This is a genomic window from Paenibacillus tianmuensis (genome assembly GCF_900100345.1).
Taxonomy (GTDB): domain Bacteria; phylum Bacillota; class Bacilli; order Paenibacillales; family NBRC-103111; genus Paenibacillus_G; species Paenibacillus_G tianmuensis.
This window is the reverse complement of record NZ_FMTT01000009.1, coordinates 57,672-115,342: the sequence shown is the minus strand read 5'-3', so window position 1 is coordinate 115,342 and position 57,671 is coordinate 57,672. Positions and strand designations below refer to the sequence as shown.

General features: G+C 54.3%; 57 protein-coding genes and 1 other RNA gene (2 of these 58 cut by a window edge). 6 read left to right on the top strand and 52 right to left on the bottom strand.

The annotated features are described in order from the left end of the window. The 22 genes from murB to BLO51_RS08720 all read right to left on the bottom strand — a co-directional run. Positions 1–590, bottom strand: the 5' portion of a protein-coding gene (gene murB, locus BLO51_RS08825) for a UDP-N-acetylmuramate dehydrogenase (protein WP_090669936.1). 316 nt of this gene lie to the left of the window's left edge; the window shows 590 of its 906 coding nt (coding positions 1–590); it begins with the start codon at positions 588–590; the stop codon falls past the left edge of the window. A 197-nt stretch (positions 591–787) separates the two neighbouring features. Beyond that, positions 788–1,861: an undecaprenyldiphospho-muramoylpentapeptide beta-N-acetylglucosaminyltransferase gene (locus BLO51_RS08820; RefSeq protein WP_090669933.1), complete on the bottom strand. Its 1,074-nt coding sequence runs from the start codon at positions 1,859–1,861 to the stop codon at positions 788–790. A gap of 9 nt (positions 1,862–1,870) precedes the next feature. After that, on the bottom strand, positions 1,871–2,968 hold the full coding sequence (spoVE, locus tag BLO51_RS08815; protein WP_090669930.1) for a stage V sporulation protein E: 1,098 nt from the start codon (positions 2,966–2,968) through the stop codon (positions 1,871–1,873). Positions 2,969–3,057: 89 nt separating this feature from the next. Further along, positions 3,058–4,479, bottom strand: coding sequence for a UDP-N-acetylmuramoyl-L-alanine--D-glutamate ligase (murD, locus tag BLO51_RS08810; RefSeq protein WP_090669927.1), 1,422 nt, complete (start codon positions 4,477–4,479; stop codon positions 3,058–3,060). A gap of 2 nt (positions 4,480–4,481) precedes the next feature. Beyond that, positions 4,482–5,444, bottom strand: a complete 963-nt coding sequence (gene mraY, locus BLO51_RS08805) for a phospho-N-acetylmuramoyl-pentapeptide-transferase (protein WP_088832956.1) — start codon at positions 5,442–5,444, stop codon at positions 4,482–4,484. Positions 5,445–5,448: 4 nt separating this feature from the next. After that, positions 5,449–6,858, bottom strand: coding sequence for a UDP-N-acetylmuramoyl-tripeptide--D-alanyl-D-alanine ligase (locus tag BLO51_RS08800; RefSeq protein WP_090669924.1), 1,410 nt, complete (start codon positions 6,856–6,858; stop codon positions 5,449–5,451). Next, positions 6,855–8,348: a UDP-N-acetylmuramoyl-L-alanyl-D-glutamate--2,6-diaminopimelate ligase gene (locus BLO51_RS08795; RefSeq protein WP_090669921.1), complete on the bottom strand. Its 1,494-nt coding sequence runs from the start codon at positions 8,346–8,348 to the stop codon at positions 6,855–6,857. The genes BLO51_RS08800 and BLO51_RS08795 overlap by 4 nt, the downstream gene beginning before the upstream one ends. Before the next feature lie 109 nt (positions 8,349–8,457). After that, positions 8,458–10,407: a stage V sporulation protein D gene (locus BLO51_RS08790; protein WP_090669918.1), complete on the bottom strand. Its 1,950-nt coding sequence runs from the start codon at positions 10,405–10,407 to the stop codon at positions 8,458–8,460. A 75-nt stretch (positions 10,408–10,482) separates the two neighbouring features. Beyond that, entirely contained in the window at positions 10,483–12,900 is a 2,418-nt protein-coding gene (locus tag BLO51_RS08785; protein ID WP_090669915.1) for a penicillin-binding transpeptidase domain-containing protein, read from the bottom strand. 29 nt (positions 12,901–12,929) lie between these two features. Then, positions 12,930–13,280 (bottom strand): cell division protein FtsL, encoded by a 351-nt coding sequence (ftsL, locus tag BLO51_RS08780; RefSeq protein ID WP_245719587.1) that lies wholly within the window; start codon positions 13,278–13,280, stop codon positions 12,930–12,932. A 113-nt stretch (positions 13,281–13,393) separates the two neighbouring features. Beyond that, a complete protein-coding gene (rsmH, locus tag BLO51_RS08775; protein ID WP_090669911.1) occupies positions 13,394–14,350 on the bottom strand; it encodes a 16S rRNA (cytosine(1402)-N(4))-methyltransferase RsmH in 957 nt (318 codons plus the stop codon). A 34-nt stretch (positions 14,351–14,384) separates the two neighbouring features. Continuing rightward, positions 14,385–14,822, bottom strand: a complete 438-nt coding sequence (gene mraZ / locus BLO51_RS08770; protein ID WP_090670063.1) for a division/cell wall cluster transcriptional repressor MraZ — start codon at positions 14,820–14,822, stop codon at positions 14,385–14,387. Between the two features lie 199 nt (positions 14,823–15,021). After that, on the bottom strand, positions 15,022–16,287 hold the full coding sequence (locus BLO51_RS08765) for an adenosylhomocysteinase (RefSeq protein ID WP_090669907.1): 1,266 nt from the start codon (positions 16,285–16,287) through the stop codon (positions 15,022–15,024). A gap of 38 nt (positions 16,288–16,325) precedes the next feature. Then, entirely contained in the window at positions 16,326–17,963 is a 1,638-nt protein-coding gene (gene bshC / locus BLO51_RS08760) for a bacillithiol biosynthesis cysteine-adding enzyme BshC (protein ID WP_090670061.1), read from the bottom strand. 167 nt (positions 17,964–18,130) lie between these two features. Further along, positions 18,131–19,087 carry an ABC transporter ATP-binding protein gene (locus tag BLO51_RS08755; RefSeq protein WP_090669904.1) on the bottom strand — a complete coding sequence of 319 codons (957 nt, stop codon included), beginning with the start codon at positions 19,085–19,087 and terminating at the stop codon, positions 18,131–18,133. Further along, positions 19,084–20,109 carry an ABC transporter ATP-binding protein gene (locus BLO51_RS08750; RefSeq protein ID WP_090669900.1) on the bottom strand — a complete coding sequence of 342 codons (1,026 nt, stop codon included), beginning with the start codon at positions 20,107–20,109 and terminating at the stop codon, positions 19,084–19,086. Before BLO51_RS08750 ends, BLO51_RS08755 begins: the two co-directional genes overlap by 4 nt. 16 nt (positions 20,110–20,125) lie before the next feature. After that, on the bottom strand, positions 20,126–21,040 hold the full coding sequence (locus BLO51_RS08745) for an ABC transporter permease (RefSeq protein ID WP_090669897.1): 915 nt from the start codon (positions 21,038–21,040) through the stop codon (positions 20,126–20,128). Then, a complete protein-coding gene (locus BLO51_RS08740) occupies positions 21,040–21,981 on the bottom strand; it encodes an ABC transporter permease (protein WP_090669894.1) in 942 nt (313 codons plus the stop codon). The genes BLO51_RS08745 and BLO51_RS08740 overlap by 1 nt, the downstream gene beginning before the upstream one ends. Positions 21,982–22,229: 248 nt before the next feature. Further along, positions 22,230–23,894 carry a peptide ABC transporter substrate-binding protein gene (locus BLO51_RS08735; protein WP_090669891.1) on the bottom strand — a complete coding sequence of 555 codons (1,665 nt, stop codon included), beginning with the start codon at positions 23,892–23,894 and terminating at the stop codon, positions 22,230–22,232. Between the two features lie 385 nt (positions 23,895–24,279). Further along, the gene (locus BLO51_RS08730) at positions 24,280–24,675 is read right to left on the bottom strand and encodes a DUF3397 domain-containing protein (RefSeq protein ID WP_090669888.1); all 396 of its coding nucleotides are present in this window, start codon (positions 24,673–24,675) and stop codon (positions 24,280–24,282) included. A gap of 37 nt (positions 24,676–24,712) precedes the next feature. After that, complete coding sequence (locus BLO51_RS08725) at positions 24,713–25,696, bottom strand: ketopantoate reductase family protein (RefSeq protein ID WP_090669886.1); 984 nt, start codon at positions 25,694–25,696, stop codon at positions 24,713–24,715. A 137-nt stretch (positions 25,697–25,833) separates the two neighbouring features. After that, positions 25,834–26,484 carry an RsfA family transcriptional regulator gene (locus tag BLO51_RS08720; RefSeq protein WP_090669883.1) on the bottom strand — a complete coding sequence of 217 codons (651 nt, stop codon included), beginning with the start codon at positions 26,482–26,484 and terminating at the stop codon, positions 25,834–25,836. A 299-nt stretch (positions 26,485–26,783) separates the two neighbouring features. Here BLO51_RS08720 and BLO51_RS08715 point away from each other — a divergent pair, with 299 nt between their 5' ends. Beyond that, on the top strand, positions 26,784–27,014 hold the full coding sequence (locus tag BLO51_RS08715; protein ID WP_090669880.1) for a DUF2626 domain-containing protein: 231 nt from the start codon (positions 26,784–26,786) through the stop codon (positions 27,012–27,014). 59 nt (positions 27,015–27,073) lie between these two features. On the opposite strand, the gene BLO51_RS08710 is transcribed toward BLO51_RS08715, so the two are convergent. Continuing rightward, entirely contained in the window at positions 27,074–28,201 is a 1,128-nt protein-coding gene (locus tag BLO51_RS08710; protein ID WP_090669877.1) for a class I SAM-dependent methyltransferase, read from the bottom strand. Between the two features lie 91 nt (positions 28,202–28,292). On the opposite strand from BLO51_RS08710, the gene BLO51_RS08705 reads away from it, so the two are divergent. From BLO51_RS08705 to BLO51_RS08695, 3 genes are all read left to right on the top strand, one after another. Continuing rightward, positions 28,293–29,237: a hypothetical protein gene (locus BLO51_RS08705; protein ID WP_090669875.1), complete on the top strand. Its 945-nt coding sequence runs from the start codon at positions 28,293–28,295 to the stop codon at positions 29,235–29,237. A gap of 97 nt (positions 29,238–29,334) precedes the next feature. Then, positions 29,335–30,450, top strand: coding sequence for a hypothetical protein (locus BLO51_RS08700; protein WP_090669871.1), 1,116 nt, complete (start codon positions 29,335–29,337; stop codon positions 30,448–30,450). A 43-nt stretch (positions 30,451–30,493) separates the two neighbouring features. Beyond that, positions 30,494–31,015, top strand: coding sequence for a hypothetical protein (locus BLO51_RS08695; protein WP_090669866.1), 522 nt, complete (start codon positions 30,494–30,496; stop codon positions 31,013–31,015). Between the two features lie 93 nt (positions 31,016–31,108). On the opposite strand, the gene BLO51_RS08690 is transcribed toward BLO51_RS08695, so the two are convergent. Next, positions 31,109–32,443: a PhoH family protein gene (locus BLO51_RS08690; protein WP_090669863.1), complete on the bottom strand. Its 1,335-nt coding sequence runs from the start codon at positions 32,441–32,443 to the stop codon at positions 31,109–31,111. A 106-nt stretch (positions 32,444–32,549) separates the two neighbouring features. Between BLO51_RS08690 and BLO51_RS08685 the strand changes: the two genes are divergently transcribed. Further along, positions 32,550–33,077: a YhcN/YlaJ family sporulation lipoprotein gene (locus tag BLO51_RS08685; RefSeq protein WP_090670058.1), complete on the top strand. Its 528-nt coding sequence runs from the start codon at positions 32,550–32,552 to the stop codon at positions 33,075–33,077. Positions 33,078–33,150: 73 nt separating this feature from the next. Here the strand turns inward: BLO51_RS08685 and BLO51_RS08680 are convergent, their stop codons facing one another. The 13 genes from BLO51_RS08680 to BLO51_RS08620 form a co-directional block, all read right to left on the bottom strand. Next, positions 33,151–33,603 carry a pyridoxamine 5'-phosphate oxidase family protein gene (locus BLO51_RS08680; RefSeq protein WP_090669860.1) on the bottom strand — a complete coding sequence of 151 codons (453 nt, stop codon included), beginning with the start codon at positions 33,601–33,603 and terminating at the stop codon, positions 33,151–33,153. Positions 33,604–33,744: 141 nt separating this feature from the next. Beyond that, entirely contained in the window at positions 33,745–34,020 is a 276-nt protein-coding gene (locus BLO51_RS08675; RefSeq protein ID WP_090669857.1) for a hypothetical protein, read from the bottom strand. A gap of 6 nt (positions 34,021–34,026) precedes the next feature. Beyond that, positions 34,027–34,491, bottom strand: coding sequence for a hypothetical protein (locus BLO51_RS08670; protein ID WP_090669854.1), 465 nt, complete (start codon positions 34,489–34,491; stop codon positions 34,027–34,029). Between the two features lie 29 nt (positions 34,492–34,520). Further along, positions 34,521–34,793 (bottom strand): YlaH-like family protein, encoded by a 273-nt coding sequence (locus BLO51_RS08665; RefSeq protein ID WP_090669850.1) that lies wholly within the window; start codon positions 34,791–34,793, stop codon positions 34,521–34,523. Between the two features lie 77 nt (positions 34,794–34,870). Then, a complete protein-coding gene (gene typA / locus BLO51_RS08660) occupies positions 34,871–36,712 on the bottom strand; it encodes a translational GTPase TypA (RefSeq protein WP_090669848.1) in 1,842 nt (613 codons plus the stop codon). 224 nt (positions 36,713–36,936) lie between these two features. Beyond that, complete coding sequence (locus tag BLO51_RS08655) at positions 36,937–37,605, bottom strand: TerC family protein (protein ID WP_090669845.1); 669 nt, start codon at positions 37,603–37,605, stop codon at positions 36,937–36,939. 64 nt (positions 37,606–37,669) lie between these two features. Continuing rightward, on the bottom strand, positions 37,670–38,884 hold the full coding sequence (gene thiI / locus BLO51_RS08650; protein ID WP_090669841.1) for a tRNA uracil 4-sulfurtransferase ThiI: 1,215 nt from the start codon (positions 38,882–38,884) through the stop codon (positions 37,670–37,672). 3 nt (positions 38,885–38,887) lie between these two features. Continuing rightward, entirely contained in the window at positions 38,888–40,054 is a 1,167-nt protein-coding gene (locus BLO51_RS08645) for a cysteine desulfurase family protein (protein ID WP_090669838.1), read from the bottom strand. 102 nt (positions 40,055–40,156) lie between these two features. Beyond that, positions 40,157–40,882, bottom strand: a complete 726-nt coding sequence (locus BLO51_RS08640) for a lytic transglycosylase domain-containing protein (RefSeq protein ID WP_090669835.1) — start codon at positions 40,880–40,882, stop codon at positions 40,157–40,159. Positions 40,883–41,003: 121 nt separating this feature from the next. Further along, positions 41,004–41,423 carry an MFS transporter gene (locus BLO51_RS08635; RefSeq protein ID WP_090669832.1) on the bottom strand — a complete coding sequence of 140 codons (420 nt, stop codon included), beginning with the start codon at positions 41,421–41,423 and terminating at the stop codon, positions 41,004–41,006. A gap of 59 nt (positions 41,424–41,482) precedes the next feature. After that, on the bottom strand, positions 41,483–41,692 hold the full coding sequence (locus BLO51_RS08630; protein ID WP_090669829.1) for a DUF1540 domain-containing protein: 210 nt from the start codon (positions 41,690–41,692) through the stop codon (positions 41,483–41,485). Between the two features lie 48 nt (positions 41,693–41,740). Beyond that, positions 41,741–42,874, bottom strand: coding sequence for a glycoside hydrolase family 15 protein (locus tag BLO51_RS08625; protein ID WP_217266705.1), 1,134 nt, complete (start codon positions 42,872–42,874; stop codon positions 41,741–41,743). Positions 42,875–42,973: 99 nt separating this feature from the next. Next, a complete protein-coding gene (locus BLO51_RS08620) occupies positions 42,974–43,474 on the bottom strand; it encodes a YpuI family protein (protein WP_090669823.1) in 501 nt (166 codons plus the stop codon). A 220-nt stretch (positions 43,475–43,694) separates the two neighbouring features. Here BLO51_RS08620 and BLO51_RS08615 point away from each other — a divergent pair, with 220 nt between their 5' ends. After that, positions 43,695–45,563, top strand: a complete 1,869-nt coding sequence (locus BLO51_RS08615; RefSeq protein WP_090669819.1) for a S8 family peptidase — start codon at positions 43,695–43,697, stop codon at positions 45,561–45,563. A gap of 73 nt (positions 45,564–45,636) precedes the next feature. Here BLO51_RS08615 and rnpB read toward each other — a convergent pair. From rnpB to BLO51_RS08540, 15 genes are all read right to left on the bottom strand, one after another. After that, an RNA gene (gene rnpB / locus BLO51_RS08610) (RNase P RNA component class A) lies at positions 45,637–46,056 on the bottom strand. A gap of 70 nt (positions 46,057–46,126) precedes the next feature. Further along, positions 46,127–47,242 carry a Nif3-like dinuclear metal center hexameric protein gene (locus tag BLO51_RS08605; RefSeq protein ID WP_090669817.1) on the bottom strand — a complete coding sequence of 372 codons (1,116 nt, stop codon included), beginning with the start codon at positions 47,240–47,242 and terminating at the stop codon, positions 46,127–46,129. Then, positions 47,218–47,982 carry a tRNA (adenine(22)-N(1))-methyltransferase gene (locus tag BLO51_RS08600; RefSeq protein WP_090669814.1) on the bottom strand — a complete coding sequence of 255 codons (765 nt, stop codon included), beginning with the start codon at positions 47,980–47,982 and terminating at the stop codon, positions 47,218–47,220. The genes BLO51_RS08605 and BLO51_RS08600 overlap by 25 nt, the downstream gene beginning before the upstream one ends. Position 47,983: 1 nt before the next feature. Next, positions 47,984–48,820 (bottom strand): hypothetical protein, encoded by an 837-nt coding sequence (locus BLO51_RS08595; RefSeq protein WP_090669811.1) that lies wholly within the window; start codon positions 48,818–48,820, stop codon positions 47,984–47,986. Positions 48,821–48,954: 134 nt separating this feature from the next. Then, positions 48,955–50,073 (bottom strand): RNA polymerase sigma factor RpoD, encoded by a 1,119-nt coding sequence (gene rpoD / locus BLO51_RS08590; RefSeq protein ID WP_090669806.1) that lies wholly within the window; start codon positions 50,071–50,073, stop codon positions 48,955–48,957. Between the two features lie 51 nt (positions 50,074–50,124). Then, on the bottom strand, positions 50,125–51,960 hold the full coding sequence (gene dnaG / locus BLO51_RS08585) for a DNA primase (RefSeq protein WP_090669804.1): 1,836 nt from the start codon (positions 51,958–51,960) through the stop codon (positions 50,125–50,127). A gap of 40 nt (positions 51,961–52,000) precedes the next feature. Further along, complete coding sequence (locus BLO51_RS08580) at positions 52,001–52,462, bottom strand: YaiI/YqxD family protein (protein ID WP_090669801.1); 462 nt, start codon at positions 52,460–52,462, stop codon at positions 52,001–52,003. Positions 52,463–52,563: 101 nt separating this feature from the next. Continuing rightward, positions 52,564–53,376 (bottom strand): pyruvate, water dikinase regulatory protein, encoded by an 813-nt coding sequence (locus BLO51_RS08575; protein ID WP_090669798.1) that lies wholly within the window; start codon positions 53,374–53,376, stop codon positions 52,564–52,566. Positions 53,377–53,656: 280 nt separating this feature from the next. Then, positions 53,657–54,403, bottom strand: coding sequence for a DNA repair protein RecO (recO, locus tag BLO51_RS08570; protein WP_090669796.1), 747 nt, complete (start codon positions 54,401–54,403; stop codon positions 53,657–53,659). Between the two features lie 52 nt (positions 54,404–54,455). Then, a complete protein-coding gene (locus BLO51_RS08565) occupies positions 54,456–54,599 on the bottom strand; it encodes a YqzL family protein (protein WP_090669794.1) in 144 nt (47 codons plus the stop codon). A gap of 159 nt (positions 54,600–54,758) precedes the next feature. Further along, on the bottom strand, positions 54,759–55,673 hold the full coding sequence (gene era, locus BLO51_RS08560; protein WP_090669791.1) for a GTPase Era: 915 nt from the start codon (positions 55,671–55,673) through the stop codon (positions 54,759–54,761). Further along, a complete protein-coding gene (locus tag BLO51_RS08555; protein ID WP_090669789.1) occupies positions 55,673–56,089 on the bottom strand; it encodes a cytidine deaminase in 417 nt (138 codons plus the stop codon). Before BLO51_RS08555 ends, era begins: the two co-directional genes overlap by 1 nt. A 21-nt stretch (positions 56,090–56,110) precedes the next feature. Then, positions 56,111–56,809 (bottom strand): diacylglycerol kinase family protein, encoded by a 699-nt coding sequence (locus tag BLO51_RS08550; RefSeq protein ID WP_090669787.1) that lies wholly within the window; start codon positions 56,807–56,809, stop codon positions 56,111–56,113. Further along, on the bottom strand, positions 56,806–57,363 hold the full coding sequence (gene ybeY, locus BLO51_RS08545) for an rRNA maturation RNase YbeY (protein WP_090669785.1): 558 nt from the start codon (positions 57,361–57,363) through the stop codon (positions 56,806–56,808). Before ybeY ends, BLO51_RS08550 begins: the two co-directional genes overlap by 4 nt. After that, on the bottom strand, positions 57,360–57,671 hold the final stretch of the coding sequence (locus BLO51_RS08540) for an HD family phosphohydrolase (protein WP_090669782.1). The gene runs 1,974 nt beyond the window's last position; only the last 312 of its 2,286 coding nucleotides appear in the window; its start codon lies beyond the right edge, outside the window; its stop codon occupies positions 57,360–57,362. The genes ybeY and BLO51_RS08540 overlap by 4 nt, the downstream gene beginning before the upstream one ends.

Genomic DNA, 57,671 nt, shown 5'->3' with positions numbered 1-57,671 from the left:
CGATCGCCATACCGCAGCTGGAATACCGCCTCAGTCACAATCCCCGGCTTCGTCTGCAGAATCGAATGTCGGTAAGCATAAGCCAAATCCTCATTGTTCAGCGTCACCAACTCCCCTGTCGGGAGCAGTACTTCAGCCCGCAATAAGATGCGTGACACATCAGACCCGAGCGCCCCGGCGTTCATGTAGACGGCGCCTCCCACGGTTCCCGGAATGCCCCCCGCGAACTCCAGGCCGGTCAATCCTTCCTTGCCTGCCATCACCGACAGCTTAATGAACGAATAGGCTCCGCCGGCATAGACGAGTTCCCCTTCGAACCTTACGGTTTCCAGAGCATCTCCAAGCTTAATGACTACGCCCCGTATCCCTTTGTCGGTTACAAGCATGTTGGAGCCCCGCCCCAGCGCCGTCCATGGAGTCTGGTGCCGGTTCAGCAGCTTTACCGCATCGATAAGCTGCGATCGTGTACGAGGAATGAGCAGAATGTCGGCCGGACCTCCGATTTTCCACGTGGTGTAAGGGGCAAGCGGTTCGTTTAGCCGCAACTCGCCGCAGGACCCGTTCAGCAATTCCGTTATGACCTGTTGCATGGGAAAACCTCCTTCACAGAACGACGCGGCGTCCGGATTTCCGGTAAACGAGCTCCGGAACCAAGGATTGGCGGCACGCGCAGAGCTTCCGCGTTCTTGCGCCCAGGCTGCGCGCCGCTTCGCCAAGTGTCTGTCACGGTATAGTGTAGTTTATGTGAAACGTATCAGAGTGTGACAATCGCCTAGTGCAAAATTCACTAGGTGCGAGGCAAACAGTAGGTTTCAAGCAGCTTCACGACGTGATCGGTGCCGTTGCCGTACGGATTTAATTCCATCCGCTGCCGAATTTCATCCTGCTCCGCAGACAGGCCCCAGAGATTGGAAATCAGCGACTCCGGATTCAGGTCCTCCTCGAACAGCACTTTGCCATATCCCATGCCCCGGAACGATTCTGCGTTAAGAATCTGGTCTCCGCGGCTCGCCTGGCGGGTCAAAGGGATGAGCAGCATCGGCTTGCGCAGCGCAAGAAATTCGAAGATGGAGGTGGAGCCTGCCCGCGAGACGACCAGATCGGCGCAGGCAAGCAGATCGGGCAGCTCGTCCTTGACGTACGCATACTGCCGGTAGCCCCGGATTCGGTCGAAGGAAGGATCGGTATTTCCTTTCCCGCAAATATGAATGACCTGAAACCGCTCCAGCAGCGCCTCCAGCGATTCGCGAACCGTTTGGTTGATCCGCTGGGCTCCAAGGCTGCCGCCCATAATAAACAGGACAGGCTTTTGAGAATGAAAGTCGTTCATTTGCAGTCCGCGGGACGCCTTCCCGTCCAAGATCTGCTCGCGGATCGGAAGACCGGTGCGTTCCGCTTTGTCTCCGCGGACATACTTCAACGTTTCGGGAAAAGTCACGCAAATACGGGAGACGAGGGGCATCGTAATTTTGTTGGCGAGGCCCGGGGTGTAGTCGGACTCGTGCGAAATGACGGGAATTCCCCTCAGCTTGCTGGCAACGATAACCGGCACGGTAACGAAGCCGCCCTTGGAAAATACGATGTGGGGCTTAATTTTGCCCAGCAGCCGGTAAGCCTGGCCGACGCCTTGCAGCACTTTGAACGGATCTTTAAAATTTTTGGCGTCAAAGTAACGCCTCAGCTTGCCCGAAGCGATATGATGAAACGGAACCCCTTCGTGCTCGATAATTTCTCTCTCGATCCCATCCTTGGAACCGATATATTCCATGTCCCAGCCGAGCTTGCGCAGCCTGGCCATCACCGCCAAATTCGGCGTCACATGACCGGCCGTACCGCCGCCGGTGAAGACGATTTTTTTCATAAAGGAAGGTCACCTCGAATACCGGGAAATGTTCAAAAGCACGCCGATCGAGGTCAGCATCAGCGTTAGAGACGAGCCGCCGGCGCTGATTAGCGGCAAAGTAATGCCTGTGACGGGAAACATGCCAATCACGACGCCGATGTTGATGATGACCTGCACGGCGATCATGCCGACGATGCCCGTCGCAAGCAGACTGCCGAACGTATCCGGCGCGGTAATCGCCGTACGCAGCCCCCGCCAGACCAGCAGGGTGAACAGCAGCAGCACGAAAGAACCGCCTATAAAGCCGAGCTCCTCTGCAATGATGGAAAAGATAAAGTCCGTTTGCGGCTCGGGCAAATAACTGTACTTTTGCCGGCTCATGCCCAGACCGAGGCCGACCAGTCCCCCGGGACCGATCGCATAAAGCGATTGAATCGCTTGATAGCCCGCGCCGAGCGGGTCCTGCCACGGGTCGAGAAAAGCGGTAATCCGCTGCAGCCGATAGGGCGCCGCTATAATCAAGCCGACGAATCCGAGAATCCCGACCAGTCCGAGATACGATAAATGCAGCAGTCGGGCTCCCGTCGTGTAGATGATCAGCAAGGCGGCGCCGACCAGCACCGCGCCCGTTCCCAGATCGGGCTGCAGCATGATAATTCCGAAAGCGAGGCCGACGAGGCCAAGCGGCGGCAGCAGCCCCCGGGTAAAATGCGTAATGGTACCCTGCTGCTCGGACAACCATTTGGACAAAAACACAATCATGCCCATTTTCATAAATTCGGACGGCTGAATCCCGAACGAACCGATGCCGAGCCAGCTGCGCGCCCCTCCGCGAACGACACCGATGCCGGGAATAAGCACCGCAACCAGCAGAATGAAGCAGACGATCAAAATGATTTTGGCATATTTTTTCCAGATCCAATAATCGGTGTTCATCGTAAAAATCATTGCTGCGATGCCGAGCGCCGCAAACAGCGCTTGGCGTTTCAAATAGTACAGCGAGTCGCCGAACTCGCGAAACGCAAGCACCGCGCTGGCGCTGTACACCATAATCACGCCTACGGCAAGCAACAGCAGCGTGGAGCCCAACATCATCCAATCCGGAGTCGAACGTGCTTTCACCATACCGCCCACACCTCTACCTCTCGGTAATCTGGGAAGGGACCTTTCACGCCGGATCAGCAATGCCCGCTGACAGGGCTTGTTCCCCCCTTTTACAGGTTATGCACGGACTCCTTAAACATGCTTCCCCTCTCCTCGTAAGAGGAAAACATATCCCAACTTGCGCATGCGGGCGAAAGCAGCACAACGTCGCCGGGCTTCGCCAGTGCCTGCGCTTGTCGCACCGCTTCCTCTACCGTTTCTCGTGCACCCTTAGCAGCAGTATCGACGGTTTTAATCCGGCTCATGCCTGCAAGGCGCGCCACACGGTCGATTTTTTCCTTGGTCTCTCCGAAGGCGACAAGGCCTTTCACCCGGCTTTGGAATACGGGCAGCAATTCCATGTAATCCGATCCGCGATCGAGCCCCCCCGCAATCAAAACGATGTCTTGCTTGAACGATTCGATCGTTTTGATCGTTGCCGTAGGATTCGTCGCTTTGGAATCGTTATAAAAGAGCACGTCGCCCTTCTGCGCCACATATTCAAGCCGGTGCTCCACCCCACGGAACTCCTTCAGCACCTGGGCGATCGTCTCCAGCTCCACACTGGAAGCGATGGCCATAGCGCTGGCTGCCAGCGCGTTCTCCACGTTGTGGCTGCCCGGTATTCCGAGCTCCCGTACCGGCACAATGCGGTGAGCTTGTCCGTCTTTATCACGGTAAACGATTGTATGTACCGTATCTTCGTCCCCGGCGGCAAGCGGAGGCTGCACGAACAATCCGTAAGACAGTTCCTCGCGGACAGAAAAAGGCAGCACCGAAGAACGAATCGCGCTCGCCGTTTGGCGGCAGACCGGGTCGTCCCAGTTCAGCACGGCTGTGTCCGCTTCCGTATGGTTAGCAAACAGCTTCGTCTTGGAGACGACGTAATCGTCCATCGTCCCATGATAATCGAGATGCGTCTCATACACGTTCAGCAGAGCGCCCACGGCTGGACGGAACGCACGCGTCCCTTTGAGCTGAAAGCTGCTCAGCTCAACAACCATCCGGTTGTCCGCTTCGGCTTCCAAAGCGGCTTCCGTCAAGGCGCGTCCGATGTTACCGGCGACGATCGGCTTTAATCCGCCCGCTTCGAGCATGAGACCGGTCCACGTCGTCGTGGTTGTCTTGCCGTTGGAGCCGGTTATGGCGATCATCGGCGCCTTGCAAATATGATAGGCGACTTCGACCTCCGTCACCACTTCGATTTCCAACTCGGCCGCCCGCCGGACGGGCTCGATCGTGTAAGGAATGCCGGGATTTTTCACGACGAGCGCAACACCCTCATGCACAAGCCCTTCGGGATGGCTCCCGCAAACAACAGAAATACCCAGAGCCTCCAATTCGTCGGCCTCAGGGCATAAATGGCGTTCTTTCTTATCATTGACGGCGACGACCGAGCCGTTCTCGTGAAACAATTTGGCGACTGCAACGCCGCTGCGCGCAAGACCTAGAATGACGACCTGACGGCCGCGGTACTGAGCGGGATGCTCCATGCCTACAACACCTCATTAATATAAAGTCCGATACCAGCCAAAATCAGCCCCGCCGTCCAGAACGAAATGACCACGCGCCACTCCGACCAGCCCGTCAATTCGAAATGGTGATGAATCGGGCTCATTTTGAACACCCGCTTCCCCCTTGTCTTGAAGGAGACGACTTGAATGATGACCGATAAAATTTCGACCACGAACACGCCGCCGATCAGTGCCAGCAAAATTTCCGCTTTGGTCAAAATCGCAACGGCCGCCAATCCTCCCCCGATGCCGAGCGAGCCGGTATCCCCCATGAACACTTTCGCCGGGTGAGCGTTGAACACCAGAAATCCGAGCACGGCGCCAACCATCGCGGCACAGAAGATCGCGAGATTCGGCTGCGAGTTATTCAAAGCAATGATCGCATAAGCGCCGAATGCGATCGCGCTGGTTCCGGCCAGCAAGCCGTCCAGACCGTCCGTGAAATTCACCGCATTGGACGTGCCCAGCATGAGAAAAGCGACGAACGGGAAGTACAACCAGCCGATATCAAACGAAAAACCGATATAAGGGATCCGGATGTCCGTGTTGTGTCCGGTCTGCACTAGCAGGATACATACGATAATCGAGACGGCGAGCTGCCCGAGCAGCTTTTGTCTGGCCGTCAAGCCGAGCGAGCGCTTGAACAAAATTTTAATATAATCGTCCAAAAATCCGATAAATCCGTATCCAAGCGATGCGATAATAAGAATGAGCGTTTCGATGTTTTTTTCTCCGAAACGCAGCACGGCGAGCGCCAGCGCCAGCATGATGATGATCCCGCCCATCGTCGGCGTGCCCGCTTTCTTCAGATGCGCCTGCGGCCCTTCGGTACGAATCTGCTGCCCGAATTTGAGTCTGCGAAGTAGCGGTATGAATAAAGGTCCCATAATGACCGCAAGCAAAAAGGCCACGCCGAGCGTGATCATGACAATTTGAAAATCCACCGGACTATCCCCCCAATTGCATTAAAAACGATGCCACCTGCTCCATCCGCATGCCGCGCGAGCCTTTGATCAGCACGACGTCGCGCGCTTCGGCAGCCTGACCGAGCGTGCGGGCCAGCTCTTCTTTATCTTCAAAATACCGGACGCGCTCCGCCGGAAACCGCTCCCTCGCTCCCTCGGCGATATGCCGGGCAAGCGGGCCGTAAAGATACACCGCCTCGACCGCGTCTGGATCGACGAAACGGCCGACTTCCCGGTGAAATTCCGCCTCTTCGGGACCGAGCTCGAGCATATCGCCGAGCACCGCAAACTTGCGGCTATAGCCCGTCGCCTCATGCAAAAGCGAGAGAGCGGCCCGCATCGCGGTCGGGGAAGCGTTGTAGGCGTCATTCCATACGGTCAAGCCGGAAAGCGTCTGCGACACTTCGATCCTCATCCCGGTTACGACCAACGATTGCAAGCCCTCTGCCATCCGCGCCGCATCCAGTCCGAAATATTTTCCAACAGCGATCGCCGCCAGCGCGTTGACCGCATTATGTCCTCCGAGCAGCGGAATATAGAAAGGAACTCCCGGATCAGTGTTGACGACAAAATGCGTTCCTTTCGCATCCATCTTCATTTCCAGAGGGTATAGATCGTTCGACGCGCCCGCTCCGAAGCGGATTTTGGTATATCCGCCCGCCTTCATTCGTCCGGGCTGAGTCAGCTCCGGCAGAACCTCTTCAATCAGAGGCTCATCCCCGTAATAGATCAGTGTGCCGCCGGGCTGGAGTCCTGCCAAAATTTCCGTTTTGGCTCGTGCGATTTCGGTGCGCGAGCCGAGCTGCAGCAAATGTGCATCTCCGATATTCGTGATGACGGCAAGCTCCGGCTCGGCGAGCCGGGACAGCAGCTCAATCTCGCCCCGCCCGCTCATGCCCATCTCCAGGACGGCGATCTCGGTATCCTCATCCAGCCCCAGCAAGGTGAGCGGAAGACCGATGTGATTGTTATAGTTTCCTGCCGTTTTATGCACATGGAAGGCCGTGGCCAGCACGGCTCCCGTCATATCCTTTGTCGTCGTTTTACCATTGCTGCCAGTGATGCCGACAACGCGTACCTTCAGCTGACGGCGATAGGCTTGGGCCAGACGCTGCAGCGCCGACAGCGTATCGTCCACGAGAATCAGCGGCTTGCCCTGCGGCGGGTTGTGACGGTCCGTCTGCCACAGCGCTGCGGCTGCCCCCCGTTCAAATGCGGCATTGGCAAACGTATGCCCGTCGAACGACTCCCCGATCAGCGGCACATACAAGCTGCCCTCCGCGAGAGTGCGCGTATCCTTCGAAACGCCGTGAATCATGGCATCGCCGGGCGTTCCTTGCGCCAAGGTTCCTCCGGCCATGACAGCAATCTCGGCCAACGTACGTCTGATCACTGCAACCGTCCCCTTATCGCGTTTTCCGCTACCAACCGATCGTCAAACGGATGCTTGACGCCTTGGATGTCTTGATACGTTTCGTGCCCTTTTCCCGCAATCAATACTACATCCTTAGAGGTTGCCCGGGCAATCGCTTTTTGAATGGCCTGTCTGCGGTCGGCGATCAGCTCGTAACGCTCTTTGTCCCAGCCGGCCTCGACAAGGCCCGGTTCGATATCCCAGAGAATGCTTTCTGGATCTTCGGTCCGCGGATTGTCGGAAGTGACGAATACGTAGTCGCTGTACTTTGCGGCCACGCCTCCCATCAGCAGGCGTTTAGCGCGGTCGCGGTCCCCGCCGCAGCCGAATACGCAATACACTTGGCCTTCCGCAAATTGCCGGATCGTTGAGAGCGCATTTTCCAAGCCGTCCGGCGTATGGGCATAATCGACCAGCACAAGAGACTCTTGCCCTGCATCCACAATCTCCATTCGTCCTTCAACGGAAGTGATGCTGCCGAGACTGGCGACAATCCGCTCCAGCTCGATCCCTTCCGCCAGTGCTGCGGCGATGGCGCCGAGCGCGTTGTACACGTTGAACCGGCCGACCAGCCGCATCGTCACCTCGGTCGTTCCGCGATAGGTGACGCAGCGGAACTTGGTACCCTTGGCGGTTATTTCTATGTTCTCTGCCCTCACGTCGGCAGCCGGATTGTCTATACCGTACACGATCGTCTGCGCCGGTGTATGCTTGGCAAAGTAGTCGGAAGCCGAATCGTCTCCGTTCAGCACCGCATACTGGCGCTGATCGGCAACCGGCGCGAATTCGTTCCCGAGCCTGGAGAACAACAGCCCCTTAGCCTCCCGGTAACGTTCCATCGTCCCGTGATAATCCAAGTGGTCCTGCGTTAAGTTCGTAAACAGGCCGGTACGGAACTGGCAGCCGGTCACCCGCCCCATGTCGAGGCCGTGAGAAGAAACTTCCATGATGCAGTAATCGGTTCCCGCATCAGCCATATCGCGTAAAATACGCTGAAGCTCAATCGCCTCTTGCGTATTGTTCTTTTCGTTCGGATGACGGACAGCTCCGATTTTCACATGGATATTCCCCATTAATCCGGTTTGAAAACCTTGGTCCGATAATATTTTTTCCAATAAATACGTCGTCGTCGTCTTGCCGTTCGTTCCCGTCACGCCGATGAGCTTCAGCTCCCGGCTAGGATATCCGTAGAAATGGCAGGCTAGAGCCGCCATAGCATAACGCACCTGTTTCACTAGCAGCACGGGGACGTCCGCTTCAATCTCCCGTTCCGCAACCAAAGCGGCAGCTCCCTGCGCAACCGCCAGCCCAGCATAGTCGTGACCATCCGTCTTCAGGCCGGGCACGCAGAAAAACAAATCTCCGGGCCGGACTTTGCGCGAATCGGCCGCGAGACCGTGAATATGGGCATCACCATCACCGATTATCCGACTGACGGCAAGCTGGGCTGCCAGCTCCTTCAGTTGCATGTTGTGTCCCCCTCCGTCTTTTGCACATGGTATCATTATGGACAAAAAAATGCGTGCTGAAAAGCCCATTTCCCCAAATGTTACCGTACTTTCATCGATGCGTCAGCCTTCACTGCGCCTGCGGTTTGCCGCTTTCCGGCGGGCTCGCATCGGACAAATAAATCCGGATCGTCGAGCCTTGCTCCACCCGGGTTCCGGCTTTCGGCATCTGGCTGATCACAGTACCGCCTGCGCCAGACTTAGCCAGTTGAAAATTCATATTCATGGTTTCGTAAATATCCGTGATGCTCATGCCTACCAGATTCGGCACTTCAACGATTTTCGTATCGCCGTACACATATTTGCGATCCATTTGATCTTTGCGCGGCGGAACCTTCATATAACGAAGCGTGTCCTCCATAATTCCCTTGACAAGCGGAGCGGCAACTAATCCACCGAACTGGATGCCCTGGGGATTGTCGACCGCGGCGTACACGACGACTTTCGGATCGTCGGCCGGAGCAAATCCGATAAAGGAGACGATGTGCTCGCTCGCGGAATAGCGTCCGTTCACGACCTTTTGCGCCGTTCCGGTCTTTCCTCCTACCCGGTAGCCGTCAACGAACGCATTGCGCCCGGTTCCGTTCGCCACAACACTCTCGAGCGTCTCCCGCACCTGCTTGGAGGTCGCTTCGGAGATTACCTGGCGCACAAGCTCCGGCTCCATCTCCTCGACCAGCGCTCCGGTGTCCGGATTATACCAAGCCTTCGCCACATGCGGCTTAAACAGCTTGCCGCCGTTTATGGCTGCGGATATGGCCGTAATTTGCTGAATCGGCGTGACGGAGACCCCTTGCCCGAACGAGGTGGTGGCCAGTTCGACCGGACCGACCCGCGACGGCTTGAACATAATTCCGTTCTCTTCACCGCCGAGATCGATCCCCGTTTTTTTTCCGAACCCGAAGTTATAAATATACTCGAAAAGCTTCTCTTTGCCAAGTCTTTGGCCCATCACCACGAAGCCTGGGTTGCAGGAATTTTCCACCACTTGCTGAAACGTTTCGCTGCCATGCCCGCCTCGCTTCCAACACCGCAGCCGGGCGCCAGCCACCTCAATCGCCCCCGGATCGAAAAACCCTTCCGTCAAGCTAACCTTTTTCTCCTCTAATGCTGCCGCAAGCGTAATAATCTTGAAGGTGGAGCCCGGTTCGTAGGTCATCCAAATCGGCAAATTCCGGTTGTAGTTCTCCACCGGATACGCTTTGTAGTTACCCGGCTCGTAGCCCGGCCTCGACCCCATCGCCAAAATCTCTCCGTTATTCGGGTCCATGGCAATCGCGATGACATGGTTCGGCTGATATTTGAGCATCGCCTGATCCAGCTCGCGTTCCATGATCGCTTGAATGTTGCTGTCGATCGTGAGCTGAAGGTTCAGGCCATCAAGTGGCTTCTTGTACTCGTCGGTCGATCCGGGCATCGACTTGCCTGCGGCGTCGGCCAAATACGAGATACTGCCGCCTATGCCGGTCAATGTCCGGTTATACTTCAATTCTATGCCCGTCAATCCTTGATTATCAATCCCGGTAAAGCCAAGCACGTGCGCTGCCAAACTCCCGAACGGATAATATCTCTTATTATCCTCGGTCACGACGATACCCGGAAGCTTCATATCGCGGATTTCCCGGGCTTTTTCCTGTGTGATTTTGCGGCCGGCCGGCTTGATATAGGCGCTGGACGCTCTTGTCGTCAGCTGCTTGTAAATCGTCTCCTGACTTGCGTCCAGCGCTGCCGCCAGCTTGGCCGCCGTTGCTTGGGGATCTTGAATTTGCACCGGAATGACCATTACCGTAGGCGAACTTATGTTGTATGCGAGCTGCGCCCCGTTCCGGTCCATGATTTCCCCACGCTTGGCCGTGACGGGAATGTCACGTCGCCATGAATCTTCCGCTTTATCCGACAGATCCGGTCCGAGCCAGATTTGCACGTATGCGAGCCGCACCGCCAAGGCCAGAAAAATAGCCGTTCCGACAATCAGCGCGGCGAACAACCGACGGCGAACCGTTACGTTCGATGCCTTCATGCCCGCTCCTTCCCCTTCCTGAAAGAGAATCGTTTCATATCATCCCTATTCAGGACAACCAGGGGTTAGAACAAGCTATGGCTGCGCCGATACTGCTTTTTTGGACCCGCCGTCTGCGTTTTGCTTGACAGAGTCGGTGTTCTTCTTGTCGGCGCCCGACTTTCCGCTGTCACCCGTAGTCTTGGCCGAGGACGAATCCTTCTTCGCCGTTTGATCGGATTTGCCCGATTTATCCGACTTGTCGGATTTGTCCGTCTTGCTCGCCACCGGATTTTCCAGCAGCTCCTTATATGATTTCAGCTGCAGAGTGAGCACCCGCGCTTCGCCGGAGCCTTCCAGCGCCTGATCCGCCACATATCCTTCACCGGTCGATTGGCAGCGTACCTTGAGGAAGGAGCATACCTCCAGCGCATCGCGAAGTGATTTCCCGGACAAGTTAGGTACCGGAACATCCTCGCCTTCCTGCATTAGTACATACATTCGCTGCGCCCCGCCGCTTTCGGTACCTGGCAGCGGAGATTGGGCGATGACCTTCGGCCCTTGACCGATCGGCTCGACGGAAATGCCGAACTTATTCATGGCCGCTTTGGCTTCGTCTAACGACTGATTGGTCAGATCCGGGATCTTGCCTTGCGACGCTTTTTCCGTCGGCTGGGAGGTCTGCTCCCGAGTTACGCTCGGCGCAACACCCATCTTCCGCAGCGATTGCGATACGATCTCTTTGAAGGCCGGAGCCGTTACATCGCCCCCAAGATGATAGTTGCCTCCGAGATCGGGATCATCCGCCATAATTGCAACCAGAATCTTCGGATCCTCAAGCGGGGCGTAGCCGATGAACGAAACCATCCATCGACCTTCCGCATACCCTACGTGGCCGGGAAGAACGAAGTTCGCCGTACCTGTCTTGCCGGCCACACGATAGCCTTCGATATATGCCCTCCGGCCTGTTCCGATTTGCTGGTCGGACACAACCTGTTCCAAGTATTCGCTAACCTGTCTGGCCGTCTCCGGTGACACGACGTCGCGAACAACCTTGGGGTCGTACTTCTCGACAACTTCGCCCGTTTCCGGGTTAGTGATTTGCTTAATGACATGCGGCCACATTAGCTTACCGCCGTTCGCAATGGCAGCATATGCCGCCGTTTGTTGGATCATGGTGGTTGTCAGCCCTTGTCCATATGTCGCTGTAGCATACTCGGGGGCGTATTGCATTCTAACCCGTCCCGCCACTTCTCCGGCAATGTCGATGCCTGTTTTCGCCCCGAATCCAAATTTGTCGATATATTGCCGCAGCTTGTCCGTTCCCAACTTCTCAAGTCCCAGCTTCACGAAAGCCACGTTACTCGAACGCTTCAACCCTTCGAGGTATGAAATTCTGCCCCAACCCACGCGGTTATGGTCATGGAGTTCGCGGTCAGCAACAATGATTCTGCCGGACGGGTACGTGTCTCCCGGAAAAAACATGCCTTCCTCTATCGCCGCAGCCAGAGTGACAAGCTTGAAGGTCGATCCCGGCTCATATTGCGAGGCGACGGCGTGATTGAGGAAATCGGACTGATTTTTCGTTTCCCCATACTTATTGGGATTGAATGTCGGCATGTTCGCGATTCCGAGAATTTCCATTGTCTTCGGATCGACCGCAATCGCGGTAAGGCTCTTCGGATGCCATTTGTCGTACGTCTTCTGCAGCGCACTCTCGATATAAAACTGAATATTTTTATCGATCGTCAACTGCACGTTGCTGCCGTTCACCGCCGGCTGATATCGGCTTTGCGAACCCGTCAATTCAACGCCAAAGCGGTCTTTCTCGTAATTCAGAAAGCCCTTAACGCCTTTCAGATAGCTGTCGAGCTGCGCTTCGATCCCCATCACCGGCTTGTCTTCTTTGTTGCTGTAGCCGATCAGATGGGCAGCAAGCTGGCCAGCCGGGTAAAACCTCTTAATCTCAGGCAGAAGTACAATGCCGACCGCCTTTTCCTTTCCCTTTTTCTTTTCCTTTTCCTTTTCCGACAGCTTCAATTGCAGATCTTTAACCAATTGATTGATTTTATCGGCCTTCTCCGAGTCGATCTTCCAGCCTTCGTTGCGGATTTCGATCTGTTCCGTCGACGTCCATTCCCGCTTGGTTTCCAAACGCTTGCGTATCTTGTCTTCCAGCGCCGTGACGTTCGACGGATCGCCGGAGGCCGACAAAATGGCCGCCAGGCCTTTTACAATTTCTTCCTGATTATTGTTATCTTTGATCGTCCGTGGAACCAGAGCCAGCGTAAATGCCGGGGAATCTTCCGCAAGCACCTTACCGTTCCGGTCCAAAATACTGCCGCGGACCGGCAGTATTTCCTTCTCCTTCGACCAATATTTTTCTTTAACCTCTGTGACCAGTCTGGCGCCATCGACGACTTGTACCCAATAGATGCGGGTGATCAGGACAACAAAAAGGAGGGTGAATCCCCCTCCGATGATTAACGAACGTAATTTTACCTTTTTTGTCATCGTATATCCTCCCTATTCCAACGGACAGATCAGGGTTGATCCTTTGTTTTTTTGGACGCGGCTCCACCGGCTGATGGCGTTTTGGAAGCGACGCTTTGCCCTGAAGACTTGGTCGATCCCTGGGGCTTCGTCAGATTCGGATCGGCTACGCTGAAGCCGCGGCTGCGTGCTTCTTCCTCAAGCCGTTGATTATCGGAGAGCGCGTCCACCTTTTGCTTGAGAACACTGTTCTCCGCTTCCAGCTGGGCAATTTTCTGCTCAACGTTTTTAATGCTCGAGCTCATCTCGTAAATTTGCGCGTATCGCCAGATGATCACACCCGCAACGACGACGCAGACGGCAACTGTAAACAAATAGAGCAGCTTTTCTTGTACCGGCAACGATTTGTTCCGGTAGACAATCTTTTTCCTTTCCTTGACTTTGACTTTGTTCTCGGATCGCTGTTCAACTGCTAAATTTCCTTGAATATATGCCGGCAAGATGCTTTTCCCCCTCAGTTCATCAGTTTTTCCGCAATTCTCAGCTTGGCCGAGCGGGCGCGCGGATTCGCTTCGAGCTCTTCCGTCCCGGCTTCAATCGGCTTGCGGTTCACCAGTTTAACGATACCGGCAGATCCGCACACGCATATCGGAAAGTCAGGTGGACACGTGCACTTGGCCACATATTTGACAAACGTTTGTTTACATATCCGGTCTTCGAGGGAATGAAAGGTAATCACCGCAGCCCGTCCTCCCGGGGCCAGACAGCGGATGGTTTGCTCCAGCGCGTCCCCGAAGGCGCCAAGTTCGTCGTTTACGGCGATCCGCAGCGCCTGAAAGCTGCGCTTGGCCGGATGCGGTCCGGTACGCCTTGCCGCTGCGGGGATCGATTCCTTGATCAGTTCGACAAGTTGACCCGTCGTTTCGACCGGAGCCTTGGCGCGAGCTGAGGCAATTGTCGCTGCGATGCGGCGCGAAAACTTTTCCTCTCCGTACTCGAATAAAATTTTTGCAATCTCCTGTTCCGACCAATCGTTGACGATGTCTTTCGCCGTCAGCGGAGCCGTTTGATCCATCCGCATGTCCAACTCCGCGTCATGATTGTAGCTAAAGCCGCGGTCTGCCTCGTCGAGCTGCGGGGACGACACGCCCAAATCGAACAAAATCCCGTCCACCTGCGGACGGCCGTCTCTTAAAGCACGCGGCACTTGGGAAAGCTCGCGCTCCAAATAGCGAAAGTTGCTGCGGATCAGCTTCACCCGGTCCATAACCGGAGCGAGCCGCTCCCTGGCATTGGCAAGCGCCGCGTCGTCTTGATCGAAGGCGATAAGCAAGCCCTCCGGTCCGAGGCGTGAGGCGATCTCGAAGCTGTGCCCCGCTCCGCCAAGCGTACAATCGACATAGACGCCGTCCGGTTGTATATGTAATCCTTCCACTGCTTCCTGCTTAAGTACGGTCACATGATGAAACATCCCGCTGCTCCTCCTACGCCGGCTTTTCCCGGGGTTATAGATCAAAGTTAAAATCGACCAGTTTCTCCGCAATTTCGGCGAACGATTCCTCCGATTGCTGGAAGTAGTTTTCCCAGATCGACTTGCTCCAAATCTCCACCCGATTGGAAACGCCGATAACGATACAATCTTTCTCCAGCTTGGCGTGCCCGATCAGATTGTTCGGCAGGTTGACCCTGCCCTGCTTGTCCAACTCGCATTCGGTGGCGCCGGAGAAAAAAAACCGGGTAAAGGCGCGCGCGTCAGATTTCATGAGTGGCAGCGCTTTGAGCTTCTGCTCCAGCACCGCCCACTCGTTCATGGGATAAACGAATAAACATTGGTCCAGGCCGCGAGTGACGATGAATAATGTTCCCAGGGCTTCGCGAAACTTGGCCGGCACGATCATCCGGCCTTTTTCGTCAACGGTATGTTGGTACTCCCCCATGAACACCACTCGTCGCCCCCTTTCCCACCACTTTACCCCACTTTCCACCACTTGTATAGTTATGATTCGTCACGCTAACCAAAAATCCTGCTTCGTCCCTAGACGACCGCAGGATTTTTTTCGGTTATTCTGTTTTGTCCCGTGGCTAAAAAAATCTCCCTTTGACGCTTCTGCATCAAAGGGAGATTCGATAGCCGGATGCGGATTAATGCTCCACCCAGCTGTCCAAGTATGCTTTTTGCTCTTCGGTCAGCGTGTCGATACCGATGCCGAGCGAAGCCAGCTTGAAGCGGGCTACCTGCTCATCCAGCTCGTAAGGCACGTTGACGACCTTCTGGCCGATTTGCTTGTAGTTCTCGTTCACGTACTTCAAGGACATCGCCTGAAGCGCGAACGTCATGTCCATGATTTCCGCCGGATGTCCGTCGCCTGCAGCCAGGTTAACAAGGCGTCCCTCAGCCAAAATGTAAAACTTTCGTCCGTCTTGAAGCGTATACTCCTCGATGTTGCGGCGAACCGTCCGTACGGATACGGCCATGGCCTCCAGCTCCGGTTTGTTTACTTCTACGTCGAAGTGACCGGCGTTGGACAAGATCGCTCCGTCCTTCATGACTTTGTAGTGCTCCCCGCGGATGACGTCCCGGTTGCCTGTTACCGTTACGAAGAAATCGCCCACCTTGGCCGCTTCGCTCATCGACATCACCGCAAAGCCGTCCATGTAAGCTTCAACCGCTTTGATGGCGTCGATTTCCGTCACGATGACGTTGGCGCCGAGCCCTTTGGCGCGCATCGCCACGCCCTTGCCGCACCAGCCGTAGCCGACGACGACGACCGTTTTCCCCGCAACGACGAGGTTCGTTGTCCGGTTGATGCCGTCCCAAACGGATTGGCCCGTACCGTAACGATTATCGAACAAATATTTGCTGAAGGCGTCGTTGACCGCAACCATCGGGAATTGGAGCTGACCGTCCTTCTCCAGCGATTTCAGGCGAAGAATACCCGTCGTCGTTTCTTCCGCGCCCCCGCGCACGTTTTTGAGAAGGTCTTTGCGCTCGGAGTGGAGAATGGTCACCAGATCTCCGCCGTCGTCAATGATCAGATCCGGCTCGGTTTCGAGCGTCTTGATGAACAGCTCCTTGTATTCCTTCGGCTCCGGGTTGTACTTCGCAAATACCGTAATGCCGTCTTCCACCAACGCCGCGCACACGTCGTCCTGCGTGGACAGCGGATTGCTGCCGCAAATGGTTACTTCGGCGCCGCCCGCTCGCACCACTTTGGCCAAATAGGCCGTTTTGGCTTCCAAGTGAAGCGATATGGCGACTTTCAGCCCTTTAAACGGCTGTTCCTTCTCGAATTGCTCGCGGATGCGGTTAAGCACCGGCATATGAGCGTTCACCCAATCGATCTTCAAATGTCCTTCTGGCGCGAGCGCAATGTCGCGGATAATGCTGCGGTCAATCGTACTTGCCATCGGTAACGTCCTCCTTGGATCATAAATTCTCTACGTATTTACATGTAACATATACGATGCTTCCCGTCCAGTGGCAAAGGCATTTCCACGAGTTCCCTCACCCAACTGTCGCCATATTTGTTCAAATACGCGAGCGGATTATACACCCGCTCCTGCGGCTTGCCGTCAGGCAGCACGGAAAGCCCGATGCGGGCAAATTGCCGCAGCCCTGCCTCATACTGCGAACGAAGGCCGTCATCCGCTTTGTGCTGCAAGAAATCGATTTGCTCGATAATTTTCCCCAGATTCGTTTCGCCTAATTTTTGCAATCCGGGATTAATGGCCGCTATCGCTCCGATCAACGGCTCGTAGCTGGCGCGAAATTGCTCTTTCACCTCGGCAAAGCGAGCTTCCAGTTGAAGCTGGTCTTGCTCCCGAAGCCAAGCTTGCTGCTTCTCATCCAAGCGGTACAGCGCGTCGCCGATGGCAAGCCCGTACTTCTGCATGTTTTTCTGGATCGTGCCTTCCACAAGGGTGAAGCCCAGACGCGGCAGCACGATCGGCATCCGCATGCCCACTGTATGAAACGCTTCGCGCGTCAGCGCCCAATAAGCGATCTCCGACGGTCCCAATACGGTTCCGAGTACGGGGAACAAATAGTCCTGCATCAAAGGCCGCGTCATCACGTTGTTGCTCAGCCGCTCCGGGGCCTCCTCCGCCCATTGCAAAAGCTGCTCCCGGCCGAAGCGGCGTTCTCCTTTGCGGTCCGTGTAGCCGCCCTCTCCGTCCGCATAAAGCAGAATGCGCTCTCCTTGTTCGTCGAAAACGAATAAGTTCGCACCATTGCCGGAAACCTCCGCTTGCGGCACATATCCCGCTTCCCGCAGCTTGTCTTGCCCCCGAAGCAGCGCTTCGTTAATTGAACCGCTTTGCTCCGTCAATCGGCGGAACATCGGGCTTTCGAGCCGCCGCAGCTCCGGGTCATCCGAATCGACCAGCACAAGCCCGTCATGTCCGAACCAAGCGGAAAGGAGGCGCGCCAAGCTGTCCGTCAAGGAGACGGCTCCCTCGGTCGACGAACGCAGCGCTTCCATCAGCCCTTCCTTGAACTCCGTAGGCATAAGCGTCTGCTCAAGGGCAGCCAGCGCCTCGCTCCACTGCTCCGGCGAGATTGGCGTCCGGCTGACGGAGGTGCGCAAGCCGGTCGGATGCTGCAGCTTGATCTTCTGGAGCTGCTGATCCGTCGTCAGAACCGACGCATGGTTCACTTCGTCAAAATCATGATCCTCCCCGGCAATCCAAAATATCGGCACCACCGGCCGCCCCAGCTTCTCCGAAGCTTCACGGGCCGCCCGAATCAGCGTAATCGCCTTGTATATAACTAGAAGCGGTCCGGTAAACAAACTGGCCTGCTGGCCTCCTACGATACACAGCGTACGGGAATCCTTTAGCAGCTCGATCGAACGAAGCGCTTCCGGCGAAGCCCCCGCCCGTTCGTTGTACCGTCGCAGCGTTTCCGCAAGCTGCCGGCGGTCGGCTCCATGAATCCGCTCGCGGTCGATCCAAGCCGCACGCGCCTCCCAACTGTCGGCATCTGAAGGATTGTAATCGAAAAACGCGCTTATTTTTTCAAAATGGTCGGAATAATCCCCTGCCAAAGGTTGGCCGGAGTCCCACTGCATTATTTCTATCCGCAATCCGCCCGCCACCCTTCCTTTTAAAATGTAAGTCGCTTCTGGTTTGTAATTTAACACAAGCATTACTATTTTACACGTGATCCGGGAAATCGTCAAAAGGTGACGCGAACGGATCGGATCATTTCATTATAGTGAAAAAGCCCCTGCACATGCAGAGGCTTCGAAGGTTAATATAAATGGCAGGCCGTAAAGTGACCGGGTTGGACTTCCTTGAACTCCGGCATGCTTGCCGCGCATTCCGGCATCGCCTTCGGGCAGCGGGTACGGAACGGACAACCGCTCGGCGGGTCCAGCGGACTTGGAATTTCGCCTTCCAGAATAATCCGCTCGCGAGTGCGCTCCACCTCCGGATCCGGAATCGGGATCGCGGACAACAGCGATTGCGTGTAAGGATGCAGCGGATTCGCATACAGCTCCTCAGAGGTCGTTACCTCGACCAGCTTGCCGAGATACATAACGCCGATACGGTCGGAAATATGCTTCACCATCGCAAGATCGTGCGCGATGAACAGGTAGGTCAGACCGCGCTCTTTTTGCAGCTTCTTGAACAGGTTGACGACCTGCGCCTGAACGGATACGTCCAGCGCGGAGATCGGCTCATCCGCGATGATGAACTGAGGCTCGATAGCCAGCGCACGGGCAATGCCGATCCGCTGACGCTGTCCGCCCGAAAATTCGTGCGGGAAGCGGCTCGCATGCTCCTCGTTCAGACCTACCGCATCAAGCAGCTCGCTAACGCGCTGCTTGCGCTGTTTACCGTCGGCAAGACCATGAATGTCGAGTCCTTCGGCAATAATCTTGCCAACCGTCATCCGCGGGTTCAAAGAGGCGTACGGATCTTGGAACACCATCTGCATATGACGTCGAAACTCTTGCAGCTTGTTTCCACGCATCGTATGCACGTTCTCGCCGTTGAACAACACTTCGCCGCTCGTCGCTTCATATAGGCGGATGATCGTGCGTCCGGCCGTCGACTTGCCGCAGCCGGACTCGCCCACCAAGCCGAACGTTTCTCCGCGGCCGATAGAAATATTAAGCTTGTCGACGGCTTTTAACGTCTTGCCGCCGGCCAAGTGAAAATGTTTTTGCAAATCGCGTACTTCCAAAATCGGATTGCCCTTCATCGTGCCGCACCTCCAGCTTCTACAGGTCGCTCTACTTTAGGCGCATCGGGATGCAGGAGCCAGCAGGCCGCCGAATGCGTCTCGGAAAGCTTCGTATGCTCAGGATCGACTTCCAGACAGGCTTTCATCGCATAAGGACAACGCGCTGCAAAAGCGCAGCCTTTCGGCGGGGCGAACAAATCCGGCGGCGTCCCCGGAATCGGCACCAATTCGCCATCCTTGTCTTGGTCCAGACGCGGAACGGAACGAAGCAAGCCCCAGGTATACGGATGTTTCGAATCGTAGAACAGCTCGTCAACCGTGCCCTGCTCTACGACTTTGCCGGCGTACATGACGATGACGCGCTGCGCCATCTCCGCAACGACCCCGAGGTCATGCGTAATCACGATAATCGAGGCATGCGTCTGCTCGGACAGCTTCTTCATCAGTTCGATAATTTGCGCTTGGATCGTCACGTCAAGAGCAGTCGTCGGCTCGTCGGCAATAAGCAGCTTCGGATTGCAGGCAAGCGCAATCGCAATCATGACGCGCTGGCGCATCCCGCCCGAAAATTCGTGAGGATATTGGCTGATCCGGCCTTCCGGATTGGAAATGCCGACCATTTTCAAAATCTCGACTGCACGCTTCCGCGCTTCGCTTGCGCTTAAGCCCTGATGTTTAACGAGCCCTTCGGTGATTTGCTTCCCGATCGTCATCGTCGGGTTGAGCGAAGTCATCGGGTCCTGGAAAATCATCCCCATTTCGGAGCCGCGGATTTTTTCCATTCCTTTATTTGAAATTTTAGTAATTTCCGTTTTGCCGTCGAATTTGATCGATCCGCTCTTGATTATGCTCGGAGGCGTCGGAATGAGCCGCATAATCGTTTGGGCCGTCACCGATTTACCGCAGCCGGATTCGCCTACGATGGCGAGCACTTCCCCTTTCTTGAGGTCGAAGGAAACGCCACGAACGGCTTGCACTTCACCGGCATAGGTGCGAAACGATACTCTGAGGTCGCGAACCTCCAATATATTATTGCTCATGATTTTGGCACCCTCCTTACTTCCTCATCTTCGGATCGAGCGCATCGCGAAGGCCGTCACCGAGCAGGTTGAAGCTCATCAGGATCAAGCTGAAAACAATCGTCGGGAAAATAACCCGGTGCGGGAAATAACGAATCGAGTTGGCACCGTCGGACAGCAGCGATCCGAGCGAAGCAAGCGGCACGCGGATTCCGAGGCCGATAAAGCTCAGGAACGCTTCGACGAAAATGGCCGAAGGAACGATAAACGTAATTTGCACGATGATCAAGCTGAGCGCATTCGGTACCAAATGGCGGAAAATAATGCGCGCGCCTCCTGCGCCCAGCGTTCTGGCCGCAAGCACGTACTCTTGCTCCTTCAAGGTCAGAACTTGACCGCGGACCAGCCGCGCCATTGGCACCCAGCCGGTGATGGCATAAGCGATGATGATCGTCATGAAGCCCGGACCGATAACGATGATCAGCAGGATCGAGATCAGCAGAAACGGGATAGAGTGAATGACTTCAATAATACGCTGCATGATATCGTCCACCCGGCCTCCGTAGTAGGCCGAAACGCCCCCGTAAATTACTCCGAATACGAGGTCAAGCAGCGCGGCAATAATCCCGATGGCAAGTGAAATCCTTGTTCCCCACCATACGCGCACCCACAGGTCACGGCCGAAATCGTCGGTTCCGAACCAGTGCGCCGCGGAAGGCGGCAAGTTTTTGATATCGTAGTTTTGCGTAGCGTAATCGTAGCTCGAAAAAATCGGTCCGAACGTAGCAAGCAAAATCAAGATGACAAGCGTTGTCATGCCGAACATGGCCAGCTTGTTTTTCTTGAGCCTTCTCCACGCATCCTGCCAGTAATTGATGGAAGGGCGAACGACAGTTTCCCGGCCGACTTGCTCTCGGACAACCGGCTGGAACAGGTCTTTGGACATCTGCATTATTTGCTACCTCCCTTAACCAAACGAATGCGCGGGTCGATCAAACCGTAAATGACATCGGTAATAAAGAGCACGATGATAAGAATAAACGCATAGAAAATGGTCAATCCTGTAATCATGGTGTAATCGTTGGAATAAATCGATTGGACAAAGTGCTTCCCTAATCCCGGTACGACGAAAATTTGCTCTACAATCAGCGTACCGGTGATCAAACCGACAAATACGGGCCCCAGCACGGTGACAACCGGAAGAATTGCATTTCGGATTGTATGTTTAAAAACGATGGCCGACTGGGACAACCCTTTGGCTTTCGCCGTTTTGATATAGTCCTGATTTAGCACGTCCAGCATGGACGTCCGCATGAGCCGAGCAAGGATGGCAATCGTACCGAACGATAAGGCGATGGAAGGCAGTATCCTGGATGAAGCCCCTGTCCACATCCCCGGAGGCAGCCCTATCCAACTCGCCTTCACCCCGATAAAATAAGACAGCAAGGGTCCTAGAACAAATGATGGAATTGAGATCCCGACAATTGCCGTAAACATCGCCGTGACATCGAGGCCTTTGTTATGATTCAAAGCTGCAATAATGCCGAGAATCAATCCGACCGTAATGGCAATCCCGAGCGCCCACAAGCCGAGCTCCAGCGAAGCCGGGAATGCTTGATGAATAATCTCCGTGACTTTACGCGTCGGGAACTGGAAGGACACGCCCAAATCACCGTGGATCACGTTATTCATGTATTTCAGATACTGCTGCCAGATCGGCTGATCCAGACCGTATTGAGCATAGAGCAGCTTTCTTTGCTCGGGCGTCAATTTTTGCGATTCTTCCCCGAACGGATCCCCTGGCAAGTTTTTCATCAACACGAATGTGAAGGTAACAACCAGCCACAAGGTAATTACCATATAACCCAAACGACGCAGCAAATAGCGAAGCATGGCACACCTCCTGAACTAATTCAAACAAGGATAAGCAGCAAGGCTCGAAAAGGCTCGATTGGAAACAGCCGAACTGCTTCGCAAGCATAGACCGAATCCTAAGCAAGACTATGTTTGCGAAGCAGCTCCGCTTCCTCCGAACAGAGGCAAATGCGTTACAGAAAAAATCGGAGCCGTTCCAAAGATCAGAACGGCCCCCTCGTTGACGAATCAGCCACGACTTACTATGTTTCATCCGGAGAAACGGATTACTTAATGGAAACCCATTTCAGTTCCCACTCTTGGGACTTAGGCGGCAAAATCAGGCCTTCTACGTTCGGTTTCTTCGCGTAAGGAGTCATACGGAAGTAAACTGGGGAAATCGGAAGATCAGCCATCAGCTGCTTCTCGGCATCGACCAGCATTTTCGAACGTTTCACGAAATCAACTTCTTTGTCTGCGCCTTTGACCAGATCGTCATACGCTTTGCTGTTGTATGCAACATAGTTAAAGGATTTGTTGTCGGACAGCCACAGGTCGAGGAACGACATCGGATCGTTATAGTCGGCACCCCACAGCGCGAACAGAGCCTCGAAATTGTTTTCCTGCATATTTTTCACGCGCAGAGGGAACGGAAGCGGTTCACCTTCCACGTCGACACCGAGGTTTTGCTTCCATTGAGCTTGGACGAACTCAATCGTCTTTTTCGCGCCTTCGTTATCGTCAGCCGTCAGCTTGAACTTCGGCAAGGAAGTCATGTTCAACTCTTTCAGACCTTCAGCCAGAAGCTGCTTCGCTTTTGCCACATCGAAAGCAGGTTGGGTATCGCCCGCTACTTTACGGAATTCCTGTTTGTTGCCGTCAAGAACGACTACCGGCACCAAGCCTGTCGAAGGAGTGGAGGATCCGCCGTTGACGACGTCGTTGAAGCTTTTGCGGTCGACCGCCATGCTCAGAGCTTGACGAATTTTGGCATTGGCAAAAGCCGGGAATTTCGAGTTATGAAACATCAGGTAGCCCGTTACGAACTCTTTCTTCAGCGTCAGGTCAGGCTTGCCTTTGAAAGCATTGAACTGCTCGCCGCGAAGTATTGTCAAGTCGACTTGATTCGTATCGTACATGTTGAGCGAGGTATTGGGGTCTTTCACCACGTTGATGGTTACTTTGTTCAGTTTCACGTTTGCAGCATCCCAGTACTTGTCGTTTTTGACGAGAACGATTTGCTGCTCGTGGTCCCATTTTTCCATCTTAAACGGACCTGCGCCGATAATTTTGTCGGCATCGGCGCCGTTTTTGTCGCCTTGCGCTTTGACAAAATCCGGTTTTTGCGGGAAGAAGAGCGGGTTAGCCAATTGCTCGGTAAAGAACGAAACCGGTTTTTCCAGCGTAATTACAAGCGTTTTATCGTCTTTTGCTTTTACGCCCAGCGCAGCTTTCTTCGCTTCCACTTCTTCCGGCTTCGCTTTATTCAATGCAGCGCCGTCTTTAATCCAGGAAAGCATCGTTGCGTATTTTGCTTTTGTCGCTGGGTCCAAAGTACGTTGGAAAGCCCATACAAAATCGCTTGCTTTCAGCGGAGCGCCGTCGGCCCATGTCAAACCGTCGCGAAGCGTGATGGTATATACGAGACCGTCCGGGGAGATCTCCGGAAGCTTTGCTGCCAACCCCGGTTGCGGTTTGCCTTCGGCATCCAGACGATACAGACCTTCGTTCACCGCGGCAAGAATCGTAAAAGAAGGGTTCGTCGTTGCAATGGAGCTGTCGATCGCCGGCGGTTCTGCCGAAAGGTTGATTCTAATTTCTTGAGCCGGAGCTTTTTTATTGTCTGTGCCCCCTGCTTGCTGATTGTTGTTCGTGTTGCCTGAACAGCCGGCTACGGTCGTACCAAGCATAGCTGTAACCGATGCCAGGACAAGAAGCTTATTATACTTCATGAAAATGACTTCCTCCTTTTTAATTTATGTAATTATATGTTAATTCCTGTCGTGTTATATAACATGACACAGAATTCACACCTTACATAACACCCTTTGATGATATAGGATTCTAGCGAAAAAGTAAATACCTCGATGAATGTAACCGTTACCAAATAGAAATTATACAACCAGAGGTTAATAAAATCCAGTACTAATTTTTTGACACATATCCATTTATTTCTTCTTTGGTATCATTATAACACTTTTTATTGGCTAATCACAAAATAAAGAGCCTGTGGGTTAGGCTCTCAAAAATGGCAGCATTTTATTCACACCAAGCGCTACAACTCGGATTTGCGTTCCGTATGCAGCACTTTGTTCGCCGCTCATTTCTTCACCTCTTCTACGAGTTGATCATATATTTGCCGATGCCGATGAACAGCAGGAGAACATAGCAGGCCGTCAGCAGCACAAAACCAAGCCGTCCCAGCGTTCTGGCGATTTTGATCAGATCGATCTTTCCCTTAAGCCGGTTTTGCATATTTCCAAGCAAGCCGGCGGCTACGAGAAACAGCAGCACGATCGTCCACAGCAGCATTCCCGAATCGAACAAATTCCGGCTCATAAACGCAACGGAGCCGATAAGAAACAACGTGGTAATATCCATGCTGAGATGCGTGGCTTTGCGCTTGTCTTTCGTATAATAGTAAACGGCAATCCAAACGATGATAAAAGCTACGAACGGAACTACCGCAAGAAACGTATAAAGCTGCTGCAGCCATCCAAACAATGCAGTCAAGCGATATCACCCGATTTCAATCGATAATGTTAGGCCGTCAGGGCCGGTGCCTAGCTTCCGCCGCCTTGATCAGCCGGTATATGGTAAGATGCGTCGGAAGAGCTATTCCGCTACGATCCGCCTCCCGCAGTAATCCTCCCGTAATGGCGTCGATTTCCGTAAGACGGCCAGCCGTAATGTCCTGAAGCATGGAGGAACGGTTGTTTGCGGTTCGCCGGCATACCTCCAGCAGCTGCTCCCACAGATCCGGCTCCAGCTGGATGTCGAGCGCACGCGCCAGAGCAATGCCTTCTTCGTACAAAGCACGCATCAGCTCCCCGGCTCCCAGCAAACTCAGCAGCTCGCCATTTGGCACCCGCAGCAAGGCGGTGAGCGGATTGATGACGGCATTGATAAGAAGCTTTTGCCAAATACGGCTAGAGATGTTTTTCGACATCGATGCGCTAAATCCTGCCAATTGCAGCCAAAATACCAGATTTTTTTGCGCGATTTCCGAGACTTCGGCCCTTTCCTCTCCTGCTGCGCCTACCCAGGTCATGCCGCTCCCCGTATGGACGGCTTCCCCGGCGGCGGAGATCATCGCGCCTTCCGTCGTCACGGCCGAAAGCAGCCTTTCCGCCGGTACATGCGCTGCCAGCGTCTCCTGATGTCCGATTCCGTTCTGCAGGCAGACCATCCATGCCGAGGAGGCCATGCGCCGACCGAGTTCGAGCCCGAGCTCCCCGGTTATGGCGGACTGTTTGACGGCCAGCAGGATAAAATGCGGCCCGCTCCCATCCTTTCCCCCGAACGCTTCCTTTTCCCCCCACAGACGAACGCGGGGAAAAGCCGTAATCACTACCCTATCGCTTTTTCCCTCCGATCCGGAGACGGCATCGATCAAACGCAGTCCGGCAGCTTCGATTTCAGCTTTCCGCACGGCACGGCGGACAACGATCTCTACCTCGTGCCCCGCTTCAGATAATCTGACCGCAAACAACGTTCCGAGCGCTCCTGCGCCAATCACCGTAAACCGGCCCATCGTCTCTCTCCCCTGTGCGCTAAAAGTTTGTTCAGTCTATCATAGCAAAAAATGGCGGGACACGCACAAAAACCCCGGAACGGGTGCTCATAGCAGCCCGATTCGGGGGTTTCTCCCTTTTTATGAAACGGTTCCGGTTATTCGATCCGCTCCAGATTCCCGTTTTCATCCATTTTAAAGCGGGTTTTGCTTTCCTCTTCTTCCTCTGCGAGAAAAGCAAGCTTGCGGGCCCGGTCCATAATCTGGATCAGCGCTTTGTAATCGTCGTTCACGACGCGATAATCGGTCGAAACGTCGCTAACCTGCCGGCTGAGCTCGTCATTGAGACTGCGCAGCCGTTCAAGCTCATCCTGCTTGTCGTTCAGTTCCTTCTCAAGCTGCCTTACGTGCCGCACCATTTCCTGATAGCTTCCTTTCCACTGCCGCAGGAAGCGGATAACGGCGTCGATCGATAACTCTTCCACAATCCCGTCGCTGCGCACCGCGCCTTCCGAGACCAAAGGGCCGCCCATGCCGCTGCCCGCAACGGATGCGAACGCGCTCGCATGCTTGCGGTGCTGGTTCCTTTTTTGGCGCTGCGCTTTGGCGATCTGAATCGCCGCCTCATGTTTCTTGCGGACGAAGCTGTTCCAGCGGAAACCGCAAGCGGCCGCGGTTCTACCTATTTTTTCGCCCACTTCCTCAAAAGCGGACAGCTGCGTGCTGCCTTCGCGAATATGTCTTAACGTCACCTCCGCCAATATCAAATCGTCTTCCTCGCTCCAAGCGTCTTGTCTGATTGCCGTCATCAAGCCGTCCTCCTAACCCCTATAGGTTCATCCGCATCTATGTTCGTGATGCATAAAATGCTGCGTTACTTTATCTCTATGCCCATGGTAGAGTTCATAGAATACTTTTCTAGTAATTTGTATTGCCAATTTTCAAGGCGGCCATACATCGTTTTGGTGGATTTGGGCAACGATATGTTGCGAAGGGCTAAAAATTTGACTAAAATTCACGGATTGGGCGTTTACACGCAGAAAGGCTTTCGCTATAATGTTGGATAGTACGTAAGTATTGATCGTGACCGAAGAGAGGGGGATACAGGATGGATCGCATGTTTCGCGTTCTTGGCTTCTGGACGCTTGTAATCGGGCTCATGGCGTTGGCCGGCGATTTTATTCCGATGGCGCTCATCTTTTTCGCCCAGACGGCGATTTTCACGCTGTTAGGATACATGAAATTGTCCGAACGTACCTACATATTGATTTTTTGGGGGTACATGATTGTTTCGTTTACGGGGTTTACCTACTGGTCATTTTTCAAAATGTCCATCTAAACCTGCCAGTCCGGAAAAAAGTAAGCGAATACGGAGACAAAAAAGGCGAACCGCAAGCTTCAACGCGGTTCGCCTTTTTTTTGAATCAACACCTTAAACAGCTCGCTCATCCGGTCGCTGAGGAGCAGCTGCCGAATGGCCCGGTTGCGACGGGCCTGCGGTGAAAACGGGTCCCGGGCGTCATGATCGCTCAGCTCGTCAAGCAATCCCTGCTCCAGCAAAAATTGCTTCTGGCTTCGCAGGCCCGCAAGCTCCAGCCCCGCTTCCTTCCCAACATCGATCAACGCGCTGAAATTGACATGGGCGGTCATATCCTGCTCGCCGGGGAACTGCAGTGGCGTATCGGAAGCTTGATGCTTCCGGTAGCACAGCAGCGTTCCGTGCATCCGGTGCGGAGCATACAGCTCTTCCCTGACGTGCCCGTAGTCGATCGTAAACAGCACACTGCCGTTCCCCAAGCTGCCGGCAACCGCCCGAAGCCAGCGCAGCGCGTCCAAATTGACTTCGAACCGCTGCCTCGCTCTCAGCGGGATCGCTTCCTTGCGGATAAAGGCCTCAAGCTCGCCGCCCACTAACGGTCTTTCTACCTCCGTCAGGCAGTTTCGTTCGTCATCCCAGCCAACCCGAATTTCGCGCCATCCGGCTTCGCGGCGAATGATCCGGTACACCGGAAAGGCGTCCGGCAGCTCGTTGGACAGTACAAGCGTGTTATGCCAAGGACCCGCCGCATGCCATTCCTCGGCTGTGAGATAGCTCACAAGCCCCGTATGAGGCGCCAGCGCCTCCGATTGAAGGCTCCGGTGGACAGGGCTTCTTTCGACGCTGATGAAGCGCAGCCGCGCATACAGCGCCGGAGAGCCGCCCCGGATCGCGTCAAGCATTTGTCTCGCTAGAGCTCCGTCGCCCCCTCCCCACTCCGTCAAGCAGATCTCGCCGGTCCGCGTTTCCGCAAAGCTCCGAAGGTAGGCGGCCAGCATGTCGCCAAGCACGCTGCCGACCGAAGCGCTCGTATAAAAGTCTCCCGCCCGCCCTATTTTGCGATTCGAATTCATATAATAGCCCCAGTTCGGATGATACAAGCACAAATCCATATAGTCCCGGAACGAAATCGCCCGGTCCGGCTGCATTTCAATCTGTTCTCGAATCGCTTGCAGCAGCGGGGAATCGTTCGCCTGCTCCGTTTTCATGCGCCTACCGCCTCTCGCCAAATTACTAAAGACAAAACCTCCCCCACTCGCTATAATATAGGATGAGAAAAATAGGAGAGGAAGCAGAGCCTTGTTTAAACCACGAACCGTCTTCTGCGCGGCGCTTATTAGCTGTACCGTTTTGCTCACGTCCGCCTGCACCGATCATCAGCAGGTAAAGCAGGATTTAATGCAAGCGGTCGCCAAGCAGGAGCAAATCCAAAGCTACCGATATGCCGGGGAAGCGGACTTGAAACTGGACGCTTCTTTATTTTCGGGCTCGCAGCCAGTAACTGCCGCTTTGCTAGGCCTGGTCAAAGAAAGCAAATTTGAATACAGCGGGCTCGTCTCGCTGGCAGATCCGGTCCGAATGGAAACCTCGGTCAAACTAACGCCGAAAGGCGCGGCCTCGCCCATCGAACTGCCGTTTCTTCTTAAAGATAACAAAATGTATCTGCAGATGCCAGCCATTACGAAGGCGGACGAATATTTGATGCTGCCATTGGACAAACAAGCGGACAAGCTCAAAAACACCGGAAGACTGAGCGCTTCCCTTACCGGCAAGCTGCTGGAAGGCGTCAACCCGAATTGGCTGCAGCCTGGCAGTAAGGACGAGAAGCTTGCCGACGGCGAACCGGCGAAGCGTATTACGCTTACGGTGACGGACAAGAACAAGCAGGAAGCGGCAAAATATTTCACAACCGCACTTCCGTCCGCGCTTAACGAGCTGATGACCAGCGGACTGAGCGGCACGGGACAAACCGGGGAATGGAAAACATCGCTGGAGCGGATCAAGATGGAAGCTCCTACGACGCTAAGTATCTTGATCGACAATCAAGGTTTTATCCGTGAGCAAACCGGAAAGCTTTATTTTTCGGTCGAAGGCGGAAACGATGCAAAAAACAGCGTGGAATGGACGTACAAGGTGCAAGAGATCAATCAGACACCTGTCTTTACGAAAGAAACGCCGAAGCAGGTAAAACATGCGGAAGACATTTTACGTTTGCTCCCCAAGCCTCAAGCGGGCAAAAAGTAACGTGACGGAAGCCCTTCCATGGCACAGCGCCGTGGAATTTTTTTGTCATGTTTTTCCCATTCCTATGATAATCTTTAGTTGAAAGGACGGGAGGGACATGCGTGTGAATATACGCCAATGGGCTATCCTTGCGCTTTTCTCGGTATATGGGTGTTTATCCGCCTTGTGGCCCTATTCCGCGTATGCGGAGAGCAGACAAGCGGATAGAAGCTTGCTGCAGAAAGGCCTTACCATCTATGAGATCGATCAGGAGCTAAGCCGCATTGCCGATCAGGAAATCAAGCTCCAAACGCAGATGCAGAGCGCGGAACAGCAAATTCGCGAAGCGGAGCATTCCACAAGCGAGGCTAAAATACACGCCGCCAAAGTCGTCCGCTCTTATTATATGGGCGACCGCGATTCGCTGTGGACCCTGCTGTTTTCTGTCGGTTCGTTCTCCGATGCGGTTTCGGTGCTCGACTATCTGCAAATGATTCTGCACAACGATAAACAAGCGCTGCAGCGTCATACGGATGCATGGCAGCGGCTGACCTCGGTCAAAAAGGAGTTGGCCGAAGCCCACACCTCCCTCCAGCAGACGAAAGAGCGTTACTTGCAGCAGCGGGAACGGCTTGCCGCACTCCAGAAAGAAGTGAACGCTCAGCTGGCCGATAGCAAGGAGCAGGCAGCGCTGCTTCAGCAGCAGATGCTCGAGCTTAACAAGCTGTGGGAGGACAAGGGCATCCCGCTGTTCAAAACGTACTTCCAGGCGCTTGCGGGCGCGATGCAGCAGCTTCCCGAGCTGGTGACGTCCGGCGGCGACATGAACAAGAACGGCAATCTGGTCATGAACGGGGTAAATTATACGTTTCAGATGACGGACAGCGAGTTAAACGATTTTTTGCGCAAAAAAGACGAACGGTTCCGCAATCTGACGTTTCACTTCTATCCCGATCAAATATCGGCCTCCGGGCAGGAAGGCGGTATTGCCGTCATGATCCGGGGAAGCTACGAAATGGCCGCAATGGAAGACGGAACAAGCAAACCGTTTATCCGGTTCCGGATTTTAGAAATGCAGTTCAACGGCTTTTCCCTGCCTTCCACGACGGTGGAGGAATTCGAAAAAAGCTTTAATTTGGGGATCTACCCCCAACATATCGCCTCGTTTTTGCAGGTAACCGGCGTCCGGCTGGAGGAAGGAAAGTTAAGCATCATGCTGAAGCTGGCCTTATAGCTTTTAAGCTGAGCCGATCCGGAAGAAGAGGAGCGTGAAGACGTTGACGGAGCCCGTTCACAAATATGCGGCAGCCCTGGATCTGCCCGAAGACAAGCGGGCCGGCTATTATGCCCAGATTGTTAAAGCGTTGGCCGGAAAAACCGCCTTGTTCGACCGTGACAAGGAGTTGATGATTTTTTCGTTCCCGGAAGAGCTGGAGCGGCTCAGACCTATTTTGGAGCAGTATGCCATTCCTTCCGAGGAGCTAAACGTGCTGCTGCTTCCAACTCCAGTCACGATGTATCCGGCCTTCGGCGATTACGGCTTTGTCAGCCGCTTGGAGAACGTTTACCTATATGCGGAGCTTGTCGCCTTATTCCGGCTGCGGGCTGCTGCGGAGCTTGGACGGGCCTTCGAGCCGCAGCAGGCGGAAGCGCAGCTTGAGGAGCATTTGCTTGCAGCCTGGCCGGAGCCGGGAGGCGGCTCTGCCTTCGCCATCGAAGCCCAACTGGCCGAGCTTGCGGAAGGCATTGCCCGCGCCTACGGCGGCGCTGTGGAATGGATTTATTCGCCGGAACGGTAAAACCGGCGATCCCCTTAGCAGCTTATTCAACAAAAAACGGTGGTGCAACGATCGATTCGTATCGTTGGCATCACCGTTTTTTCATTAAGCTCCTTACAGCAAATCAGCGGCAAGCTGCGCCAGATGTGAGCGTTCCCCGCGCTCCAACATGATGTGCCCGCTGATCGTTTGCTCCTTAAAGCGCTCTACAACGTACGTAAGGCCGTTGCTTGAGGCGTCTAGATACGGATGATCGATCTGCTCGGGATCACCCAGTAGAACGATCTTACTGCCCTCGCCGACGCGGGAAACGATCGTTTTCACCTCATGTTTGGACAGGTTCTGCGCTTCGTCGATGATGATGAACTGGCCGGGAATGGACCGCCCGCGGATGTAGGTCAGCGCTTCGACTTGAATACTGCCGAGCCCTGCCAATATTTTATCGATATCGCCAGGCTTTTTCGTATCGAACAAATACTCTAAATTATCGTAAATGGGCTGCATCCACGGCCGCAGTTTTTCCTCTTTTTCTCCCGGCAAGTAACCGATGTCCTTGCCCATCGGAACGACGGGACGGGCAATCAGCAGCTTCTTATACTTCCTTTCATCCTCAACCTTCAATAAGCCCGCAGCAAGCGTCAGGAGCGTTTTCCCCGTGCCTGCTTTCCCCGTCAGCGTAACCAGCGGAATATCGTCGTTAAGCAGCAGCTCCAGAGCCATCCGCTGCTGGGCGTTCCGCGCCGCGATTCCCCAGATCGGATCGTTGCTGAGGTAAAGCGGATCCAGCTTCTTCCCGTCGGCATTCACTTTAAGCAGCGCCGACTTACTGGTGCCCATCTCGTCTTTCAGGATCACGAACTCGTGAGGATGAAGCGTATAGCCGAGCTGCAGCGAATTGATGCTTAAATAGCGGTACGTGTAAAACTCGTCGATGACCGAAGGATGCACCAGCAAGGTCAGATGCCCGGTGTAAATATCTCCGGCCACATTAACGACCCGGTCCGTCAAATAATCTTGTGCCGTAATGCCCAGCACGTCGGCTTTGATCCGGACGAGCATGTCCTTGCTGACCAGAATAACCGGCTTCGGATCGGATTTCTCCTTCTCTTCCAGCAAATAATTAAGCGCCACCGCCAAAATTCGGTTGTCATTCGTCACTTCGGCGAACACTTCCTGCAGCTTCGAGAAGCTCCGATGGTTCAGCTCCACCTTCAGGCTGCCGCCGCCGGGAAGCCCGATGCCTTCGAACAGCCGGCCGTCGCTGCGGAGCCCGTCAAGCATCCGGGAGATTTGGCGCGCATTGCGCCCCAGTTCGTCGGCGTTGCGTTTCTTGGAATCGATTTCCTCCAAGACGACGGCCGGAATAATAATATCGTTATCTTCAAAAGCGTAAATCGCGTTCGGGTCCTGCAGCAGCACATTGGTATCCAGCACATAAATTTTTTTCATCATGAGTCCCTCCCAGGTTCGGTGTTTGGTTCGGCTCAGTACATAGGAATTTTCCCGTCAGGACAAACTAGCCAAAGCCGATGACGAAAAGAAAGGACGAATGCTGATGAAAATGTTTGTCGCGACTCTCTTGATGTTGTCCGCTGTCGTGTCAGGATGTAACCAAGCACCAAAAAATGGAGCTGCCCCCCCGCAGAGCGCCGATTCGAACCGGCAAGTACAAGTAAAGCAAACGGCACCGCAGAAAAAAGAAATTCAGGACCCCCGCGCCGTGGCCAACAGGCTGGAGCAAATCGCCGTCAGCGTGCCGAATGTCGAGAGCGCCAATTGCGTCGTCTTCGGCAATACGGCCGTCGTGGGAATCAACGTCCCGGCTGCAATGGATCGCGCGAAAGTCGGAACGATCAAGCTGTCTGTCGCGGAGGCGCTCAAAAAAGATCCGTACGGAGTGGATGCGCTTGTAACCGCGGATATGGATTTAAACCAGCGCTTGTGGAACATCAGGCAGCAAGCGATGAATGGCAGACCGATCAATGGCTTCGCTGAGGAAATGGCGGCCATTATCGGCCGAATCGTTCCGCAGATGCCGCGTGACGTGAATCCGCTGCAATCGCAGCCGCCTGCTCAAAGGTAATCGTCCGCAAGTCCAGGCAGCTATCCGTAACGGTCTTTTGAGGTGGAAAAAAAGCCTAGGACAGCAAACGGTCTTAGGCTTTTTGCATCGCGTCGAACACTTGCGTGTCCAGCTTCTCAGCGGCACGCTTGTCGTACGTTTTTTCATATTCAGGCGCAACGGAAATACGTGCTCCGTAGAACATCGCATCGCGCACCGAAGCAATGTCAATATCATAGCAAGCCAGCTTGAACGGAACCTCGTCAAGAGCTTCGGCAACCTGACGCGCGCTTCCGTAAATCACGAAGACGGAGCCGGCGCCGATAACCGTCAAATTCACATGCGCATGCTGCTTGATGTTCGTCAAAATGCGCGAACGCTGGTCGACGGCAAAACGAACCGTCGTCCGGTCTTTAGCGAATAGCCACGAAATGGCGCTTGTCGCAGGCGAACCGGTTTCATGATCGATCGTGCTCAAGAGAGCGAACGAATCCTTTTGGAGTAGATCGAAGAGCTGTTCCGACAAGGCTGTGATCGTTTCGGTCATAGGTTCCCCTCCTGTAAAGGTTTGTCTCCGAATCTAAGACCATTATAGCATACGGGTTAGGTACCAGCTACCAGCAGTTATCACGGACACTCCCTTCGGACAATGATATTTTTATTGTATCTCGCCGTCCGGGGTTATATGTCAATCATTGTATTTCGGATTCGAGTTAATATCCGTTAAAAGCTGCTCGGCGAGCTCGCTGTCGAACCTTTTCGTATGGCGGACGCCCCCGGCCTCTTCGTACTCCACCGTATAGGTCTCTTCGTCGGCCGTACGGACGAACCGTTCGAGATGATGGTCCTCCCGCAGGATCGTTTCAAAAAAATCTCTCGTTTCCGATGCTGCCTGGTCGTCCGGCCGAGCCTCCGCCACAATACTGATCTGCAGCCAATTGAACACCGCATCCTGTAAATTCACGAGCTCTCAGTCCTCTCTCAGCAAAATCACTTGACGGCCGCTGGCCGTCCATGTCCGCATAGCATTCAGCCATCGCTCCGCCTCCGGTTCGGCTTCGACTTGCCGGAGCAGCCCAGCCGCTTCCCGTGCCGTCAGCATCCGGTTCAAATACGCTTCAGCACAATGGGACAGACGCCAAGTCGGCAGCGCATCCGTAACAGCCATGGTCTCCGAAGGCTCAGCTGCGGCGGACAATCGAATATCGCCGGATTGCGCGAGTGCAAACGGGAGTTCCTCCGTACCGCAAACCTCGCCCGACTCGTCCTCCGGCAGCAAATGCGCTTTGAACATCATCAGCAGCCGCGGGTGAATTCGTCCCATCGCTTCCAGAAAACGCATCCTGAGGTCCGCAGGCTCAAGCCGAAGCCTTTCTCCGCCAAGCAGAGCCGTTTCCCCGTCCCACGATAAGGGGACTAGCCAGAAGTCCGACATCAGCCAAGCACCTCCATCGGGCCAAGCCCTTACGATTTGCGGTTTTCCCGGTCCTGAACGTAATAGCGAATCCGCACCATCAGCATCAAAACGACCGCGATGGTCAGGCTGAGCACAATCGGCAGCCCCGCCAGTTGAAAGAATAGAAGCATCCCCGATCCGAGAGCCAGCATCAGGTAAATGATAGCGTCTTTCAGAATCGGCAGTTTCCGCGTCTTGAACACTTTATTGTACACGTAAGTAATCAGCACGAAGATGATGATCCATGTCACAAACGGATGCGCCCTCAGCCATTCGAGCATCGGAATCCTCCTTATGTAGACTTGCAAAGAAAGCTCCGATTGCTCAGAGCTTCCCGCGTCTTGTTTATTGAGTTGAATTAAGCGTTGGCTTCCGCCATTTTACGCTGCTTTTCGAAGCGTTCACGCTCGCCTTTGTTCAATATTTTTTTACGGAGGCGAATCGATTTCGGCGTAATTTCGCAGTATTCGTCGTCGTTCAAATATTCTAGCGCCTGCTCCAGCGAATAGAGCCGCGGCGTTTTCATTTTGACCGTATCTTCCTTCGTCGCCGAACGGACGTTCGTCAGTTGCTTTTCCTTGCAAATGTTGACGATGATGTCGTTATCGCGAGTATGCTCGCCGACGATCATGCCTTCGTAAACTTCCGTGCCCGGCTCGACGAACAAGGTGCCGCGGTCTTCGACCGACAGCATGCCGTAGAACGTGGAAGTGCCCGATTCGCTGGAGATCAGCACCCCTTCGTGACGCCCGCCGACGCCGCTGCCCGCATATGGACCGTAGCTGTCGAAGGCATGGTTCATGACCCCGTAGCCGCGAGTCAGCGTCAGGAAGTAGGTTCGGTACCCGATCAAGCCGCGGGCCGGAATGAGAAACTCCAAGCGAACGCTGCCGGAACCGTTGTTGATCATGTTGACCATTTCGGCTTTACGCGTGCCGAGGCTCTCCATAACGGAGCCCATGCTGTCTTCCGGCACATCGATAATCAGTCGCTCGATCGGCTCCATTTTTTGGCCGTCGATCACGCGGATGATGACTTCCGGCTTCGATACTTGCAGCTCGAACCCTTCGCGGCGCATATTTTCGATCAAAATGCCGAGATGCAGCTCGCCGCGGCCCGATACGATAAACGCGTCGGGGCTGTCCGTTTCGTCGACGCGAAGGCTGACGTCGGTTTCCAGCTCTTTGAACAGACGCTCGCGCAGCTTGCGGCTCGTTATCCATTTTCCTTCGCGGCCTGCAAACGGGCTGTTGTTGACGAGGAATGTCATCTGCAGCGTCGGCTCGTCGATCTTCAACACCGGCAGCGCTTCAGGATTCGCCGGATCGGCCAGCGTTTCCCCGATGTTGATGTCCTTGATCCCGGAGATCGCGATGATATCGCCCGCGCCTGCCTCTTCGATCTCGATGCGCTTCAAGCCTTGGAAGCCGAAAAGCTTCTCGACGCGCGCCTGCTTCACTTGCCCTTCGCGGTTGATGACCGCAATCGGCTGACCTTGACGCACCATTCCGCGGTTTACGCGGCCGATGGCGATCCGGCCCAAATATTCGTTATAATCCATCAGCGTAACCAGGAACTGCAGAGGCTCGTCGACCTTCTCGGTCGGCGCCGGGATATGGTTGACGATCGTATCGTAGAGCGCCTGCATGTTTTCACCCAGCTTTTCCGGGTCCAGGCTGGACATTCCCATAAGACCCGACCCGTAAACGACCGGGAAGTCAAGCTGATTGTCGTCTGCTCCCAGCTCGATGAACAGATCGAGCACTTCATCGACCACTTCCGCCGGTCTGGCGTTCGGACGGTCGATTTTATTGACGACGACGATCGGCGTCAGATGCTGTTCCAGCGCTTTGCGCAGCACGAACTTCGTCTGCGGCATCGTTCCTTCGAAGGCGTCGACGACAAGCAGTACGCCGTCGACCATTTTCATAATCCGTTCCACTTCGCCGCCGAAGTCGGCGTGGCCCGGAGTATCGACGATATTGATCAAGTAGTCTTTGTATTGGATGGCCGTATTTTTCGCCAAAATGGTGATGCCGCGTTCCCGTTCGATATCGTTCGAGTCCATGGCGCGTTCCTGTACTGCCTCGTTCTCCCGGAACGTTCCCGATTGCTGAAGTAGCTTATCCACCAGCGTTGTTTTGCCGTGGTCGACGTGGGCGATGATGGCGATATTACGAATTTTGTCTCTCGAATGCATGCAGTCTCAAAATCCTCTCTTTGAATTTGGCTCAATGTCGTGCTCCTTGTTGCCGGAGCGCAGCCCGTTCACAAAAGTAGCGTCGGACGTAAGCGCCGACGCTACAATTCACACTTTATTATACGTGCAGATGCCGCAAAACGCAAGATAGCTTGCGGGATTAACCGATAATTTACAATACCTTTTCCTGATGAAAAGCGGCGTTCCGATAGTCTGCCAGCTGTCTAGGTATGCCGCTGACGCGGCCGGAACACCCATTTCTTGAGCACGCCGGATGCAAGTACGATCAAGGTCGTGACGATCGGCAGCACATAATGCGAAATATCCCCGAGTAGTCGTGTTGCCAGCTTCTCGTCGGCGATAAACATTTCCCCCGCGGTATAGCCAAGAATGCCCGCTCCCAAATAAACGAAAATGGGGTACCGCTTCAGCAAATTGACAACCAGAGTGCTTCCCCAGACGATAATCGGAATGCTAAGCCCGATCCCGAGAATGATCACGCCGACCTCTCCCTTCGCTTTGGCCGCGATGGCCAATACGTTGTCGAGGCTCATGACGAAATCGGCCAAAATAATCGTGCTGACCGCTTTGCCGAGGGTAGCCGCCTGCTTCACATTGGAATGATCCTCCTCATCGATCAGCAGCTTGATGGCAATCCACAACAGCAGCACCGAGCCGAGCGCTTGAATGAACGGCACCTTCAAGATATAGACGGCAATGACGGTGAGCACGACCCGCAGGGCGATCGCCCCGAAGGCCCCCCACCAAATCGCCTGCTTTCGCTGATGCAAAGGCAGATTTTTACTCGCCAAAGCAATGACGACGGCATTGTCGCCGCTCAGCACGATATTGATCAGCATAATTTGGAGAAACAAAATGAACCAATCCAGCATTGTCGTTACCCTCCATCTCATTCAATTCGATCTGGAGTCCGGCGAACGATGGCATAGGATGAGCTTAGAAAAAAGAGGAGAATCGATCTTCTTGTTCCGTCCGACGGTCCGTATCTATCCATAGGGTTTCCGTATTACGCACCGCTTCATCCATTTCTTCCTGTAGCCAGGGCATCCCCGCTTCGATGCTTTCGACGACCTTCAAGTTCGGGTTGGTGCTTGGACTTGGCGGCAAAAACAACGTGCAGCAATCTTCATACGGCAAAATGGATACTTCGTACGAATCGATCGCCTCGGCGAGGCGGATAATTTCCTGCTTTTCCATACAAACGAGCGGACGGATCAGCGGAAGGTGCACCGCCCGGCCGATGGCATTCATGCTCGCCAGCGTTTGGCTGGCCACTTGTCCCAGGCTCTCCCCGGTCACGATCGCACCCGCCCCTTTCGCCTCGGCCAGCTTCTCTGCGATTCGCATCATGGCTCTGCGCAGCAGCGTGATCAGCAAATTTTCCCGGTACGCTTCGTGAATCTTGGTCTGCACGCCGGTGAACGGCACCATGTGCAGCTTGATCGGCCCGGCATAGACGGCCAGCTTCCGGACCAGTTCCTTCACTTTCTCTTGCGATCTTTCGCTGGTATAAGGATAGCTGTGAAAATGGACGGCTTCCACTGCCAGCCCTTGGCGCATGGCCAAATACCCCGCTACCGGACTGTCGATGCCCCCGGACAGCATAAGCACCGCTTTACCGTTCGAGCCGAGCGGGAACCCGCCGGCGCCCGGGTCCACTTGGCTGTATACGAGCGCCTGCCGTTCGCGAAGCTCGACTTTCAGCTCCGCTTCCGGCCGACGCACGTCCACTTTCAGGTCGGGCATCGCCCTTAAGACATAGCCTCCGACCAGCCGGTTCATCTCTTGCGAATCGTGCGGAAAGCTTTTGTTCACACGGCGCACGCTGACCTTGAACGTCCGCGGCTGCGGGTCCATGGCCCGCATCGCCAAGAGCGCCGTTTCCTGCACGCGCACCAACTCCAATTCAGTCGTAAGCACGGGACTGAACGATGCAACGCCGAATACCGTCTTGAGCGGCTCACGTACCGTTTCGTAAGGCGTGCCATTCAAATGCAACGTGATTCGCCCGAATTCTTTTTCATACTTGATGGCTCCCCAAGGACGCAATACCCGTTTCAGCTGCTGCAAAACCGCTTGCTCGAACCGATGGCGGTTGCGTCCTTTAAGCGTCAATTCCCCCAAACGGAGGACGACCTGTTGCGGTGTCATAAGTTACCTCCGTTCGTTCTTGCCGGTCATGGCCGGTTTTAACTCTTCTACAAGCTGTTTAAGCACACGACAAAAGCGGTCCGCATCGTCCTCGGTCTGCTGAAGCGAGTAGCTGAGCCGGATGCCGCTGACCGCGACCGCCGGGTCCGCACCCATGGCCGACAGCACGCGGCTGGGCTTCTCCGCACCCGAAGAGCAGGCCGAACGGGTCGACACATAGATACTATGCTGCTCCAAAGCATGCACGAGCACCTCGGAGTTCATACCGGGAAACGAAAAATGGACAATATGCGGCGCCATATCTTCCGGCCGCTTCGAGCCGTTCAATACAAGCTCCGGAATTTGGCGGATTCCCTCGGTCAAACGGGCACGCAGTCTGGCCGTATGCGCCGCAAATGCCGGCTGCTCCTGAACGGCCATCCGTACCGCCTTGGCCATCCCTACCACAGCCGGGACATTCTCCGTCCCCGAACGCAGCCCTTCCTCCTGCCCGCCTCCGAACAGCAGCGGCTGCAATTCGACCCCGCGCCCGCAGTATAAGAACCCGATGCCTTTCGGACCGCGAAGCTTATGGGCGGCACAGGACATCAGATCGATTCCATGCCGCTTCGGGTCGACCGGGAGCTTCCCGATAGCTTGTACGGCATCGACGTGAAACAAGGTCTTGGGGCGGCTGCGCAGCAGGGTGCCGATCGCTTCAATCGGTTGAATCCTGCCCATTTCATTGTTTACATGCATCACGCTGACCAAAATCGTTTCGTTGGTCAATGCTTGCTCAAGGTCTGTCAGTTTAATTTGACCTGTAGCATCCACCGGCAAATAGGTCACTTGAAAGCCCTCTTCTTCCAGTTTACGAAAGGTTTCGTAAACTGATGCATGCTCAATGGACGAAGTGATCAAATGATTCCCCCGGGACCGGTATCGGTAGGCCGCTCCGCGGATGGCCAGGTTGTTGCTCTCCGTTCCTCCGGACGTAAACCGGATCTCATTCGGGTCGCAGCGAAGCGCGTTCGCAATCGTTTCCCGCGAACGTCCTACAAGCTGCTCAGCTTCCAAACCTAGCTTATGCAAGGACGACGGATTCCCGAAGTGCGATTTCATCACTTCGGTCATGACGCCGATGACTTCGTCATACATAGGTGAGGTCGCCGCGTAATCCATATACAGCATTTGGTCATTCCCCTTTTTCGTAGTCTCTGCTTAGTCCGGGAAGAAAATAAGACCAATGGTCGGCCCCCGCAAACGGAGTGCCTACGATTGGTCTCGCTCATTTCATGCCTCGTAGTGCTCTTTCAACGCCAATACTTTGCGTACGTACTGCTGGGTTTCGGAAGGCAGCAGATGCAGCTTTTCGGCTAATTCCTGATCGTTTCGAATGCCGAGCCGATCCAGCCTTGTAGGCCCTGCATTGTAAGCGGCGAGCGCGGTGCCCAGACTGCCGCCGTATTTGGAGAGCAGGTTGGATAAATAACGGGTTCCGCCGTGAATGTTTTGCGCCGGGTCGAACGGATTGTCCACTCCCAGCCCTTGACCGGTTGCGTCCATCAATTGCATCAAGCCCTTGGCTCCCGCACCGGAAACGGCGTTGGCATTAAACGACGACTCTGCATCGATGACCGCTTTCACTACGCTGGGCTCGACGCCGAACCGGCGGCTGGCTTCTTGAATCAGCGGTTCGTAGGCCGACGGCTTCGCAGCCGGAGCGAACTTCCTCGTGAGCGCGCCTTCAGAAGCGGCGGATAACCCGCTTATCATAGCCGGGCCCCAAGCTTGTCCGGGGACGAGCCCGGCCCCTGCGGACATGCCGGCCGCACTCTGGGGCGAAGACGAATCCATGCCAGCCAACAGCCCGTTCAATATGGACGCAAATTCCGTATTATCGCTTTGCGCGGTAACGGAATTTCTGCCGGAGGTCAGCAAGCTTAATTGGTTCATCACCTGAAGCTGCAGCAGCTCTTTAATCGTATAGGGATCGATAGCTTTTGTCGATAAGTTCATCGGTTGCGGAAGTCTCCTTGTACCGGGATTCTTTTCCCATTGTACACTTTTTTGGGCGACTCAGCCACTATAAAATTCTAAAGAAAAACGGCAGACCGGTTGCCGGTCTGCCGTCTCCGTCTCAAGCGTACAGAGGAACCAAAATGAAATAACCGCCCAGCGCGATCAAACCGATAATGATCGACCATGTGCCCAGCGAACGCTCGCCCAGCATATAAGCAAACAGCCCTAACAGGGCTGACGTCGAGCCGAGCAGCGCCGGATAAAGAAACCACGCCAGAATAGACAGCACGAGCGCCGTGTATCCGAGCCAGCGGTAAGACGTGTCCGCCTTTTCCTCTGTACCGTTTTCCGTTACGGCCACAGGCTGCGTTATGCGGGATCTCTCCTGCCGTGAACCGCCGCCGGGATAAGTGATCTCCGCAGCGAATTCGTCGTGCGTTTTGCGACCGGGTTCCCTTCTCAGCTGCTCGTGCTTGAACTTCCGCAGCGACCTGTCATCCCGAACCGAACTGGGATGTCTTCCGAGCTTCCGTTTCATTCGGTCCCCTTCCCTTCCTGAGAGAAATGAACGCTTGACACTTCCGGAAAAAACGGTGCTTATTTCGATTTTCTCGGCTCGAAGGTGTGACAACAGGTGTTCTGCGAGCCCGCAGCCCGGTCTTGATGATCTTCGAACTCGGCTCCGAACTCGGCGTCATATTTCACGTCTGCATGTTTGTCGATCTCGATCATAATCGCGTTGGCGTTGCAATTGTTTCCCTGCGCCCAATATTCGCAGTTGGCGACGCTGCATTTGACATCTGGCATCGTAATCACCCCTTTCTCAGCTTTCCCGCATCGAAAAGGGGATATACTCTAGGCCCGGGCCCGCAGCTTGTAATATAGCACCATAAACATCGCATGCGACCACAGCAGCGGCGTTGCCGGAGGCCCCCAGCGGCGGACCCAATCGTCATAGGTTTCCTCGCTGCCATGCGGACGCCTCACCTGCTCCGGTAACCGGCCCAATTCGTCCGCCTGCGCTGCGATCCACTCCAGCGAGCGTACGGCTTCCTCCCGGTTACCTATCTTCAGTTGGACCCATCCGGACCAAGCCGCCAGCAGCAGCCACTCTCCCCCGTCGTAGTAGGTATCGCTTGCGTAACGGCGGACGCCTCCGGTCTCTGAACGCAGCTCATTCTCGATCGCTTCGATCGTTTTCCGCATAACCGGATGCTGCGGATCGAATACGCGGAACGGCTCCGCCAGCCACAGCAGACTCGCGTCTACTCCGGCATCGCCCGTTACGTAAGCTGCGGAATCCCCTTGGGGGACAGGCGTTATGTTTTTGACAAAATGACCGTTTTCTTCCGCATGTACGCCATGCTGCAGCAGGAACTCTTTTATTTCCGAGCATACGTGATGCAGCTCCGCATTGCCGTCCAGCCGGGCAACTCCTTCCAGCCCGCCATAAATGCAGGCCAGCGTCGAAGGGTGCACACGCTCGCCGTACTCCTCCCAGCAATCGAAGTTTGGATACCGCCAAAACGCGCGCAAATAATCGACCGCAGCATCAACGCTGTTCCGGTACGTATCCGGAATCCGGTCCGATCCGACCGCGCGAAGGTGTTCCGTCACCCCCCACAGCCACGCTCCGTAGCCGTCCAACTGGAAATGCCCCCATTCCGAGCTTGTATCGTCCCGGCCGTCCAGATGATAACGGGTATGTAAAAATTCGTGAAGCGACACGTGCTCCCCTCGGGCTTGCTTATCCGTCAAATAGCGGATATGACCTTGCTTGGAAGCGATAATCCGGTTGGCCCAGTCATAAAATAAAGCCGCGCTGTCGTGCTCTCCCGCCGTATCCATGGCGTATGCGACGAAGCTGCCGTCCCTTAACCAACCGTAGGCATAGTGCGCAAAAAGCGGACAGGCCACATATCCCCCTTCCGGGTGCTGGTTTAACCGAATCATCCGTATGGACGCTTGCACCAGCTCTTCCTCATTCATCTTTGGCCGCATCAGAGAACCTCTTCCTTTCATTTAATTAAACAAAAAGAGATGCCCGAATCGAAGCATCTCTTCACAATATGTCTCGGATCGGACGAATTATACTTTCTCGCCCTGCATCCGTTTTTGCGTAATATAGTCGGTTTCGTAATAAGCCAAATCTTCGCGCAGCGTCTCAAACATTTTGGACAGCTCAATCGTCAAATCGCGCACGTCGCGTACAGGCTTTTTACGGAAGCGGATGGCATCCTGACCGGTATAAGCATAACGGCCGTCTTCGGAATAGCATTCATTTTTCGGATAAAAGAAGCTGTTCACACAGCTATGGTAAACGTCGTAAAGCACTTTTTCGGCATAATCGACGTTAAAATTCGGACGGCGCAGCGCCACGCCGAGCTTCTCGTACGCCACCTCGCAGAACACTAACAAATGTCTCGTATCGGTCAAATAACCTTTATAAAATTCTTCCATCGCTTCGTCATTATCGGTATTCAGCTGCTGCAAAGAATGTCCGTTCAGGAATTGTTCCATTTTGGCGATTGCCTCGCTCAGCTTGGTCCTTGTCGTTTCACAAAGTGTTTTCACATGAAATACTGCCATCGCTTAAAAGACCTCCTCAACTTAAAAAAACAGAACGTATGGGCAAAACGACCTTCTCGATACCATCGTACCATAAAACGTATGTAAAAGTAATATGAAAAACATCCAGAAGTCCTTTGTTTCGGACTGCTCCTTTTTGGATAACTTTGCTGCTTTTTAAACTGTCCGCGAAGGGGATTCTATTGACGTACACACTGTTCCGATCAGGAGGCAACGGCCCATGTGGAAATACGCTTTATCGATCGCTCTTGTTATTGCCGGGGTAGCGCTTTTCTTCCCGCGCGGCGATCAGGCCCCCAAACCCGAGACGGTTACGCCTGCCGCCGAGCTGAAAATGAAGCAAACGATGCTGAATCAGGATGTGGCCCGCACGGACGAACTGTGCCGCAATCAGTGCAGCCTGGAATTGCACCGTGTCGTTCAGGACATGCATACGCAAGCGGACGGCAAAGCGCAGGAAACGCTTCAAGCGACCCAAGCCGAGCATCCGCATATGGAGCGTCTGGTTCGTACCAAACGGGACCAAACCTTGGACCAAGGCATCGCAGCAGGCACACTGAACGAGGCGGCGGCAAAAGCTTCGCACCCTTACATGGAAGAAGCGAAGCGGCAGGTTAACGATGGAAAGACGTATCAATCTCCGCCGTTTCAAGCGGACGGCAGCACGTATTTCGTTCTTGGCGTTCCTGCAGCGGATGGCGCATCCGGGATTGTCGGCGCTGTGCGCCAACAAATTCTCGCTCAGGTGGCCGATCACCAGAAGAAAAATTTAAGAATGGAGCCGTACCCGGCGGAAGGCCGCTACAAGATTGAATCGGTCGATTCGAAATCGCTTCAGAACGTGCAGGTTCGTCATCCTGAAGACAACCAGGGAACGAGCCATTATCACACGAATCAAGTCGTCGTCAAATTCAAGCAGCAGCCTTCCGAGAACGACCTTGCCCGTATCCGGCAAGAAATTGGCGGAGGCCATGTCAACACGCTTGGCTATACTTACGTCTTCGAATCGCCAGGCATGGAAGCAAAGCAGCTCATGGGGTATTTCGGGAAATGGGACATCGATTACGCCGAGCCGCATTTTCTTTACTTGACGAACGAAATTGCACCCGTTCAGCCCCCGAATTCGGCAGCGGTAATTACGCCGAACGATTCGCTATATCGGCGGTACCAATGGAATTTACCGCAGATCGAAACGGAGGCCGGCTGGAACGTCTCCAAAGGATCGACGGATGTCATCGTCGGAATCGTTGATACCGGGGTCGATGTGAACCATGCAGATTTGAAAGGCCATCTGATGGCCGGCTACAATGCGATCCAGCCCGGGGCCAGACCGGTCGACGACGTCGGACACGGCACACATGTGGCCGGAGTCATCGGGGCCATCGTGAACAACAACTTGGGCGTCGCCGGCATGAGCTGGTATAACCGCGTCTTGCCGGTCAAAGTGCTTGATTCCAGCGGCGCAGGCAGCACTTATGCTGTTGCGCAGGGCATTATTTGGGCAACTGATCACGGGGCCAGGGTCATCAACATGAGCCTCGGCAACTATGCCGACGCCCAGTTCCTGCACGACGCCATCAAGTATGCCTACGACCGCGACGTCGTCCTGATTGCCGCAAGCGGCAACGATAACACGGAACGTCCGGGTTATCCGGCGGCTTATCCGGAAGTGCTCGGCGTGGCCGCGGTGGATGCCAAAAAGCAGAAGGCGGCATTCTCCAACTACGGCGGCTATGTCGGCGTAGCCGCACCGGGCGTCAACATCGCCAGCACGTATCCGAACAACCAGTATGCGGCACTGTCCGGAACTTCGATGGCCAGCCCGCACGTTACCGCGCTGGCGGCGCTAATCCGTTCGGTCAATCCGAAGCTGAAAAATACGGAAGTGGTCCGGATTATCAAAGAAACGGCGATGGATCTGGGGCCACCCGGGAAAGACAAATATTTCGGTCACGGCCTGATCGACGTGGTCGCTGCGCTCAAGGCAGCGGAACCGAAAACTTCCGGCCAAGCCGCCGGCGCCCCAACCGAGACGGTACCGCAGCCGGGATGGCCGGACTGGATGCAGCGCTGGTTTAGACGGGAATAAATAATGGATGAAAAAGCAAAAAACCGCCTCCTGAGGCGGTTTTTTGCATGAAGCTCTATTGCGTAAGCGGCTGAAAGAAAGTTTGCCGTAAGCCGGGTTCTGTGCTTCCGGTGGTCGTAGCGGGTGCCACCCTGCCACCATTGAAGCGACAATCATCTATCTAGGCCGTCCATTGCTGAACGGCTCAAGCGACCAACCCGAACGCGTCTCGGGCAAAGACTGTCCCTTGCGGGACGTGCGTTCCTCTAGGTCTTGCTCCAAATGGGGTTTACCAGGAACGATGTCACCATAGCTCCTCGTGGTCTCTTACACCACGGTTCCACCCTTACCTGTGCCGGCGGCGATCGAAGATCGCATGCACGGCCATCGGCGGTCCGTTTCTGTGGCACTAGCCTTCAGCTCGCGCTGACTGGACGTTATCCAGCATCCTGCCCTATGGAGCCCGGACTTTCCTCTCGTGGCAAATGCCACCAGCGATTGTCTGTCAAACTTTCTTTTGCAATAGATGCATCTGCTAGTATACAAGGAATCGGATCAAAACTCAACTGCCGGATTCCGGCAAATTACACGAATCGGAACGGTTCCGTATCGATTTGCGAAGCAGTGACCGCCGTAGCCCACTTTCGCTCCTCCAGCTTCCGCCGCAAGTGGTCGGCGACGCCTCGCTTCATAATTTTCTCCACATTATGTCCCGGATCGACCAGCGCGATACCGGCAGCCAAGGCGTCATGCGCCGTATGATAATCGATATCGCCGGTGATCAGCACGTCCGCTCCGGCGAATTGCGCATGCTTCACGTAGCGGCTGCCCGATCCCCCGAGCACGGCCGCTTTACGCACGGTCCGCGTGAGATCGCCGACGACGCGTAGCATCGGCACGTCGAACGCCTGCTTGACCTGCTCGCACAGCTCCTGCAGCGTTACCGGCTGCGGAAGCTTTCCGGCGCGGCCGAGCCCGAACGTGCGCGTCTTCAAATCGAGCGAATACAGATCGTAAGCGACTTCCTCATACGGATGCGCCTTCAGCATCGCCTGCACGACTCTGCGTTCCACGCTCTGGGGGACGATCGTCTCGACGCGTATTTCCTGCGCCGTCTCCAGCTTCCCGGGCTGGCCGATAAACGGGTTCGTACCTTCTTCCGGCTTGAACGTTCCGACGCCTTCGATATTGAAGCTGCAATGACTGTAGCGGCCGATGCCGCCCGCTCCCGCTTCGAACATAGCCTGGCGTACCGCCTCGGCGTGCGTCGTCGGCACGAAGACGACGAGTTTTTTCAGCTTATCGGTATGTACTTCGTCAAGCGGCTGCGTATCGGTCAGGCCGATCGCTTCCGCCATCATATCGTTGATTCCCCCGTCGGCCACATCCAGATTCGTATGGGCGATATAGACGGCGATGTCGTGCTTGATCAGCCGTTCGTAAAGCCGGCCTGCTGGCGTATCCGTCTGAATGTGCGGCAGCGGACGGAAAATGACAGCATGATGCGCAATAATCAAATCGGCTTGCTCGCGAATCGCCTCGTCGACTACTTCTTCCGTCACGTCAAGCGCGACAAGCACCTTGCGGATTTCCTTTTGCAGCGTGCCGATTTGCAGCCCGATTTTATCGTTCTCCACGGCGTACGATTTGGGCGCGAGTTCTTCCATCAACTGAATTACGGCTTGGCCTTTGGCGTACATGCGGCTAATACCTCCTCGATTCGTTTCATCTCGGCGCGAAATTCCGCTTCCTTGCCGCGAGACGCTTCCGTTTCAGACCCGGCCAGATTATCGCATATTTTACGGAGCTTATCCAATTCATAAGTCCATTTCTTCGTCCAGACGGCGGAAGCCTCCCGCACCAAATACGGCCCCATGCTCAGAAGAACCGCACGATCTGCGGTCATTCCGTTTGCCAGGATCAGCGGTTCATACAGCGATTCCGGATCTGCCCCTGAATCCGAGGCGGGAACGGCGGTCAAAATTTCATAGATTTTTCCGTCCTCCTCCAAGATGTACTCTCCGGTCAACAACCAACCGTTCCCGAGCAGCCATTCCCGGACAGCCGCTTCGCCGACATTCGGCTGAAGCACCAAGCGGCGCACGCCTTCCAGCTTCGCCTTTCCCGCTTCCAGAATCGAAGCGATCAGCACTCCGCCCATCCCCGCAATCGTGATGACATCCGCCTCGCCCGGAGCGATGACGGCCAGACCGTCGCCCAGCCGGATGTCGATAATGTTCTCCAGCCCCGATGCGCGTACCTGCCTCACGGCTGCGTCATACGGACCGGGATTCACCTCGGCCGCAATCCCCCTTACGATCGTGCCTTGCTTTGCCAAATAAGCGGGGAGCAGCGCATGGTCCGAGCCGATATCAGCCAGACGGCTGCCCGCGGGAACCTCCTGTGCAATTCTACCCAATCGTTTTGATAATCGTATCATCTCAGACAACCCATTCTGTCCATTTTTTTCTCCATATAAACAACAAGGAAGCCTCAGTCACAATCTTAACCAACAGCATCCATTGCAGCGTCATTTCGCCGTACTGCTCGGCATACAGCATACCATATAATTCAGGCATATACCAAACGATCAAGCTGAGCAAAAAGAATACGAGTCCCATATGACGGCTCTTCTCGTGAACCATCCACCCCATCCAGCAGAAAAGAATGCTGAGCGGCACCCAGCTCAGCTCCAGCGTAACCCAACTGATCGAATCCAGCTGATAATGCAGCAGCCAGCCGTAACAAAACACCAGGCTCACCCAACCGCCGAGATGGAACGGCACGTGCCTTGCGAGCAGGCCCGTGACAATCCACACCAAGCTGCATAGAAACACGTACATAACGACGAAAACGGACGATTGCATCCCGTGGAGTTTCATAAGATAAACCCCGATAAAGAGCAAGAACAACGAAGCCATGCCGATCAAAATTTGCGAGCCCATCGGGTCCTTATCCCGCTTGTACCCCCCATAGCCGTAACAGCAAGCAAGAAACAAAAGCGAGACCCCTATTTGCATTGGTAATTGAAAAGCGTTAAAATGAAGAACAGTAAAAGAAAAAGCGCATGCGACAACCAAAACAAGAACCCATATTTTCCAATTGCTGTCGCTTATTTTGGACGCTGTAATTCCGAACAATCCACCGGAGCTTCCCGGTTTTTCTTGATTCTCTTCCAAGTAAATATTCAGCAAAAAGTCGCAGTACCGCTCAGGCAGCAGCTTGCTTCGCCGCCAATGCTCGATTTCGCGGATAATCATTTTCTTTTTATCATCCATAGCCCTAATGTTCCTCCGAAGCCCGTCGTCACTTAATTCATGGGATACATGATACATAATTCATTCATCGGCTTGGGACCAGCAAAAAATTAGACCTTCCCGCAGACGGCGGGAAGGTCATGGTGACAAGCTCATTATTCAAGAAAATCTTTCAACCGTTTGCTGCGGCTCGGATGGCGAAGCTTGCGCAGCGCCTTGGCTTCGATCTGGCGAATCCGTTCCCGGGTAACCCCGAATACTTTACCGACTTCCTCCAGCGTCCGCGTCCGGCCGTCATCGAGTCCGAATCGAAGTCGAAGCACGTTTTCCTCGCGCTCCGTCAACGTATCGAGAACATCTTCCAACTGCTCCTTGAGCAGTTCGTAAGCCGCAGCATCCGCCGGAGCCAGCGCTTCCTGATCTTCGATAAAATCTCCGAGGTGCGAATCGTCTTCCTCGCCGATCGGCGTTTCGAGCGATACGGGTTCTTGCGCGATTTTCATAATCTCACGCACTTTATCCGTACTGAGCTCCATTTCCTTCGCAATTTCCTCCGGCGTAGGTTCGCGCCCCAGTTCCTGCAGCAGTTGACGGGATACCCGGATCAGCTTGTTGATCGTTTCCACCATATGTACCGGAATCCGGATCGTACGCGCTTGGTCGGCAATCGCGCGCGTAATGGCTTGACGAATCCACCACGTGGCATACGTACTGAATTTGAAGCCCTTGATATGGTCGAACTTCTCAACTGCTTTGATCAAGCCCATATTGCCTTCCTGGATCAAGTCGAGGAACAGCATCCCCCGGCCGACATACCGCTTGGCGATACTGACGACCAGACGCAGGTTCGCTTCTGCCAAACGGCGTTTCGCTTCTTCATCGCCTTGTTCGATCCGTTTCGCCAAACCGATCTCGTCCTCTGCGGAAAGCAGCGGAACCCGGCCGATCTCCTTCAAATACATCCGTACCGGATCATTGATCTTAATGCCAGGCGGCAAGGACAAATCGTCGTCAAAGTGGAACTCGTCGTGTTCATTCTCCATCGGAGTCAGTTCATTGTCATCGTCCGATTCGTTTCCGACATCAATCCCCATCTCTTGAATTTGCTCAAAAAATTCATCGATTTGCTCCGGGTCTTGATCGAACGGCGCGAGCTTCTCCATAATTTCTTTGTACGTAATTGCCGAACGTTTCTTGCCTTGTTCGATCAACTGTTCTTTTACTTGTTCGAGCGTCAACTCTGTCTCTAGTTCCGTACGTTGATCGTTCGCCATAATCCAACTCCCTCCTCCCTGGAATACACCCCGGTACCGTGTCAAGACGAATCAGGATGATTTCAACTGCTTTTCCAAGGATATAATCTCACTGCCTAGTTGCAGGGCTTTGGGAATATCACCCAAACGTTCTGCTTGCTTGATTTCTTCTCTTTTTCGTTCCAATGTCTGCAAGAGCGGGTACTTCTTGATTTGCCGGATATAATCGTCGATCACGGCATCGTTAATACCGCTGCGATTGTCTATTAAGGTTAAGGAGCTAGCCAAGCTCTCAAGTTTGTCATCCTGCAGCATGCCGATGAACGTGCTGGCGTTGGGCTCGAATCCTTGTGCGTAGTAGGCGTACAAGTAAGCGGCGAGCGCCGCGTGAGCTTCCATGTTGAATCCGTCTCCCAGCTGACGCTCGACATAACCGGATATGTCCCGGTCCAGCATCATGACGGCAAGCAGTTGACGCTCTGCATTCTGATAGGCAGGGACCATCGAAGGGGGTTGCGCGCGAAGCCTTCCGTCATTCATAACATTATTCCACGAATTGTCTTTATTATCCCTGGAACGGTCCTTTTTTTCGGCTTGGAGCCTGATCTCGTTCAGATTTTGCATCGCGGATTCGAACGTTAGGTGAAATTCGGAACAAAGCTCTCTCACATAGTGCTCTCTCTCAATGGGTGAAGCCAGTCCTGCGATCAAGCGGAGCGCTTGTTGAATGTAGCGAAGCTTTTCTCCATCCTCCTGCAGTTTATAATTTTTACGATAATAAAAAAGTTTATATTTGATCGACGGTACGGCGGTTTCGATAACCTCCCGTACGAATCGTTCAGAACCGTGAGCGGAAATATATTCGTCCGGGTCCAGCCCGTTCGGCAGCATGGCAATTCTTACATGGCACCCTGCATTTTCCAGAAGCGGGATGCTTTTATAGGCTGCGGATTGTCCGGCATGGTCCCCGTCGTAAGCGACGACCACCCGTTCCGCAAGACGCCGAATCGCTTCCGTATGCTCCGGTGTCAACGCCGTTCCCATGGTCGCCACGCCGTTATGCACTCCAGCCTCCCAAGCGCGAATGACATCCATATAACCCTCGAACAAAACAAGTTCCTGGCTTTTCCGGATTTGGGGTCTGGCGGCATACAGATTGTACAGCGTACGGCTCTTATGGAAAAGCATCGATTCCGGACTGTTTAAATATTTGGGCTGTACGTCGCCCATCGCTCTTCCTCCGAAGGCGATGATCTGCCCCTTCCAATCACGAATCGGAAACATGACGCGGTCGCGAAATTTGTCGACATACCCGCTTCCGTCCTGCTTCGCCGAGATCAGCCCTCCTTGCTCCACCAGGGGCAGCGGAAACTGCTTCTTATCCAGCAGATTCGTCAGCGTATCCCAACGCGATGGCGCATAGCCGATGCCGAACGCTTCGATCAGCTTATCGGTCATTCCCCGGGCGTGCAAATACCGCTTCGCTTCTTTGCCCTGCTCGGTGTTGTGCAGAAGATATTCGTACAACTTGCCGGCAAGCTCATGAGCTTCGATCAGTTTCGCCCGGTCCGCGTGCTCCTTCGTTTCGACTTGGCCTTGCTGCGGCCCGAGTCCGATATCGAGCTTCGCTTCATCGGCTAATTTGCGGAGCGCCTGACCGAAAGACAACCCTTCGACTTCCGAAACGAATCGGATGGCGTTCCCGCCCGCCCCACAGCCGAAGCAGTGATAAATCTGCTTTTCGGGCGTGACGGTAAAGGAAGGTGTCTTCTCTGAATGAAAAGGACATAGACCTTTGAGGTAATGTCCCTGCTTCGTCAAATGAACATGTCTTCCGACGACTTCGACAATATCGTGGGCTTTCAAGACTGCGTCGATGACTTGCTCGGGAATGCGTCCGTTACTCATCCTATCCACCTTCATTCAAATTAACACGTATAGGTATTCGCTACTCTGCCTGATTCTCCTGCAAGCCCGACAAAACTTTTGTCAAAGTTTGTAGAAAGGCTTGGCGATCCTCGTCGGTAAACGCTTTAGGACCTTTCGTATGCTTGCCTCCACGGCGCTGTTTCGCTTGCTCGTGCCTTCGTTCCAGCAAAAAGTCAATCGTCCGTTCATTGTAGATCTGGCCGCGATTCGACAGAGCCAGCGCTTTTTTGCCAAGCGCCAAAGCGGCCAGTCCGAAATCCTGCGTGACCAGCACATCTCCGGGCGCGATGCAATTGACGATATACAGGTCTACCGACTGATCCGACCGGTCTACTTGAACGATATCGACGCCGTCCATCGGCTGCAGCCGATGATCGAACGAGGCGACCATCAGCACCGGGATTCCGAAATGTAAGGCCGTTTGCGCAATTTCCGTCTTCACCGGGCATGCGTCGGCATCTACTACAATTTTATACGTCATAGTTCCCCGCCGATTGTGAAATTCAAGACTGAAAGCATTACCGTAATATTATATACGATGAAAGGATAAAAAATCCTGCTTCCTTTTCTCAAAATAGACCGCTATCGCGAACGGTACATATCGATGATGATGCTGGCCGTTTCTTCGACCGCCTTGTTCGAGACGTCGATCACCGTACAGCCGATTTTTTTCATAATCTTATCCGCGTACTCCAATTCCACGTGAATCCGCTCCGTGTTTGCGTAAGTAGCATTGCCCGGCAGACCCAGCGTCTTAAGCCGTTCGGTACGGATGACATTCAGCTTGACCGGGTCGATCCGCAGACCGACGATCTTCTTCCCGGAAACCGTAAACAGCTGCTCGGGAGGCTGAATTTCCGGGACAAGCGGCACGTTGGCCACTTTGAATTTCTTGTGTGCAAGATACATGGACAGCGGGGTCTTCGACGTGCGGGATACCCCAACAAGCACGATGTCCGCCTGCAAAATCCCGTTAAAATCCCGGCCGTCGTCATATTTGACGGCAAACTCGACAGCTTCCACTTTCTTGAAATAGTCTTCGTCCAGCTTGTGAATCATGCCCGGCTGATGCCTTGCCTCCTGATGCAGCGTTTGCTCCAGTGTCCGTATGATCGGACCGAGCAGATCGATGTAAGGAATCCTGTAGCGCTCCGCCTGTTCGATCAAATAATCCCGCAGCTCGGGAATAACGAGCGTAAAAACGATCGCGCCGCTGCGCTCAATTACCGTCCGGATCATCCGATCGATATCCGACGGATCAGTCAGGAAAGGCATCCGGCGAATATCCACGTGCTGGGGATGAAACTGCACAGCTGCCGCCCGAACTACCGCTTCTCCCGTTTCCCCCGCCGAATCCGATGCTACAAACACTACCGGCTTAACCGCCCGTTCCATGCGAACCCGCCTTTCGTCCTGGTTTTTAACAGAGATGAGCTACTGCTGCAACAAAGGCCGATCATTAGGAAAAGATCGGCCTTTCAATTACACTACGTTGCAGTAGAAAATATGTTTCAATACTTCGGTTAAACACTCCGCCCGACAAAAAGAGCTTCTCTTCCCGGACAGCAAAAACCCCCGCTGACAAAGTCGTGCCCAGACTTCGTTAACAAGAGGTTTTCTAGCGGATATATCATATTATAATAGCATTCGGGTAAAAACATGTCAATTTTTTTAGCTATACTCCGTATTTGTCCATTTGATCCAAAAAATCTCGCGATTTCAGCTTCAGTCCGACATGCGTATCGAAGTAGGCCCGTAGAATCGTCTTTAGCAGCTGTTTCGTTTGCGGCTTCACGTCGATTTGACCAAGCCGGCGCACATCCGTTTGTATGAACAGCCGCAGCAGCTTGTATACCCCGGGCGTCAGCGGGATAGCCTGCGGGTCCCGCAGCTTGCAGCGCTCGCAGAGCATTCCGCCCATGCCGATGCTTATGGCAAACGGTTCCGCCTTCTCGCGGCAAACGACACATTGCTCAAGCTCAGGCGTATATCCGGCCAGGACGAACATTTTCATTTCGTACAGGTGGTCGATAATCTGCAGATCCTTGTCTTCCTGGATCGCTTGCAAGCTGGCTTTCAGCTGATCGTATAAAAAAGGCTGTCCCTCTTGATCGCCCAACATCCGGTCGGTCAGCTCCGACAAGTAGGAAGCATGGGCAGCCTTGTGCAGATCTTCCCTTATTTTATGAAAAGGCTCGATAATTTCCGCATGATTCAACGTGCCGAGCTGCCCGGATTTGAAAAACAAGTAGTCGCCGCACGTAAACAGCTGGGCGGAAGACCCGTAACGGCTCTTCACTTTTTTGGCGCCCCGGGCCACGACGCTCAGCTTTCCGTGTTCCCGGGTAAACAGCGTAATAATTTTGTTGCCTTCCCCATAGTCCATGCTTCGGATGACGATACCTTGAACTCTGTACTGCACCTTACAGCCTCTCCCTGCGTTACCGCACCGGTAACCTGATATTGGGCGAAACTTACTGTACCCAATCGGAAGCGTCCAAGGCGTCCTCTTCTTCCGGCTCCGCCTCGTCTCTGTCCCGAGTATTCACTTCTTTGTATAGCAGGTAAGCATCCACATCTCCGGTCATTGAAAAGTACTTCCACGAAAAGTCTTTCATGGTACATCCTCCCCTTGATGACATGACTACAACCTGTTTCTAGGATTAGGATGGATCGATCCGATGCGAAGTATGCTCTGCAAAAACTGCCATGTATTCTTTGCATAGTATGTTAATTAAACGCGGCAGAACCTGATTGAAACAGGCCGGAACGCCGGATTACTCGTGCCGGAAGCCGAGATCCCGCAGAACCCGGTCCTGATTGCGCCAGTCCTTCTTCACTTTGACCCACAACTCCAGGAACGTCTTCGAACCGAGAAGCGCTTCGATATCGACCCGCGCTTTTTGTCCGATTTCTTTCAGCAGCGCGCCCTTTTTGCCGATAATGATACCCTTCTGCGAGTCGCGTTCGACGTAAATGACAGCCGAGATATGAACAACATCATTGGGCTCCACGCGCATGTCTTCAATGGAAACCGCGATCGAGTGGGGAATTTCCTCCCGGGTCAGATGAAGGATTTTCTCCCGGATCAGCTCCGCGCACACAAATTGTTCCGGATGATCCGTCACTTGATCCGCCGGGTAATACTGCGGTCCTTCCGGCAAAAATTTGATGACCTGCTCCAAAAGCGTATTGACGTTATTGCCGTGCATCGCCGAGATCGGCACAATTTCGGCAAACGGGTACAAATCCTTATAGGTCATAATGACCGACAGGAGCGCTTCCGGGTGAATCTGGTCGATTTTGTTCATCACCAGAATGACCGGCGTTTTCACCTTTTTCAGCGTCTCGATAATGTACCGGTCCCCACCGCCCAAGCCTTCGGCCACATCGATCAAAAACAGGATCGCGTCGACTTCATTAAGCGCGCCTTCAGCCGCTCTGAGCATATAGTCGCCGAGCTTCGATTGCGGCTTATGAATGCCGGGCGTATCCAAAAAGACGATCTGCGCCTGGTCGGTCGTATAGACGCCGTGAATTTTGTTCCGAGTCGTCTGCGGCTTATCGGACATGATGGCGATTTTTTGGCCGATCACCTGGTTCATCAGCGTCGATTTGCCGACGTTCGGCCGTCCGATAATCGCCACAAACCCGGATTTGAATTTAGAGTCAACCTTGCTATTCGAAGACATTAATCAATCGTTCCTCCGTCCAAATCTAAAGATGTGAATGCGCCGGGAAGCAGCTCGGCTACGGTCGTCTCGCTGATATCCCCTTTCAGATTTGCCAGATATACCGGCATATCCGGCGGACATAGCTCGATCAGCACCTGCCGGCATACGCCGCAAGGCGAAATCGGCTGTAACGTATCCCCAATAATCGCAATGGCCTTGAACGACTTCGCCGGTTCACCGTCCGCGATCGCTCGGAATAACGCTGTGCGTTCGGCGCAGTTCGTCGGCCCGTAGGCGGCGTTTTCCACGTTGCAGCCGAGATGAACCCGCCCTTTGGAATCCAGCAAAGCGCTGCCGACTTTGAAATGGGAATAAGGTGTATATGCCTGCTCTCTCGCCGTTCTGGCCAATGCGATCAATTCCGTTTTTTCCAAGAGAAGCTCCCCTTTCGCAACCTACATGGGATATAAATAATAGGCCAGTACCGTAATGAATCCGCCAAGCAGCGCACCGAGCAGCAGCGAGCCGAAAGGCCGCTTGCGTTTGTCGTGAAGCGCCAGCAGCAGTACCGTAGCCAACAAAAAGCCCAGCAATGCGACAAGCGTATCTTGAACCCGGCAGGCGATCAGAGCGGCGACCGCAAAAGCGACGGCCGTCAGCAGACTCGGCTTCACCCCATTTCCTTTGGAGGAGAAGCGGGTCTGCACCGCAATCACTGTCAGGATGACCAAGCAAAGTAAAATCCATACCGCTCCCGCGGTGATGGGGTAGCCTCCCGCCCGGCCGGTTTGAATGAGCCGTTCGATCGGATCGTAAAATACGATCATTCCCGTTACGGCGGCAAAAGCTGCCGTGACCAGTACGGAAGCGGCGGCCACGTCCTTCGCGATTTTGGCCAATGGATGCAGGTCGGGCATCGCCAGATCGACCGCTTTTTCCACGGCGGTGTTGATCAATTCCGTGACGATCATGAGCGTCACGGCGAGTAAAATAAATAAAATATCCGTCTTCGGCAGGCCGAAGAACAAGGCAAGCGCCAAGATGACCAACGCGGCGAAAAAATGAAATTTCATGTTCCGCTGGGTCGCGAGGGCGTATTTGACGCCTTCGTAAGCGTACCGAAAGCTGCGCTGCCATTTGACCGGCTGCTTCACCGCGTCAATCCCGCCTGTTGTAAAATTTGCTCTTGCTTGCCGAACATGACCTTCTCTTCTTCCTCGTCCTGATGATCGTAACCGATCAAATGCAGAAAGCCGTGAACGAACAGAAACCCGAGCTCCCGCTCGACGGAATGGCCGTATTCGTCCGCCTGGGCGATCGCCCGCGGCACCGAGATGATAATATCGCCGAGCGGCTCTTCATAGCCGTCGTCGCTATCATCGTCCTCCGCCGTCCCGGACTTTTCTCCGCCCGTCTTGTCCGCGTACTCCACTTCCTCGAAGCCGTCGTCGCCATAAATGATCTCGATCTCGTCTTCGCCCATTTCCCGCATGGCGAACGAAAGCACGTCCGTCGGCTTATCCAGTCCCCGATACTGCTTGTTAAGCTCTTGAATGGCCGCGTCGTCGACGAACGTCAACGCCACTTCGCCATCCGGCACTTCTTCCTGCTTGCCGGCAAGGCGAAGCAGCGTTTCCAGCCTCTCGATGAGAGCCGGCGTTATCTCGTAAGCGATTTGATCGCTGTTCCATGAAAGCTTCAGGCTCATGGCTTCACCTCTTTCTTCGTTTCGGACATCTTCGCTTCGAGCTTCGTCTTTCCCTGTTTCTCCGCCGTCTTAGGCTCAGGCATATCGGCGGGATATTCGATTCGCGAATGGAAAATGCCAAGCAGCGTTTCGTTCAAAATCTTAACGATCTGATCCAGTTCCTTGATGGTCAGATCGCATTCGTTAAACTGGCCGTCGTCAACCCGGTTTTTGATAATTTTGCGCACCATCGAGTCGATCTGTTCGACGGTCGGATTGCGCAGGGAGCGGACGGCCGCCTCGACGCAATCGGCGATGCCGACAATGGC

Excerpts from the sequence above, each read along its gene's own strand:
- BLO51_RS08820 (WP_090669933.1), bottom strand. The coding sequence starts at position 1,861 with ATGAAAAAAATCGTCTTCACCGGCGGCGGTACGGCCGGTCATGTGACG.
- spoVE (WP_090669930.1), bottom strand. The coding sequence starts at position 2,968 with ATGGTGAAAGCACGTTCGACTCCGGATTGGATGATGTTGGGCTCCACG.
- murD (WP_090669927.1), bottom strand. The coding sequence starts at position 4,479 with ATGGAGCATCCCGCTCAGTACCGCGGCCGTCAGGTCGTCATTCTAGGT.
- BLO51_RS08795 (WP_090669921.1), bottom strand. The coding sequence starts at position 8,348 with ATGCAACTGAAGGAGCTGGCAGCCCAGCTTGCCGTCAGTCGGATAATC.
- BLO51_RS08790 (WP_090669918.1), bottom strand. The coding sequence starts at position 10,407 with ATGAAGGCATCGAACGTAACGGTTCGCCGTCGGTTGTTCGCCGCGCTG.
- BLO51_RS08785 (WP_090669915.1), bottom strand. The coding sequence starts at position 12,900 with ATGACAAAAAAGGTAAAATTACGTTCGTTAATCATCGGAGGGGGATTC.
- rsmH (WP_090669911.1), bottom strand. The coding sequence starts at position 14,350 with ATGTTTCATCATGTGACCGTACTTAAGCAGGAAGCAGTGGAAGGATTA.
- BLO51_RS08765 (WP_090669907.1), bottom strand. The coding sequence starts at position 16,287 with ATGGCAAGTACGATTGACCGCAGCATTATCCGCGACATTGCGCTCGCG.
- BLO51_RS08755 (WP_090669904.1), bottom strand. The coding sequence starts at position 19,087 with ATGAAGGGCAATCCGATTTTGGAAGTACGCGATTTGCAAAAACATTTT.
- BLO51_RS08750 (WP_090669900.1), bottom strand. The coding sequence starts at position 20,109 with ATGAGCAATAATATATTGGAGGTTCGCGACCTCAGAGTATCGTTTCGC.
- BLO51_RS08745 (WP_090669897.1), bottom strand. The coding sequence starts at position 21,040 with ATGCAGATGTCCAAAGACCTGTTCCAGCCGGTTGTCCGAGAGCAAGTC.
- BLO51_RS08740 (WP_090669894.1), bottom strand. The coding sequence starts at position 21,981 with ATGCTTCGCTATTTGCTGCGTCGTTTGGGTTATATGGTAATTACCTTG.
- BLO51_RS08735 (WP_090669891.1), bottom strand. The coding sequence starts at position 23,894 with ATGAAGTATAATAAGCTTCTTGTCCTGGCATCGGTTACAGCTATGCTT.
- BLO51_RS08725 (WP_090669886.1), bottom strand. The coding sequence starts at position 25,696 with ATGGGCCGGTTTACGGTGATTGGCGCAGGAGCGCTCGGAACGTTGTTT.
- BLO51_RS08720 (WP_090669883.1), bottom strand. The coding sequence starts at position 26,484 with ATGACGGCAATCAGACAAGACGCTTGGAGCGAGGAAGACGATTTGATA.
- BLO51_RS08715 (WP_090669880.1), top strand. The coding sequence starts at position 26,784 with ATGGATCGCATGTTTCGCGTTCTTGGCTTCTGGACGCTTGTAATCGGG.
- BLO51_RS08710 (WP_090669877.1), bottom strand. The coding sequence starts at position 28,201 with ATGAAAACGGAGCAGGCGAACGATTCCCCGCTGCTGCAAGCGATTCGA.
- BLO51_RS08700 (WP_090669871.1), top strand. The coding sequence starts at position 29,335 with ATGCGTGTGAATATACGCCAATGGGCTATCCTTGCGCTTTTCTCGGTA.
- BLO51_RS08690 (WP_090669863.1), bottom strand. The coding sequence starts at position 32,443 with ATGAAAAAAATTTATGTGCTGGATACCAATGTGCTGCTGCAGGACCCG.
- BLO51_RS08685 (WP_090670058.1), top strand. The coding sequence starts at position 32,550 with ATGAAAATGTTTGTCGCGACTCTCTTGATGTTGTCCGCTGTCGTGTCA.
- BLO51_RS08680 (WP_090669860.1), bottom strand. The coding sequence starts at position 33,603 with ATGACCGAAACGATCACAGCCTTGTCGGAACAGCTCTTCGATCTACTC.
- BLO51_RS08670 (WP_090669854.1), bottom strand. The coding sequence starts at position 34,491 with ATGTCGGACTTCTGGCTAGTCCCCTTATCGTGGGACGGGGAAACGGCT.
- BLO51_RS08665 (WP_090669850.1), bottom strand. The coding sequence starts at position 34,793 with ATGCTCGAATGGCTGAGGGCGCATCCGTTTGTGACATGGATCATCATC.
- typA (WP_090669848.1), bottom strand. The coding sequence starts at position 36,712 with ATGCATTCGAGAGACAAAATTCGTAATATCGCCATCATCGCCCACGTC.
- BLO51_RS08655 (WP_090669845.1), bottom strand. The coding sequence starts at position 37,605 with ATGCTGGATTGGTTCATTTTGTTTCTCCAAATTATGCTGATCAATATC.
- thiI (WP_090669841.1), bottom strand. The coding sequence starts at position 38,884 with ATGACACCGCAACAGGTCGTCCTCCGTTTGGGGGAATTGACGCTTAAA.
- BLO51_RS08645 (WP_090669838.1), bottom strand. The coding sequence starts at position 40,054 with ATGCTGTATATGGATTACGCGGCGACCTCACCTATGTATGACGAAGTC.
- BLO51_RS08640 (WP_090669835.1), bottom strand. The coding sequence starts at position 40,882 with ATGAACTTATCGACAAAAGCTATCGATCCCTATACGATTAAAGAGCTG.
- BLO51_RS08635 (WP_090669832.1), bottom strand. The coding sequence starts at position 41,423 with ATGAAACGGAAGCTCGGAAGACATCCCAGTTCGGTTCGGGATGACAGG.
- BLO51_RS08630 (WP_090669829.1), bottom strand. The coding sequence starts at position 41,692 with ATGCCAGATGTCAAATGCAGCGTCGCCAACTGCGAATATTGGGCGCAG.
- BLO51_RS08625 (WP_217266705.1), bottom strand. The coding sequence starts at position 42,874 with ATGAATGAGGAAGAGCTGGTGCAAGCGTCCATACGGATGATTCGGTTA.
- BLO51_RS08620 (WP_090669823.1), bottom strand. The coding sequence starts at position 43,474 with ATGGCAGTATTTCATGTGAAAACACTTTGTGAAACGACAAGGACCAAG.
- BLO51_RS08615 (WP_090669819.1), top strand. The coding sequence starts at position 43,695 with ATGTGGAAATACGCTTTATCGATCGCTCTTGTTATTGCCGGGGTAGCG.
- BLO51_RS08605 (WP_090669817.1), bottom strand. The coding sequence starts at position 47,242 with ATGTACGCCAAAGGCCAAGCCGTAATTCAGTTGATGGAAGAACTCGCG.
- BLO51_RS08600 (WP_090669814.1), bottom strand. The coding sequence starts at position 47,982 with ATGATACGATTATCAAAACGATTGGGTAGAATTGCACAGGAGGTTCCC.
- BLO51_RS08595 (WP_090669811.1), bottom strand. The coding sequence starts at position 48,820 with ATGGATGATAAAAAGAAAATGATTATCCGCGAAATCGAGCATTGGCGG.
- rpoD (WP_090669806.1), bottom strand. The coding sequence starts at position 50,073 with ATGGCGAACGATCAACGTACGGAACTAGAGACAGAGTTGACGCTCGAA.
- dnaG (WP_090669804.1), bottom strand. The coding sequence starts at position 51,960 with ATGAGTAACGGACGCATTCCCGAGCAAGTCATCGACGCAGTCTTGAAA.
- BLO51_RS08580 (WP_090669801.1), bottom strand. The coding sequence starts at position 52,462 with ATGACGTATAAAATTGTAGTAGATGCCGACGCATGCCCGGTGAAGACG.
- BLO51_RS08575 (WP_090669798.1), bottom strand. The coding sequence starts at position 53,376 with ATGGAACGGGCGGTTAAGCCGGTAGTGTTTGTAGCATCGGATTCGGCG.
- BLO51_RS08565 (WP_090669794.1), bottom strand. The coding sequence starts at position 54,599 with ATGAAAGACTTTTCGTGGAAGTACTTTTCAATGACCGGAGATGTGGAT.
- era (WP_090669791.1), bottom strand. The coding sequence starts at position 55,673 with ATGTCTTCGAATAGCAAGGTTGACTCTAAATTCAAATCCGGGTTTGTG.
- ybeY (WP_090669785.1), bottom strand. The coding sequence starts at position 57,363 with ATGAGCCTGAAGCTTTCATGGAACAGCGATCAAATCGCTTACGAGATA.